Annotated in this window: 43 protein-coding genes and 2 riboswitches (2 of these 45 running past the window's edge); of the genes, 37 read left to right on the forward strand and 6 right to left on the reverse strand. The window is 47.1% G+C overall.

Annotation, left to right across the window (positions count from 1 at the left end; all coding sequences use genetic code 11):
• The 8 genes from EYB31_RS12815 to EYB31_RS12850 all read left to right on the forward strand — a co-directional run.
• Positions 1-1,310, forward strand: partial view of an ABC transporter ATP-binding protein gene (locus EYB31_RS12815; RefSeq protein WP_131013809.1) — the 3' portion only. 487 nt of this gene lie to the left of the window's left edge; only the last 1,310 of its 1,797 coding nucleotides appear in the window; the start codon falls outside the window, past its left edge; its stop codon occupies positions 1,308-1,310.
• Positions 1,311-1,625: 315 nt separating this feature from the next.
• Positions 1,626-1,701, forward strand: a riboswitch (cyclic di-GMP riboswitch).
• A 269-nt stretch (positions 1,702-1,970) separates the two neighbouring features.
• Positions 1,971-3,119: a hypothetical protein gene (locus EYB31_RS12820; RefSeq protein WP_131013727.1), complete on the forward strand. Its 1,149-nt coding sequence runs from the start codon at positions 1,971-1,973 to the stop codon at positions 3,117-3,119.
• A gap of 14 nt (positions 3,120-3,133) precedes the next feature.
• Complete coding sequence (locus EYB31_RS12825; protein WP_131013728.1) at positions 3,134-5,665, forward strand: tetratricopeptide repeat protein; 2,532 nt, start codon at positions 3,134-3,136, stop codon at positions 5,663-5,665.
• Between the two features lie 183 nt (positions 5,666-5,848).
• On the forward strand, positions 5,849-6,394 hold the full coding sequence (locus EYB31_RS12830) for an RNA polymerase sigma factor (protein ID WP_240762377.1): 546 nt from the start codon (positions 5,849-5,851) through the stop codon (positions 6,392-6,394).
• Between the two features lie 3 nt (positions 6,395-6,397).
• Positions 6,398-7,354 (forward strand): DUF4871 domain-containing protein, encoded by a 957-nt coding sequence (locus EYB31_RS12835; protein ID WP_131013729.1) that lies wholly within the window; start codon positions 6,398-6,400, stop codon positions 7,352-7,354.
• A 181-nt stretch (positions 7,355-7,535) separates the two neighbouring features.
• Positions 7,536-8,081, forward strand: coding sequence for a cyclase family protein (locus tag EYB31_RS12840; protein WP_131013730.1), 546 nt, complete (start codon positions 7,536-7,538; stop codon positions 8,079-8,081).
• Between the two features lie 323 nt (positions 8,082-8,404).
• Positions 8,405-9,772: a DJ-1/PfpI family protein gene (locus tag EYB31_RS12845; protein ID WP_131013731.1), complete on the forward strand. Its 1,368-nt coding sequence runs from the start codon at positions 8,405-8,407 to the stop codon at positions 9,770-9,772.
• A gap of 249 nt (positions 9,773-10,021) precedes the next feature.
• Complete coding sequence (locus EYB31_RS12850; protein WP_131013732.1) at positions 10,022-11,023, forward strand: Gfo/Idh/MocA family protein; 1,002 nt, start codon at positions 10,022-10,024, stop codon at positions 11,021-11,023.
• Between the two features lie 10 nt (positions 11,024-11,033).
• Here the strand turns inward: EYB31_RS12850 and EYB31_RS12855 are convergent, their stop codons facing one another.
• Together EYB31_RS12855 and EYB31_RS12860 are read right to left on the reverse strand one after the other, a co-directional pair.
• Positions 11,034-12,815 carry a sensor histidine kinase gene (locus EYB31_RS12855; protein ID WP_131013733.1) on the reverse strand — a complete coding sequence of 594 codons (1,782 nt, stop codon included), beginning with the start codon at positions 12,813-12,815 and terminating at the stop codon, positions 11,034-11,036.
• Complete coding sequence (locus EYB31_RS12860; protein ID WP_165452386.1) at positions 12,812-14,377, reverse strand: response regulator; 1,566 nt, start codon at positions 14,375-14,377, stop codon at positions 12,812-12,814. Before EYB31_RS12860 ends, EYB31_RS12855 begins: the two co-directional genes overlap by 4 nt.
• Positions 14,378-14,585: 208 nt before the next feature.
• On the opposite strand from EYB31_RS12860, the gene EYB31_RS12865 reads away from it, so the two are divergent.
• The 8 genes from EYB31_RS12865 to EYB31_RS12900 all read left to right on the forward strand — a co-directional run bounded on the left by EYB31_RS12865 (position 14,586) and on the right by EYB31_RS12900 (position 25,405).
• Positions 14,586-15,923, forward strand: coding sequence for an ABC transporter substrate-binding protein (locus EYB31_RS12865; RefSeq protein WP_165452387.1), 1,338 nt, complete (start codon positions 14,586-14,588; stop codon positions 15,921-15,923).
• Between the two features lie 99 nt (positions 15,924-16,022).
• Positions 16,023-16,895: a carbohydrate ABC transporter permease gene (locus tag EYB31_RS12870; protein ID WP_131013736.1), complete on the forward strand. Its 873-nt coding sequence runs from the start codon at positions 16,023-16,025 to the stop codon at positions 16,893-16,895.
• 20 nt (positions 16,896-16,915) lie between these two features.
• Positions 16,916-17,770, forward strand: a complete 855-nt coding sequence (locus EYB31_RS12875) for a carbohydrate ABC transporter permease (RefSeq protein ID WP_131013737.1) — start codon at positions 16,916-16,918, stop codon at positions 17,768-17,770.
• A gap of 13 nt (positions 17,771-17,783) precedes the next feature.
• Positions 17,784-18,794, forward strand: coding sequence for an amidohydrolase family protein (locus tag EYB31_RS12880; protein ID WP_131013738.1), 1,011 nt, complete (start codon positions 17,784-17,786; stop codon positions 18,792-18,794).
• A gap of 5 nt (positions 18,795-18,799) precedes the next feature.
• Positions 18,800-19,669: an aldo/keto reductase gene (locus EYB31_RS12885; RefSeq protein WP_131013739.1), complete on the forward strand. Its 870-nt coding sequence runs from the start codon at positions 18,800-18,802 to the stop codon at positions 19,667-19,669.
• Positions 19,670-19,696: 27 nt separating this feature from the next.
• Positions 19,697-21,832 (forward strand): alpha-amylase family protein, encoded by a 2,136-nt coding sequence (locus EYB31_RS12890; protein ID WP_131013740.1) that lies wholly within the window; start codon positions 19,697-19,699, stop codon positions 21,830-21,832.
• Positions 21,833-22,087: 255 nt separating this feature from the next.
• Positions 22,088-23,839, forward strand: coding sequence for a sensor histidine kinase (locus EYB31_RS12895; RefSeq protein WP_131013741.1), 1,752 nt, complete (start codon positions 22,088-22,090; stop codon positions 23,837-23,839).
• Positions 23,840-23,857: 18 nt separating this feature from the next.
• Entirely contained in the window at positions 23,858-25,405 is a 1,548-nt protein-coding gene (locus EYB31_RS12900; RefSeq protein ID WP_131013742.1) for a response regulator transcription factor, read from the forward strand.
• A 316-nt stretch (positions 25,406-25,721) separates the two neighbouring features.
• On the opposite strand, the gene EYB31_RS12905 is transcribed toward EYB31_RS12900, so the two are convergent.
• The gene (locus EYB31_RS12905; protein WP_165452388.1) at positions 25,722-27,845 is read right to left on the reverse strand and encodes a beta-galactosidase; all 2,124 of its coding nucleotides are present in this window, start codon (positions 27,843-27,845) and stop codon (positions 25,722-25,724) included.
• A gap of 403 nt (positions 27,846-28,248) precedes the next feature.
• On the opposite strand from EYB31_RS12905, the gene EYB31_RS12910 reads away from it, so the two are divergent.
• Genes EYB31_RS12910 through EYB31_RS12920 form a run of 3 tightly spaced genes read left to right on the forward strand, consistent with a single transcriptional unit; the run spans position 28,249 to position 31,309 of the window.
• Positions 28,249-29,568 carry an ABC transporter substrate-binding protein gene (locus tag EYB31_RS12910; RefSeq protein ID WP_131013744.1) on the forward strand — a complete coding sequence of 440 codons (1,320 nt, stop codon included), beginning with the start codon at positions 28,249-28,251 and terminating at the stop codon, positions 29,566-29,568.
• 18 nt (positions 29,569-29,586) lie between these two features.
• Positions 29,587-30,486 (forward strand): carbohydrate ABC transporter permease, encoded by a 900-nt coding sequence (locus tag EYB31_RS12915; protein WP_131013745.1) that lies wholly within the window; start codon positions 29,587-29,589, stop codon positions 30,484-30,486.
• The gene (locus tag EYB31_RS12920) at positions 30,473-31,309 is read left to right on the forward strand and encodes a carbohydrate ABC transporter permease (RefSeq protein WP_131013746.1); all 837 of its coding nucleotides are present in this window, start codon (positions 30,473-30,475) and stop codon (positions 31,307-31,309) included. Before EYB31_RS12915 ends, EYB31_RS12920 begins: the two co-directional genes overlap by 14 nt.
• Positions 31,310-31,434: 125 nt before the next feature.
• Here the strand turns inward: EYB31_RS12920 and EYB31_RS12925 are convergent, their stop codons facing one another.
• Both EYB31_RS12925 and EYB31_RS12930 read right to left on the reverse strand, forming a co-directional pair.
• On the reverse strand, positions 31,435-31,830 hold the full coding sequence (locus EYB31_RS12925) for a hypothetical protein (protein ID WP_131013747.1): 396 nt from the start codon (positions 31,828-31,830) through the stop codon (positions 31,435-31,437).
• Positions 31,831-31,913: 83 nt separating this feature from the next.
• Positions 31,914-33,143, reverse strand: a complete 1,230-nt coding sequence (locus tag EYB31_RS12930; RefSeq protein WP_131013748.1) for an MFS transporter — start codon at positions 33,141-33,143, stop codon at positions 31,914-31,916.
• A gap of 234 nt (positions 33,144-33,377) precedes the next feature.
• Between EYB31_RS12930 and EYB31_RS12935 the strand changes: the two genes are divergently transcribed.
• The 16 genes from EYB31_RS12935 (at position 33,378) to EYB31_RS13010 (ending at position 53,272) form a co-directional block, all read left to right on the forward strand.
• A complete protein-coding gene (locus EYB31_RS12935) occupies positions 33,378-34,175 on the forward strand; it encodes a DUF2935 domain-containing protein (protein WP_131013749.1) in 798 nt (265 codons plus the stop codon).
• Positions 34,176-34,702: 527 nt separating this feature from the next.
• Positions 34,703-34,930, forward strand: a complete 228-nt coding sequence (locus EYB31_RS12940) for a hypothetical protein (protein ID WP_131013750.1) — start codon at positions 34,703-34,705, stop codon at positions 34,928-34,930.
• A gap of 480 nt (positions 34,931-35,410) precedes the next feature.
• Positions 35,411-37,729 (forward strand): AraC family transcriptional regulator, encoded by a 2,319-nt coding sequence (locus tag EYB31_RS12945; RefSeq protein ID WP_131013751.1) that lies wholly within the window; start codon positions 35,411-35,413, stop codon positions 37,727-37,729.
• A gap of 180 nt (positions 37,730-37,909) precedes the next feature.
• Entirely contained in the window at positions 37,910-38,875 is a 966-nt protein-coding gene (locus tag EYB31_RS12950) for an ABC transporter permease (RefSeq protein ID WP_131013752.1), read from the forward strand.
• Positions 38,876-38,910: 35 nt separating this feature from the next.
• Positions 38,911-39,792, forward strand: a complete 882-nt coding sequence (locus EYB31_RS12955; RefSeq protein WP_131013753.1) for a carbohydrate ABC transporter permease — start codon at positions 38,911-38,913, stop codon at positions 39,790-39,792.
• Positions 39,793-39,857: 65 nt separating this feature from the next.
• The gene (locus EYB31_RS12960; RefSeq protein WP_240762379.1) at positions 39,858-41,381 is read left to right on the forward strand and encodes an extracellular solute-binding protein; all 1,524 of its coding nucleotides are present in this window, start codon (positions 39,858-39,860) and stop codon (positions 41,379-41,381) included.
• 86 nt (positions 41,382-41,467) lie between these two features.
• Positions 41,468-42,106 carry an MBL fold metallo-hydrolase gene (locus tag EYB31_RS12965; RefSeq protein ID WP_165452389.1) on the forward strand — a complete coding sequence of 213 codons (639 nt, stop codon included), beginning with the start codon at positions 41,468-41,470 and terminating at the stop codon, positions 42,104-42,106.
• A gap of 30 nt (positions 42,107-42,136) precedes the next feature.
• Complete coding sequence (locus EYB31_RS12970) at positions 42,137-44,155, forward strand: alpha-amylase family protein (RefSeq protein WP_131013755.1); 2,019 nt, start codon at positions 42,137-42,139, stop codon at positions 44,153-44,155.
• A gap of 150 nt (positions 44,156-44,305) precedes the next feature.
• On the forward strand, positions 44,306-44,977 hold the full coding sequence (locus EYB31_RS12975) for an SIMPL domain-containing protein (RefSeq protein WP_131013756.1): 672 nt from the start codon (positions 44,306-44,308) through the stop codon (positions 44,975-44,977).
• Positions 44,978-45,291: 314 nt separating this feature from the next.
• Positions 45,292-45,957, forward strand: coding sequence for a nucleotidyltransferase domain-containing protein (locus tag EYB31_RS12980; RefSeq protein ID WP_131013757.1), 666 nt, complete (start codon positions 45,292-45,294; stop codon positions 45,955-45,957).
• 104 nt (positions 45,958-46,061) lie between these two features.
• On the forward strand, positions 46,062-46,694 hold the full coding sequence (locus tag EYB31_RS12985; protein ID WP_240762380.1) for a GyrI-like domain-containing protein: 633 nt from the start codon (positions 46,062-46,064) through the stop codon (positions 46,692-46,694).
• A gap of 147 nt (positions 46,695-46,841) precedes the next feature.
• Positions 46,842-47,330 (forward strand): DinB family protein, encoded by a 489-nt coding sequence (locus EYB31_RS12990; RefSeq protein WP_131013758.1) that lies wholly within the window; start codon positions 46,842-46,844, stop codon positions 47,328-47,330.
• A gap of 241 nt (positions 47,331-47,571) precedes the next feature.
• Positions 47,572-50,172 carry a phosphoenolpyruvate synthase gene (ppsA, locus tag EYB31_RS12995; RefSeq protein ID WP_131013759.1) on the forward strand — a complete coding sequence of 867 codons (2,601 nt, stop codon included), beginning with the start codon at positions 47,572-47,574 and terminating at the stop codon, positions 50,170-50,172.
• Positions 50,173-50,280: 108 nt separating this feature from the next.
• Positions 50,281-51,054, forward strand: a complete 774-nt coding sequence (locus EYB31_RS13000; RefSeq protein WP_131013760.1) for a motility-associated ABC transporter substrate-binding family protein — start codon at positions 50,281-50,283, stop codon at positions 51,052-51,054.
• Complete coding sequence (locus EYB31_RS13005) at positions 51,055-52,521, forward strand: DUF4340 domain-containing protein (protein WP_131013761.1); 1,467 nt, start codon at positions 51,055-51,057, stop codon at positions 52,519-52,521.
• A 31-nt stretch (positions 52,522-52,552) separates the two neighbouring features.
• Positions 52,553-53,272 (forward strand): metallophosphoesterase family protein, encoded by a 720-nt coding sequence (locus EYB31_RS13010; RefSeq protein ID WP_131013762.1) that lies wholly within the window; start codon positions 52,553-52,555, stop codon positions 53,270-53,272.
• Between the two features lie 91 nt (positions 53,273-53,363).
• Here the strand turns inward: EYB31_RS13010 and EYB31_RS13015 are convergent, their stop codons facing one another.
• Positions 53,364-54,617 (reverse strand): voltage-gated chloride channel family protein, encoded by a 1,254-nt coding sequence (locus EYB31_RS13015; RefSeq protein WP_131013813.1) that lies wholly within the window; start codon positions 54,615-54,617, stop codon positions 53,364-53,366.
• A 188-nt stretch (positions 54,618-54,805) separates the two neighbouring features.
• Positions 54,806-54,865, reverse strand: a riboswitch (Fluoride riboswitch).
• Between the two features lie 268 nt (positions 54,866-55,133).
• On the opposite strand from EYB31_RS13015, the gene EYB31_RS13020 reads away from it, so the two are divergent.
• Entirely contained in the window at positions 55,134-56,948 is a 1,815-nt protein-coding gene (locus EYB31_RS13020; protein ID WP_165452390.1) for an S-layer homology domain-containing protein, read from the forward strand.
• A 434-nt stretch (positions 56,949-57,382) separates the two neighbouring features.
• A protein-coding gene (locus EYB31_RS13025) for a GntR family transcriptional regulator (protein WP_165452391.1) crosses the window boundary here: on the forward strand, positions 57,383-57,671 show its start. The gene runs 401 nt beyond the window's last position; the window shows 289 of its 690 coding nt (coding positions 1-289); it begins with the start codon at positions 57,383-57,385; its stop codon lies beyond the right edge, outside the window.

Here is a 57,671-nt window from a genome sequence, read left to right on the forward strand (position 1 = left end):
TTATCCAGCTTGTCTCCAGCACGATTACGTTTGTTGGGATGCTGTCGCTCATGCTGTGGCTGAGCCCGATATTAACGCTTGTTATGCTGACGGTTTTTCCGGCTATGTATTACGGCATGAAATGGATTACTGCGCGGACGGGACCTTTGTTTAAAGCGCAGCAGCGGGATTTGGGCGCTCTCGCCGGCTTTCTGGAAGAAAAGCTGTCAGGGCAGCTGATCGTCAAAGCGTTTTCCAAGCAAAATGATGTGCTGAACGAATTTTCCGGTCTCAACAAGGAGCTGCGCACTTCGGCTTATTGGGCTCAGACCTACTCCGGATTTATTTCAAAGCTGATGATATTGCTCAATAATATGAGCTTTGCCGTCATTGCCGGCGTCGGAGGCGTGCTGGCGTTTCAGGGCATGATTACGATTGGCGTTATCGTGACATTTATCGAATATGCGCGGCAGTTCGTCCGTCCGTTAAATGACCTTTCGACTCAAGTGAATACGATGTTGTCGGCGGTCGCTGGTGCGGAACGGGTGTTTGAAATCTCACGCGACCGGGAGGAAGAAGATGAAGAAGGGGCTGTCGATTTGGAAGAGGTGCACGGGGATATCGAATTTTCCCAAGTGAACTTCTCTTACGGGCAATCGGCAAAAACGTTGTCGGAGGTCAGTTTTCGCGTTTGGCCGGGACAAACGATCGCCTTAGTTGGTCCTACCGGGGCCGGCAAAACAACAGTTGTGCAATTGCTCTCCCGGTTCTATGAAACCAACGGCGGCTCTATTCGCGTTGATGGACATGATATTCGCCGCATCCGGCGCAGCAGTCTCCGGCGCCACATGGGTTTTGTGCTTCAGGACTCGATTCTGTTTGAGACCACGGTACGCGAAAATATCCGCTACGGCAGATTGGACGCTACGGATGGGGAAGTGGAGGAAGCCGCCCGGCTGGCCAACGCGCATTTGTTCATCACCAGGCTCCCGAACGGATACGATACCGTGCTGCTCAAAGGCGGCGGGGCGATCAGCCACGGGCAAAGGCAGCTGCTCGCGATCGCCAGGGCGATATTGGCCGACCCGTCCATCTTAATTCTCGACGAGGCGACCAGCAGCGTGGATACCGTTACGGAAATGAACATCCAGGAAGCGCTGCAGCGGCTGATGAAAGGCCGGACCAACGTCGTCATCGCTCATCGGCTGAACACGATCCGTCAAGCGGACGTCATTGCGGTGCTCGATAACGGGCGTATTGTCGAGCATGGGACACACGATGCATTGCTTGAGAACCAGGGAGTTTATTACGAATTGTACAAAGGGAAATGAGACGAATAAATGGATTATACGGGGAAAACAGCAGTGTCGGAAAAGTCCGGCACCGCATTCCTATGGTCATAGGCGAGGAATCCAAGCTTCCATGCTCTCACCATTAATACAGTTACCCAAGCACGTGTTGCGGGCTACTCTTAGTCTAGAGAATATTCGGTTTGAATAAGAAATTCTTTCTCCACTGCAGCAATGGAATAGCGGAATAATTAGGGAGCAGGTTGCCGCGGCTGCTAAACCATTGGTTCAAGAAAGAGCTGCAATTGAAATATATGGATATATTGACAAGGTTCATTTAGAAGAATTATATTATATACATAATATTGGTAAAGCAGACAAAAGTCTGTGATGCAAAACTATACGACCTGTACAATGGGAGCTAGTTGCATGTTGATAGCATTGCCGATGGCAGTGCTTTTTTTGTTGTTGAGGTGAAAAAATGATTGAAGTTTATACCGCACTTTAAATAGCGGAAAAACGGGGTATAACACAAAGGAGGGTGCAAATGCTCTGTTCAAAAAGGAATACCAAAATAAGTGAATGTTCGTCGAGATGGGGATACCCTTCAAATGTGGAAAACCCGGAAGATGGAGCAAATTAAGAACTGGAGGAATAACTAAGGATGAAAGTATGTAACCGATACTAATTGGAGGAACGTATATGAGTAAACCAGATCAAGAATCGATCAACATTTCTGAAAATGAAATGATCGATATGTTGAACGAAACAAGCAAATTGGTGGTAAGACATAATTTTAATCAGCTATCTTCGGCAGCTGTTGCAGTTCAAGGAAGTAATTCACTTTCAAATAATGTTGAGTTTTGGAAATGGATGGGGCGAAATTACAGTGGTTCTGGTATATTTGATTCCAGTTCAACCATGCAGCAATATATTGCTCAAGGAACTGGGAAGGAAGAATGGATAATTAAGCAACTACAGGGTAAAGGTTATGAATGGGATTGGATGAGTACTCAGAGGAGAACTGCAAAAAATATCCTTAAAACATACGACGCGGGTGATGTTGCGAACAGAGCAGCGAGCGATGTCACAGCGAAGAACCTTTTAACTGGAAAAAGTAGTGAGTATCAGATGAAAGCGTATACAAGTAAGTCGAATCCTCATTTAAACAATACGCCTAAAGATATGACGGTAGTAACTAATGCTGAAAAAGTGGATGTTGTAAGGGCAAATGGTTACGAGAAAGTTGAAGGGTTTCAAGATACTCAAATGATTAAAAAGTCTACTGAAGAACGGTTAGAACAAATCAAGGATGGGAAAGCATATACATCCTATAACTTCAAAAACATAGCAGGTACAATGGCCAAGGCGGGGCTCATTGGTTGTGTAATTGGTATGGGAACTGAAGCTGTTGTATCTTATAAAGCATGGAAACAAGGGCAGCTAAGCGATGAGGAATACTTAAAAGAAATTCTAAAATCTGGTGGAGATGCTGGAGTAACAGCAGGGGCAACTGCAGGTGTTATGATTCCTGTTTCAGCAGCCATTACTGCTGTTGGGGCATCTACATTGTTGACTATTCCAGTTGCTTTCATTGTTGGGGGAGTAGTTAATAAAGTCGTTGCTCCGTGTTTTGGACGCGGTCAATACAGAGAAATTCTTTCAAAGGCAAAATATTATCAAAATATTGAGAATGTTTATGATGATCTGGTAGGTAGTATGCAGCATGCATCTGAGCAGTACTACGATTTTGTGTGCCAGATGAGCCAGCAAAATGCTATTCATCAAGAATTTAAGAAGCGTAGTATGGAAATGAATCAGGAATTAAAAGATTTATTTGATTCCATTTAAGCAGGAGGATTATTATGAACATCGTAACAATGGAAGATATTAATTACTTAGCACAGCAATCATCGGGACGAATCAATATGATTTTGTCAGGCATGACAGCACTAATGAATGATACTGATAACAAGGTCACAACGATGGAATCACAAGGTTGGTTTCAGAGAATGGTAAAAACAGTAACAGGAAAGAATAAATTTACGCTAGCGGAGATACGGCAAAATCATGATAAGCTTAATGCATATATGTCTGAAGCAATCGCAGAATTGTATAACAGGAATTGCATAGACCACGAAATCATGCTGAGTTTGGGCACACAGTTAAATGAGCTGTATGCTGATCATCTGCAGCTTAAGCAAATGTTGGGTGCTTTTGTTAGAAAACTGAATGAAAAAATTGATAGTGTAGATTCTTTCCATATGCTAACAAGGGAAATTGATCAAGGTGTATATTCAGTCTATTCTCCGCTTGTTGCAATTTGTAAGGTCATATCTCAGTTCGATAAAAGAATACTAGAAGATAACAGAAAGTTAGATATTCTTAAAAGAAGTCTTATATTACAGAACATAATAAACAACGAAGAGATACTTCTGACAGATTATCTCATGAGTATTGTAGATGTTCCCATAGATGAAATGGGTCAAATTTATATGGAACTCGGTACAATTCGCGGTAATTTTATGTCCAATCTCATATTGGGGATGGTGGAAAAATATCATTTTTTACCGGATATGGCAAGAAAGATGAAAAATAAAAAGAGCTTAATTGAAGAGATAATCAGTGAAGAAAAATTGGATGATTCGATTGCATTGTCAATAAGTGAAATATACGATGACTTTGTAAATAGTAAAATTGATGTTAAAAATGGGCTAATTCCTATTGCAGAAGTACAGATTGATTCAAAATTGGAAGAAGCAGAAAAACTGTATTTTGATTGCATACTTGATGAAGCTTTTGAATTATTTAAAACGCTTGCGGAAAAAGGTAACGCAAGAGCAATGTATTTTATGGGTGAATACTATGTTCAGCCATATGGACATGTAGCTAGAGACATTGAAGAGGGTAAAAAATGGAGACAACGAGGACATGAGTTAGGAGATACTTTATCATCAATAAATGTTGCTTATTCTCTTCCAAAGGATTCTCAAGAGCGTAATGAAATATTTAATAAAATGCTTGAACCGACTTTAAGATTGGCTGAAAGCGGGGACATTTTTGCTCAAAATGAACTTGCTGACTTATATATTAGTGGTTATGGAACAACACAAAATACAGAAGAAGGATTAAAATGGTTAAGGAAATCTGCGGAAGCCGGATTCTGGCGTTCTATAGACAAATTAGGAGATGCCTACTATAACGGTACTTTGGTGGAACAGGATTATACACAAGCAATGGAATATTACGAGAAGGGAGTACAAATTGGATACGCTCGCTCAGAACTAAACCTTGCGTATTGTTATTATTACGGTAAAGGAACGGATGAAGATAATTCTCGTGCTTTGGAATTGTTTAAAAAGGCGTATGATCATGGGAGCGGTGAAGCGGCTAGCATGGTTGGTTTTATGTATTATAAGGGATATGGAGTATCGGCTGACAATGAACAAGAATTTATCTGGATGAAACGCTCAGCAGAATCGGGATATGCTCTAGGTCAAAGTAATCTTGCCAATTGTTACGCTTCTGGAAGAGGGACCGCTCAAGATCATACATTAGCGAAGCAGTGGTACATCAAAGCTGCAAAGGGTGGTAATGATTATGCGGCTACCGAAGTTGGTAAAATGGAGATGGACAATAATAATTATGCTGAAGCTGTCAAATGGTACAGAAAAGCTGCAGAAAATGGCTATGCTGATGCGCAGAATCGATTGGGTGTACGTTATACCAATGGACAAGGTGTAGAGAAAGATGATTATGAGGCATTTAGATGGTATGTGAAAGCAGCAGAACAGGGGCATATGAAAGCTCAAGGCAATGTAGGGTATTGTTACCATTCGGGAGATGGTGTATCTGCTGATGATGATAAGGCTAAAGAATGGTTGAGGAAGTCGGCAGAACAAGGAAATGATGATGCTATTAATTGGTTAAGCAAATGGTATGGCGAAGGATCAGGAAGTGCAAGCAGTTCTTCAACAAGTAGTAGTTCTGGAACTATTACAAAAAGCACTCTTGAGTCAATTAAAACTTCATGCGAGGTTTTTGTGATGATGCACGATGAATCAAAATATGATGTGTCATACAAATTAAAGCAAACATTAAATATTGAGCATTGTGATGAAATATACTTAGCGCATGATGATACTTTGTTCAAAAGTGGAAAAAATGGTTTTGCAATAACAAGCGATGGTATTTATTGCAGAGAAATGATGAGTTCATATACAAATCATGTTTCGTTTTACGAATTAAATAACGCATCAAATATTTATTGGCGGGATAGTAATGTCTATGCAGATGGTAATGTTTTGGCATATTACACAGGTTCGAATTCTGATAAAGACGATTTGGTTAGTATATTTGAAAAAATAAAAATGTTCGTGAGAATTGATTTATTTTAACTATATTGAATCATTGCGATCCATATGTTAGTCAAATCGTTATTAATTTGAAAAGTCATGATAAAATAAAGCTTGTTAACTCAGCTTGGCCGCTGCATGGCGACCAGCATAGCATTCAGAAAATTTTTTGTAATATGGAACCATTTGATTTCATCTGCGGTCTTCTTTATAGAGGTGAAGGCATTGACGGACCGGTGGGATTACTTAAAGCATCTGGCACACGGTTATGATCGGAGTATCGTGCTTCGTGACTTGATGGATTCGTTCGGAAATGATGTGTGGAACTTTGCCTATTTTTTGACGAATCGTTCCGATGCTGCCGACGATATATCACAAGAAGTATTTCTTGCCGCATTTAACGGCTTGTACGCTTTTCGGGGCGATTGCTCGGTCAAAAGCTGGTTACTGACGATAACGAGGAATAAAGCGCTTCATTATCTGCAAAGCGCGTTCATCCGCAAAGTGACTTTGACCGACAAACTCAAAAGAGGGAGCTCTCCTTCGGCAGAGCAGGTGGTATTTGATCGTCTCGATAATCATATGGTTTGGAAAGCCGTGATGCAGCTGCCCCGTAAATACCGGGAGGTATTAGTGCTCGATTTTCATTACGGTCTGAAGCAAAAAGAAATCGCCATCTTGTTAAAAGTGTCTGAAGGTACGGTGAAATCAAGATCGCATCGAGCGAAGAAACGGATGAGCGACCTATTATCCCGTGAGGAGGAGGTGTAGAGCATGTGTGAGGAAAAACCGGCTTGGGTCAAAAGCATGGCGGATCCGCCTTTTGCCAGTCGTCAGTTTACAGCAGATTTGAAGTACAAGGTGCTGCAGCGTGCAGGTGAATCGAAGCGAAACCTTTATTCTATCCTTCCCGCCATCACTGTGCCGATAGTGATAGCTTCACTTGTTATCGGTTGGCCTCAATTGAAAGACGAAGTGCTGCCTTTAAAGCTCGAATCAAAAGACGAAATATCCGGCAAGTTGACAGTTCGGAATACGTATTACGATCCATCGGGACGGCAGTTATTTACAGTGTATCCTGAGCCGTATGCGGAAGCGGGTAAGTCTTCGGGATATATGTTTCATTTTGATGAGCCGATGGAAACTTATTTGGGAAAAATGCTGACGTTTCAAGCCGTTCATCCCCAATCGGGCATCAAGATGACGTTATCTTCCGAAGTCATTACAAAACCAAGTCCCGGTTATACGGGACTGGAGCGATACACAACCCGTTTTGTTTTACCGCTGGCAGGGATGTGGGAATTAACTGTGCTGCTGGACGATAAACCATACGGCATTGTACAACTGCTTATGCTCGAACCTTCATGGGATATTACGCCTGAGTTTCAATCGGGAACTTACTTGATGCGTGGGGTAGAGAAAAAGCTGGGGATCATCGATGCCGGGTTTATGGCCGGTAAAACTCAAAAATATATGTGGCATTTTTGGGGAAACGATAACCTGCTTAACGGGCCTTTTGAGGTGAAAGCGATAAAAAAAGGGACAAATAAGCTGGTCGATGTGTACTCCTCAAACCAGTTAAGCTCGGCAAATGCTTTAGCCGGTGAATTAAACGGAGCCGACCGGCACATCGTTACCATGATGAGTTTGCCTGAGGCAGGGCGTTGGCGGCTGCTTCCTTACGTAAGGGGACGGCTGCTGGATACAATTGTCGTCGACGTGTCGAAGTAAATGGTGATTTGATCGTTAAGCATCTAATGGTATAATATGGAATAAAATCAAGCTGAAAAATCCGTAAAAAGCGAATGCCGAGGCAGAGTGAGGGTTGGTTGACCACAGTCGTGCGACGCAGGGATGCGCGCCCAGGATTCGTGCGCGTTGGAAAATAGCTGCGAGGAGGCGAATTCGTTTAGTGAGAGTAATCGATTTGTCGTTACCGATTGCGGACGGCATGCCCGTTTATCCCGGCGATCCGGAGGTAAAAGTCAAGATAAAGCACACATACGAGAGTCACACCTGGGAGCTGCGGCAGCTTTCGCTGGGCAGCCATACGGGAACACACGTGGATGCGCCTTCGCACATGCACCCCGGCGCGGCGACATTGGATGAACTGCCGTTGGAGTGTTTTTTCGGAGCATCCCAGGTAGTGCGAACCGATGACCCCGCTTGGCCGGGAGGCCGGGGACTGTTTTTCGCCGAAGCGGCCGGACAAGATTGCTTTGACCGGCTTGCTTTGCTGCGGCCGCCGTTTGTTGGCGGCGAACTGTCTGAAGAATTGGAGCGGTCGCTGCTCGGAATCGGAATTTTGACGTATACAGGGCTGCAGGGCTTGGAGCGTCTTCCCAGCGGAACCGATTTTATGTTTTACGGTTTTCCTCTGCGTATCGCCAGCGGCGACGGGTCCCCGGTTCGGGCCGTTGCGGTGGTGGAGGCTGAACCGGCGGCTGGTGAGGAATGAATGCGCTTGCTCGAGAACGTTAGTGAGGAGTTGCCGGCCGCTTCGGGTTTGGAAGGGGCCAATTTAATAAGTTTGACATCAAAGCCATCCGGATACGGGTGGCTTTGAACATTTTAAATGATCCGGCCTGAATCTCCAAACCTTTCCCCCAGTTAATGTGGTGCTTCGTGTAGGGACAAGTAAATGATACTTTACTAAAAGTAATGATTGACATACCCCTTGGGGGTATGGTAAATTGAATATACCCTAAGGGGGTATGTTGTTGTGCGTTATTCGCCACTGCAGCAGCAAAATGAAAAATTGGGGTCAGAGGAGAATCAAGTATGAAGTTGTTATTACGAGTTGTTGTTTTTGCATTGACGTTTGTTATCCTATTCGGAGGGGTGGGTGCGTTTGGGTATATTCGCTCCAATCATGCCTATTGGCTTCCCGCTCGACAAACACCGGTGCCTGCCTTACAAGATGTGAGTATTCCTGAATATGATCCGAAAAAACCAACGGTAGCCGTCCTTTTATCCGATCCGACGACAGAAGTGTTTGATTTTATCGTTCCGTATGAAATGTTCGCGATGACGGAGTCTTATAACGTATACGCAGTTGCCGCGAACAAAAATGTGAAGACGCTCTCCGGCGGTTTGGATCTGATGCCGCATTATTCGTTTGACGAGCTGGATCGATTATTGGGCAAAAGTCCCGACCTTATTGTGATCCCGGCCATGCCGATGGTTGACGAAGCAAAGTACCAACCAATCCGCGAATGGATACAAAAACATGCCGATACGAAGCTGCTGAGCATTTGCGCCGGAGCTATGAATTTGGCCGATACAGGTTTATTAAAAGGGAAAGCAGCTACTACCGACTGGAAAAGCTTTGATTATCATGAAGTCGATAAGTATCCTGAAACAACATGGAGAAGGGACGTGCGTTATGTCGCAGACGGTAACATCGTCGCTTCAGCAGCCCTTACTTCGGGTATCGATGCCGTGCTCTATGTAATCTCACAGCAATTAGGCGAACCTATGGCCGAGAGCATAGCGACAAAGATGAACTACCCTTTCTATCAATTTGTAAAAAATCCGAAAATAGATCCTTATTATGTGGATCGCACCGAATGGATCTTTACGTTAAACCAGGCGTTCCAATGGAACAAAAAAAGCGCAGGGGTATTGTTGTATAACGGGATGGATGACGGAGCGCTCACAACCATTTTTGATACCTATGCCGCTTCCGCAACAACCAAGGTGTACACCGTCTCGGACGCCAAGCAGCCTATCGTTACGAAGTATCATCTTAATCTTGTCACCCGGTATCAAATGGCTAATGTACCAAAGCTGGACCGAATGTTTGTTCCGGGGGTGGAGGCCGAATCTTGGGCTGCGGAAGATCTCAAACAGTGGAATGCAAAGGGAAAAAACGCGGCGCCTGAGTTTATTCACAGCGGCTCGGCTGGAAGATTTATTTTTGACGCTCCGCTTGAAGATTTGGCCAGACAGGAGGACATCCTCACCGCAAAATATGGCGCCAAGCGATTGGAATACCGTGCGACCCATCTAAACTTCGCAGGCAAACCGTTTTCCTATGAAGCTTTTGGTATACCCGTATTGCTTAGTTTAGCGGCACTGTTAACCGCTTGTTATATTGACAGACGATTCATCGTAAAATGGAGCAGAGGCCGCCGTCAACCGTTATGATGACGTTCATAAGTGGAAATAGGAACAGCAACAACGGCAGTTTCGGGAAATGAACCGGCTGCCGTTGTTTTATATCGGCGGACCTGATCTTCCGATTTGCATCCGTGTGATGATCCATGTGATGTGAAACTGCTAATAAATGTGCAAGTCCGGCAAAGATTTTTGCATGTTGCTTTTCTTGTTTTAATAATACAATGAAGTCGTGTTCAGGATAGGAGTGAACAACAAGCTTATAAAACGGAGGGAAATATGGACAACAAACTGCGGATCGGGATCGTCGGCTGCGGCCGGCACATGTTTGAATTTTTATATAATTGTTTGCGATGGGCTCACCCGGTGTCCGTCGTAGCGGCATGCGATATCGACGAGAAACGTTTGGACAAGTTTACGGGGCATTACAATATCCCTACACGTTATACCGATTTTAACGACATGTTCGAAAAAGAATCGCTGGACGCCATTCTTTGCGTGATTAACCCGGCTATGCATTATGAGGTGTGTAAAGCCGCCATGCTTGCAGGCATCGATGTATTCGTGGAAAAAACACCGTGCGTCAGCACTACGCAAGCTGAAGAGCTGCTGCAAATCCAACGGCAGACAGGCAAAACCACGATGGTCGGCTTCAACCGCAGGTTTACCACCTCTTACGTCATGGCCAAGCAAATTTCCGAATCTCCCGAATTTGGCGGGGTTCATATGTTTCAATCGCAGTTTAACGCTTCTCCGTATAAATCGGATGCCGATTTTAAGCTGAGCCATATTATTCATCATTTTGATTTGGCGCGGTTTATGCTGGGGGAAATTAAACTGACGCATGCGCAGCGGGTCATCTTGGACGATACGATCGGCCATACGCAGGTCGGCTACACCATTTCGTTTCAAACGGAGCAAGGGACAATCGGGTCGATCCAATCCGGCTCGCTGCTTGATGAAATGTATCCGATGGAGCGGCTGGAGCTGCTTGGCAATAAACAAAACATCGTTGTCGAAAATATAAGAAATTTCGTGTATAACCGTCCCCCTGGAACAAGGAGAGAGCAGTTCCGCCCGTACAACATGGTTGAAGGCGGGGATGCGCTGGTATGGAACTCCAGCCTGGGACTGTATCCCCGCTTTTCTTATTACGGATACGAAGATGAAATCTTTTATTTCATCGATTGTTTGACCCACGGCCGGAAGCCGGAGCCGAATTTTGAAGATACGATTCATACGATGCGGCTGCTGGACGATTTGGACGCGCTGCTGCAGTAAACATGTGCCGTCAGTTCGCGGCGAAACGGTGAAGCGGGAGGGTGACTGTCACTTCGGTTCCGCCGCCTGCGGCGGCAGCGTAGGTCAGCCGGTAATCATCGTTATAAGATAACCGGATGCGCTCCCTGACGTTTTTGATGCCAAAGCCCCCTTTGCCCGTTGAAATCAACGTATCTTGATTTAATTGCTGCAGTTTTTGCGCGGGCATCCCTATACCGTTGTCATACACGAGGAATTGGAGCGATTCCTCGATTTTTTGTATACGAATGGCGATGTACCCTCGATATTCGACATGACGTATGCCGTGGGTGATCGCGTTTTCGACTAGCGGCTGGAGCAGCAGCTTCAAGATCAGGCAAGCTTCAAGTCCTTCCTCCAGCTCGATATGGTAGTCGAATTTTTCATTGTACTTCATTTTTTCAATCGCCAAATAGCTGTTAATATGTTCAAGCTCTTCGTCTACCCGGATCACAGATGCGCCGTTACTTAACGAAATACGGTAGAAGGCACCAAGCGATTTAGCCAACTTGTAAATATCATCGGTACGCTGCAATTTGGCCAAACCGCAGAACGATTCCAATGTATTGTACAGGAAATGCGGCTTAATTTGCGACATCAGCAATTCCAGCTCCAGATTGCGCTGTCTCGCCGCCGCTTGTTTAATTTCTTCCGTATAGTCGGCAAGACGTTCCATAATTTTGACGAATGTGCGGCTGAACAACCCGATTTCATGCGGCGCTTTCATCAGCGCATGGATATCGCCGGGCAAGCTCCATTCCGATTTTTTATCGAAGTTGAGCGCTTGCAGCATATGAGTAAGTGTTTTGACAGGCCTCAGCATCCGCGACGAAATAGCGACCGAAAGGGCGATAATGATCGTGCCGGCTACTCCGATATAAATGCTCATAAACTCCAGCACCTTGCGGCTATTTTGGTTTATTTCCATCGTTGGGACTGCATTGATAATATACCAGTCTTTATAATGCGATCGGTATTTGGATACATGGTAAGACTTATCTTCCAGAGTGACTTCATGTTCGTCCCCGCTGACGCCGGAAGCCGTGTCGTCAAACTGCCGCATGACCGCGCCAATATCGGTGGTGTCCGTACCGAAAATAAGCTGGCCGTCCCCGGTAAATACATAAAACTTCCGATCCCCGGTCACGTTGTTCGTCAAAATCCGGAACAGGTGATTAAGCTCTATATTGATCTGCAGCACGCCGGACTTTTCCATCGAAGAGTTGTCGTAAAAATTCATATAGACCGTTAAAAAACGCGGCTTCCTTGGCGGATCGCTTGGTGATCTTGTCGGAACCCAATATTGGGTAAGCGCTGGAAGCCGGCTGATTGTATCAAACTGCGGCAGAGCGGCCAGCGAGGATTCCGCTTTTTTTCCCTGAATGCCGTATTGCAGCGCCGTTTGATCGTCTTTGTACACATAAACCGAGTCGATATAAGGGATCGTCGATAAAATATTGCGCATATACAAATAACTGCTGATCTGGTTGTCCACATATTGCGGATGCGCGAAATTCGGAAACGAGCTGACCAGCATGCTGATTTCATTGTTGGCGTACATGCCTTTGGCCAATCTTTCGATATCCTCGTGCATTAAATTGATATCGCGGTCGAGCACTTCGGTTGTATAATTGATCGATTGCCTCGTTTCCTTCAGCAGCAGGTCCGACACGATATTATAGGTGCCGCTGGCGAGAGTGAGCAGGGAGACCAGCACGATAGCGACCAGAACCAGGTGGATACGGAACAGGAGTGAGTGGAATAATCTTTTCATTTGACCCTCTTATAGTCGGAGAACGACACCTGGAACGTCTTTTTAAAACATTTGCTGAAATAGACCGGATCCCGGTAGCCGACTTTCTCGGCAATTTCGTGAAGCTTCAAATCATACTCGTTCATCAAATGCACCGCTTTATTCATTCTTAACGTATTGATGTATTCGTTGAGTCCGACACCTTGCACTTTTTTGAACCGGTGGCTTAAATAAGAGGCGGAAACAAACAGCTTGTGCGACAACTGCTCCACGGTCAGGTCCGGATCGTCCAGCGACTCGAGGATTAAATATTTGGACTGCTGGATCAGCTCGTCTTTTTTCGTGCCATACTCCTGATAATAATCGACGGACAGCTCTGTGATGAGGGTAATGACCAGCTTGGCAAGCTCCTCAAGTGTTTCCGTCTGCCGCACCACTTCGAGCTTCAGCGATTTTTGCGCCAGCTTGTGTGCCTCCATACCGAGGATTTCACTGGCAAACCAATAAGCGGCTTCTTTAGTATACATCCGTTCATCCGCAAGCACGGCAAAATAATCTTTGAGAAGCGAACGCAATTCGGCAGTTTGCCCGGAACGAATCATAAAGGACAACTTCTCTTTCGGAACGGATACATAGCGGATTTCGGAATCCTGCGGGTAGAAGGGCTCCTCTGCTTGAACAATGCTCCCGTGCCCGCGGAAAAACTTGCGTGACAACGCGTTTGCCGCCGCTTGATACAATGCGGGGACAGAGCCGTAACCTGCGGATGCCGGGCTAATTCCCGCCGACAGCGGAAGCGATGTCAGCTCCTTCACTTGTGCCGCCCAATCTTGAATCGTTCCGGGTAAAAGAGGATCGATCGCATATGCGGAGCCGACGATAAAGGCCATTTTACCGGGTTCGGTTACGGAAGCGGCATGCCAAGGGAGACCGGACTCGCTCAGGAGCTTCTTGCCCAGCTCTAACATGCGTGTGATGGTTTGTCCGTTAGCTTCGTCATCTCCGGCGATGGAAGCCGGCAGTTCAGCCACGATGCACTGCATATGATCGGCAGGCAGGGTGATTTTGTACTCATCAAGCGCTGCCGCAACCTGGTCGGGCTGCAGTTGGCCCTTCAGCCATTGTTTGACTAGTCCGCTAAAACGACTGGCCTGCCATTCCGATTCCGTTTCGCTCCAGCGGTCGAGTTTGACCCGCATTTCCGCCCGGGCCGCAATTTCGCCTTTGACCCGCAGCACCGTTTCCAGCAAAGCTTCATCGTTGATAGGTTTCAATAAATAATCAAAGACTTTATAGGTCAATGCCTGCCGGGCAAATTCAAAATCGTTGTAGCCGGATACGATAATCGTACAAATATGGGGATGGAGGGTATGCAGTTGTTTGGCAACCTCAAGCCCGCTCATGATCGGCATATTGATGTCGACGATGACAAGATCCGGGCACGTATCGGCAGCCAGGCGCAATACCTGCTTGCCATTCTCCGCTTCTCCGGTTATCCGATAACCATGAAGGTTCCAATCCAGTGCATTTTTCAGCATTTCTCTAACGAAATACTCGTCGTCTGCAATGAGTACTTTCAGCATTTTGTGTCCTCCTCCGTATCGTTGCTTCATTACTATAGTAAACGTTGGAGTCCGGAACTTACAAGCCGATTTTGCATCTATTTGAAACTGCTAATAAATGTACAAGTTGGGCAAAGATTTTTGCATGTTGCTTTTCCGCTTTTAATACTACAATGAAATCATGTTCAGGATGGATATGGACAAACAGATGAAAAGGGAGGATAACAAGTTGAAGAAAATAGTTTCGATGGTCATTATGTTCAGCATGGTATTTGCCATTGCAGCCGCTTGCGGCGGCCAAAGTGCGGTACCGCCGTCCAAAGGGGAAAACTCGGCAGGAAACGCCAAAACGGCGGAGGGCAAAAAAGTAACGATCCGTTTTGCCACAAACTATGTGGCTAACCAGCCGATGGGTCCGATGCAGCAGCAAATTATCGATCAATTCAAGAAGGATTACCCTAATGTGACCATCGCTATGGAGGAGTCGGCCGGCAACGATCTTCAAACGAAGATCAAAATGGATGCGGTCAGCGACAGGATTCCCGATGTGTTTAACTACTGGCGGATGGACCCGGTGTTCGGACTCGACAGCATCGCCAAATCCGGTCAATTGGCCGACCTGAGCGATTGGGTGAAGACGGACCCGGCGTTTAAAGATTTGTTTGACGACGATTTTTGGAAAACGGCTTCGCTTGACGGCAAAACGTACGGTGTACCGATCGTGATGTATTTCATGCAAATGTTCGTTAACAAGGCGATCTTGGACAAAGAGGGCATCCCCGTACCGCAGTCGTTCGACGATCTGCTCGCAGCGACCAAAACGCTCAAAGCAAAAGGTTATGTGCCGTGGGGGATCAATACGCAGGCCGACAGCTTGGCTAACCGGCTGTACAATTACGTCATGAACGGGATGCTGACCAACGAAAGAGCGCTGAAAATGCATTCCGGACAAGAATCGATGAACGTGCCTGAAGTAGTCAAAGCGCTTACGCTGCTTAAGGAGCTTGTGGTCGGCAATATTCCGGAGGATGCGGTAGCGCTGAGTACGGATGCGGTGATCTCGAAATATATCAATACCGAAAAATCGGCGTTGTTTGAGAGCGGGTCGTTTTCCACGCCGCTGATCAAGCAGGAAATCCAGGACAAGATGGTTGCCATTGAGTTTCCGCTGATCCCGGGAGGCGCGCAAAAAACAAAAACGATCGAAAAAGATTTGACCAATTTGTATTATGTCAGCGCCAAGGCTTGGAACGATACGGATAAACGGCCTCTCATTCAAGAATTGCTGAAAAGACTGACCTCCAGAGATGCCGGCAAGCTGTATGTCGAGAAGGCCGGGCAAAATGTGCCGATGAAAGGCGTTCAAATCGACCCGACCAAGGTGGGCAGACTTGCTTTTGACGCGCAGAAGATAGCGGCAACCATGCCTGCGAACAAATGGCTTAACGCTGTGATGAAACCCGATCAAAGGACGAAATTTGAATCGAAGATGGGCGCCTTTTACGGCGGGCAATATACGCCGGAGAAAATGGCGGAAGAACTGAACGCCATCTTTTACAGCAAATAAATAGTCAGAAATAATAGCCGGGCCTGCGGGCAAATTGCCGCTTGATCGAAAGCCGCCATTTGCCCGCTTTTCATTCGGCTGACGGAGGTGAGCGGGGAGTTGGGCATACTTGCATTTCGGAAATCGGTCCTGTTGTTTATTCTCCCGAGTTTGTTGATTTACGGGTTGTTTTTTATCGTTCCGTTTGCAGAAACGTTTTACTACAGCTTTTTCGACTGGAATGGGATCGGAGAGAAGACGTTTCTAGGTTTAAAAAACTATATGGATTTAAGCCGGGATCCGTTGTTTCTGAACGGCTTTTGGCGGGTGCTGATGTGGGCGCTGCTGGCTATCATCATCAAAGATGGCATCGCATTGGTGTTAGCCAGCGTATTGCGCAAACCGATAAAAGGCTCCAAATGGTTTACAACCCTGTATTTTTTGCCGGTTGTCATCTCGACCGCAGCGATCGGGCTGATGTTTTCCTTGATGTACGACAAGGATATCGGTTTGCTGAATATGTTTCTTAAATGGATTGGGCTTGGCGAATGGTCAAGAAGCTGGCTTGCCGATGAGCATACGGCATTTTTTGCGGTGATTGCCGCTCCGATTTGGCATACGATCGGTTATTTTTTCATCATTCTTCTGGCTGGCATGCAAAATATTCCGGAGGATGTGTACGAAGCTTCTACAATCGACGGCGCCGGGGCTTGGACCCAGTTTTGGCGCATTACGGTGCCGCTCATCTGGCCGATATTGCAAATCTGCATGATCTTGTCGATAACCGGGGCGATGAAAAGCTTCGATTACGTATTTATTATGACAAAAGGCGGTCCCGGCAACGCAACCCAGGTTCCTGCAACCTACATGTATGAAACCGTATTTGTCGGCATGAAATACGGTTACGGAACAGCCATCGCCATATCGATCTTTTTGTTCAGCTTGTTGGTTACCATGCTGTTCCGGACGCTGACGACACCAAAGGATTCTTAATCATAAAGGGAGACGGGAGCATGACTAACAATGTAAAAGGGAATGCCGGGATCGCGGGCAAAATCGGCACTGTCCTTAAGTATGCGGGCTTGATCGCTTATGCGTTGACAACGCTGTTTCCGCTGCTGTGGATTTTCAGCATATCGTTCCGCGACAACGACCAGATTTTTACAAGCATAAGGCTGATCCCGGAATCGTTTCAATTAACGAACTATAAGCAGGTAATCATGGGCAGCAACATTCCGCTGGCGTTTTGGAATTCCGTGAGCATCACTGCGGTTTCCATTGTGCTTTTGCTGTTCTGCGCACTGACGTTGTCGTTTGCGGTGTCCCGTTTCCGGTTTAAAGGGGCGACGGCGGTGTATTTGTTTTTTTCCGCCGCCGTGATGGTGCCGACCGTGACCATTTTGCCGATGACGTTTAAGTTGTTTAACGACCTGCACATATTTGGCATGAAATATTCAATTGTGTTTGCATACGTGATCTCCGAGCTGCCGATTGCGATATTTCTGATGGTGATGTTTATGAAATCGATCCCGCAGGAGCTCGACGAAGCTTCCGTCATCGACGGGTGCAGCATTTGGCAGCTGTTTTGGCGGGTGATTTTGCCGCTCAGCCGCAACGGGATCGTGACGATTACGATTCTTGCTTTTGTCGCCTTCTGGAACGAATATTTGACGGCGTTGGTGATGCTTCCGGACCGCGCCAACCGGACGTTATCCGTCGCTTTATCGTTTACGAAAGATGAAAACAGCGTGAAGTATGGATTGATGGCGGCATCTGTAATGATCGCGGTGATTCCAATGATATTGTTTTACGCTTTGGTCAAAAACCAGCTGGTGAAAGGCATGGCTCTAGGGGCCGTCAAAGGGTGAGGAGGTTTGCGAAATGAGCAAGCGTTTGGTAATTGACGCCTACGCGCATATCGGGCTGCCGCGATTCGGATCGGCCGATGATGCGATCCGGCATATGGACACGCACGGCATCGACCGCTCAGTGGTAACGCTTGGCCCCAAGGTGCCGGATATCGCATCGCTTCTCCAGGCGATCCGCCAATTTCCGGACAGGCTGCGCGGGATCGGGATTCCTTTTGGCGCGACTTCCGAAGAGCGCCAGCAACTTGTGCAAATCCAGCTGGACGGCGGGGCCATCGGCATACGCCTCGATAAACGCGAGGCGCTGGATAACCCCGGCGTACTGGAGCTGATCGGGGAGCGGGGCCGCTGGGCTTACGGCATTGACCCTTGTCATAACGGCCGCACGGCCCGTGTGTATGTGGAGTGGCTGAACCGATATCCGCAGGCCCGGCTGGCGGCGCCGCATTTTCTGAAGGCGGGCTTCGATCCGGACGACGTCCAGCAAGCGGGCCCCGAAATTCGCGAGCTGCTGCGGCACGAGCGCTTCTATGGCATTCTCTCGCGTCATGGCGCGATGGGAAGCAAGATGGTCTATCCGCACCGGGATTTTGTTCCATGGCTGCGTTTTATTATGGAGCATATGGACGCGAAACGGCTGCTCTGGGGCAGCGAATATCCGGTACTCTATTGGCGCAACGAAACCGTTGACGAAGCATTGGAATGGCTCCGGCATGCACTTCCGGAACTGTCAGCGGATACGTTTCACGCTTATTGCGGCGCCAATGCGGCGGTACTGTTTGCGGATATGCCCGCGTCGTCGCCGGATACCGCCATCCCGGTCTGGGTGGCGGAGCAATTCGAATATAACCGGCCGGTTCCGCTGTTTCCGCGCGGACTGGATATGCCGGTTCATGTATACGCTCCGTTAATGGAGCAATATTTGCTGCACAAACAGACGGACAGCCAGCTCCGTTTTGCCGATTTTGTGCTGTCACGGTCTGCAGGGCTGAAACCGACACTTATTGACATTGAAGGGAGCTAAAGTTTATGGAATATGCAACATTGGGGAAAACCGGGGCCGTCGTAAGCCGGATCGGCTTCGGCGGGGCTACAGCCGGCTTGAAAAACTACTTGGAGCGGTTTGATCCCTCCGATGCGGACGACAGGAAAAAAATTTCCGGCGCGGTGGAAAAGGCGCTTTCGCTGGGCATCAATTATTATGATACGGCGCCGGGTTACGGCGCGGGAGAAAGCGAAGACATCCTTGGAGCGGCATTGTCGGGAGTGAAGGAAAGCGGGTCGCATCCGCTGTTTATTGCTACAAAGATCAGCTTTAAAAACCGCGCGGAGCTGCGGCGGTCGGTTGAAACCAGCTTGAACAGGCTGCGGCGGGACCGGATCGAGCTGCTGCAAATTCATGGAGGCTCCTATACGCCGGAGGAAGCCGACGCGATTCTTGCTGACGGCGGCATGGCCGAGGAAATGCTGAAGCTAAAGCAGGAGGGGCTGGTCCAATACATCGGTTTTACGAGCGAAGACAATAACGACGCCGTATACCGTTTTATCCGCAGCGGGGCATTCGACACGATGCAAATTTGTTACAATTTTATATTCCAGCATGCGTATGAGCCAAGCCGGCCGTTTGGCAGCCTGCTGGAGGCAGACCGTGCGGGCCTCGGGATCATCACGATGCGAACGCCGACCTCCGGCACGTTCCAGCGCTGGATTCAGCAGGTGAATCCGGTCAATACGTTTGATTACACACCGGCGCTGATCCAGTTCGTATTATCCAACCCTTATGTAGACGTCGCTTTGATGGGCATGCGGGATGCCGATATTGTCGTCCAAAACGCGGCCATTTGCGACGATTTGAGCGGTCGTGTGAGCTTGGATGCAATTCATTCGCGGTATGTGTAAGCCGCAACGTACAAAGGAGGCAGCAAAATGAGCCAAAACAACAAGATGTGGTATCAGAAACAGCTGAGAATTTTACAGACGGTGCTGCGAGAGCCGGATGTCGTCGATTACGACGCCCGGGCCGTCGTTCGTTATATGGAAGAGATCCGCGCCAATTGTATCGTCGTCAACGGCGGCGGCATCGTCGATTTTTTCCGGCATGACCTGTTCAGCGCCAATCCGAACCCGTTTATGACCAATGAGGATATATTGCGGGACTTAACCGAAGCTTGCCACGAGAAAGGAATCAAGGTAGTGGTGCGCGTCGATTTCCGCGGTGTCGATAAACGTATCTACGAGTTGCGCCCGGATTGGTTCAGCGTTACGGAGAAAGGCGAGCCGATCATCCGTGAAAATCCTTTCCATTCGCCAATATTTGCCCCGTGTTATCAAAGCACTTACCGCAACGAGCATGCGTACCAGTTTATCGAAACATTGCTTCAGCGGTACGATATCGACGGCATTTGGGAAAATGCATACACGCAGGAAGGCATCTGTTATTGCAAAAGCTGCTCCGACCGTTATCGCAAAGAGGTGGGCAAAGAGCTGCCACGGGGCGGCGAATTCGCCAGCCCGCTCTACGACGAGTACAGGCAGTGGAAAGCGGACTGCGTGATGGAGCATTTAATGGATTGCCGGAATGTGGTCAAAAAATACGGCGAGCATAAAGCGTATGCAGCGGAAATTTTCGGCCTGTACCATGACCGCTTTAAAACGACCGGGCACGATCTGTACGCGATCAAAGAACACTTCGATTTTCTCGTTACGCCACTTTTTAACGCCGGCCACGAACCGATGAACGGGCCGTCCACACTGATCAAATTTTTAAAAAGCTTGGCGCCTGACAAAACGCCGGTGATGTTGTTTGGCCATTTGGGCACCAACAATCAGTTGCGCTACGTATCTTCCGCTTCGCAGGAAACAAAGCTGTGGATGTGGGAGGCGGTCAGTGCCGGGGGTTCGTTCTGGAATTGCGTGTTTAACGGCCAGCATCCTGGCATGACGTACGATCAAAGAAATGCGCTGCTGAGTGCGGATGTATTTGCGTATATGGAGCGCCACGAAGATTTGCTTACTCGGCAGGAAGCCGCCGCCGAAGTGAATGTGCTGTATTCGCGGGCTTCCAATGCGGCATTGGGCAATCCCGACCGCGCCAAAGATGCGTATTTGACCCACTTGATGGGCTTGGAACAAGTGTTAAACGACAACCATATCCAATATCGTCTGCTGACCGACGATAAGTTAAGCGCAGAGACGTTGTCCTCTGCTAAGGTATTGGTGCTGGCGAACGCCGGCTGCTTGTCCGATCAGGAATTGGAGCTGATCCGCAACTATGTGCGGCAGGGCGGCAAAGTCATTGCCACAGGCGAAACGTCGCTGCGTGATCCGGACGGGACACCGAGAGCCGATTATGCGCTGGGGGACATGTTTGGTTGTGCTTATACCGGCATTGCAAAGGATGTTTCGCAGTTCGGCTATCAATATGTCAGAGCTGCGCATCCGCTGACCGCCGGGTTCGAGCAAACCAAGATGCTCGCCAATTGGGGACAGATGTCCCTCGTCAGATTAACGTCGGAAGCCGCGGAAGCGCCGGTGACGTATGTGCCGCCCATTTTCCCTCAGCCCCCAGAGCGTTCCTGGCTGAGGAGTTATGAAACGGAATATCCGACGGCGATTGTCAACCGGTACGGCCAAGGAACGTCGATTTTCTTCCCGTACGGCGTTGACCGCAACGTCTGGCAGCACGGCCATAACGATTTCGGCCAGCTGCTGATTAATGCGCTGCATATGCTGCTGGACGGACAAGTTCTCGTTTCCTCGAATGCGCCGTGGAGCGTGCATTTAAGCCTTAACCGGTGCGGCGATGAGACAGGGGAGTATATTGTTCATGCGGTAAACACAACTGCGGCTCCTCGTCGTCCCATCCTCAGAACCGTTCCGGTTTATGACATAGATATCGAGCTGACGCTTCCAGCAGATGAGGTGGCTGAGGTTAAGCTGCTGAAGGGCGATGCGGAGCTGGAATGGTCCGTTGCGGAAAAAGCGCCGGACGGCCATCTGCGGCTCCGTCTTCATTTGCCGCAGATCGTGGAATACAGCGGGATTTATATCCGCACGCGATAACAAGCGCAGCAGCGATTGTGAAAGTGGTACGTTATGGCAAATGCATCAAACAGATAAAATAAAAATGCTTCAAGGAGCTCCCTTTGCACGCAGAGGGAGCTTTCTTTTTGCACGGAATCATCATATGCGGAAGAGCGGGCTTAGCCGCCATGATCCGCTAGATTCATTCATACAGGCAGAAGTTCCCAACGCAAACGATAGCTGCTGTGCTATAATCCATATTGAAAGCGTTTTTTTCAAAAGGGGGGTGCTGCATTGAAGTTTGTACAGCTTTTCGGCGGGAGCAGACCGGTCATTAAAAATACGCTGTCGCTGAAAATCATTATGACGTTTTTGCTTGTGATCATCTTTGCCACATCCATTATCAGCATTATTTTTTACGTGCAGGCAACCAAGTACATTAACAGTCAAAACGAGCTGCATAACAGGAACGTAGCCAAAAGCATCAGCAAAGGCATCGATCAATACATCGAAGATATGGACCGGTTATCCAAAATTATTATCGGCAATCCCGAATTGCAGCGGATTTTACTGGAAGGACAAGCTCCCGATTATTTGCCGGAGCAGAAATTGAAAGATTTCGACTACATCACGAATCTGGTTCTCAGCTTCACTTCGATTCGCGACAGTATCCGAATTAACATTTACACGCAAAATAAAAGCTTGTTTTATACGGGGTTATTGAGCAGTTATGATTTTGGCACGAATCTGGATTCCGTGAAGTGGTTTGCGGAAAACGAACGAACCATTGACACCACGGGCAGCCTCATCATACCGCCGCAGGAGTCTTCCGTCAGCCAGCCGACCCCGATCTTCGGCATGATTCGCGCGCTCAAAAAAATCGAGACCAACGAAGTTGTCGGTTATATTACCGTTACATCCAGCATCAGGCAGCTGAACAATCTTATTTACGATAACAACGTATTTACGGACGGGGCCAATATCGATATTGTGGATGAACGCAATCATGTTTTAAATTCCGTACATATGCTGAAAAATGAAACCCGTACGGAAAGCGTCCGGCAAACGTCGGAATTGACCGGCTGGACGACGGTCATTTCGATTCCGTCCTCGTACTCGCGCAACGGTCTCATGAATGTGCAGAGCGTCAACAGCTTTTTTATGTGGATTTGCAGCCTTGTGATCGTGGGCACGTTCGCCATCGCCATTCTGTTGTCCCGGCATCTGATGAAGCCGATCAACCATTTCGTCAAAGCGATGAGGCTGGTCCGTAACGGCAACTTCGACATTTCCTTAAACGAGAAGGGGCTCGATTTTGAAATGCGGCAGCTGTACAGCGGATTTAACACGATGATTCTTGAAATCAAAAAACTGATACATCATTTATCCGACGAGAAGCTGCTGGCCAAGACGGCGCAACTGGAAGCGCTGCAGTTCCAAATCACGCCCCATTTTTTGTACAACACCTTGCAGACGATGGAGGCGTTTGGCGAAATCAAGGATGTTCCGGAAATTCAGACGATGGCGCAATCGCTGGGCAAGCTGTTTCGTTACAATATTCACGGCAGCCGCACCGTACATTTATATGAGGAGCTGGAATTAATCCAAACGTATTTTAACATCGAACGCATTCGCTTTCGGGACAAGATCGTATGTCAGATAGAGATTGACGATCCGCTTCGCCATTGCATGGTGTTAAAATTCGTGCTGCAGCCGATCGTTGAAAATTGTATTTTGCACGGCTTTAAACATATTAACTATCAGGGGAGGGTGTTAATTACAGGACAAATTGTAAACGAGCGGCTGATGATTCGTATCCAGGATAACGGGAAGGGCATGAGCCATGAACGATTGACCTATATTAATGAAAGGCTGCAGCAGCTGCGGTCGTCGGATCAGCCTGCGAAACACGACGGATTTGTCGGTGTCTTTAATGTTCATAGACGCTTAGTCAGCTTCTACGGGCCGGAGTTTGGTCTGCAATTCAAGCACGGCGAGCAGAGCGGCACGGTGGCCGAGCTGGCGATACCGGTGCATATCGATTAAGGAGCGGAGGGAAACGGGATGTACAGCATTTTGATTATCGACGACGAGGAATGGATTCGGCAAGGAATTCTCAGCAAAGTCCGCAAAAGCGGGTTCCCATTTACGGAAATTGCCGAAGCAGCCAACGCGGAGGAAGGTTTCAGCATTATCAAGACACTTCAACCGGATATTGTCGTTTGCGATATTCGCATGGAGGAAATGGACGGCCTCGAGCTGATCGAAAAAGTTCACCGTATGTACCCCGAGATCAAAACGATTATCATAAGCGGTTACAGCGAATTCCAATACGTAACGAAAGCGTTAAAGCTGGGCGTCGCCGACTATTTATTGAAGCCAATCGACAAATATGCGCTGTATCAAGCTTTTACAAAATGTATGGAAGCGATCGAGCAGGAGAAGCAGGCCAAAATCCGCATCGAGAAGCTGGAGCTGGTGGGCAGCTCGCTGGAGATGAAGCAGAAAATGGATAAATTTTTGCAGAAGGAGGATCTGGACCCGCGGGAAATTTTTAGCGCTTACAATGATCGTTCATCGTTCCAATCCGTTTCGTTGTTTGTCGATCCGGGGACGAACGAAGAGGACATCATATTAAACCACTTCCTGGATTCGCAAGGCTCGCTGCAGCTGAACCGCAACATGGTTTGCTACAAAAACACGCCCCACGAATTTACGATTTTGATCTGCGTTCCCGAGCCGCACATGGTCAATGAATACGAGAATTACATTGTCCATTATATCGAAAGACTGCAAACCGACCTGCACAAAAACGGGGTTTACCGGTACACGTTTGGAATCAGCGGTTTCCATCAGCGGATCGACACCTGCATTTTTGCCGCGTCCTATTGCCTCAAGCACCGGGTGCTGCTGGAAGACAACCAGGTTATCCGCTATACGGATACGATGTCGTTTCAGCAAACGTACAAGCTGGCTTCGCACGTGCCGGCGTTTTTGAAGCATCACCTAGAGACGCAAAACATCAAGGGGATTACCGATATCATCTCGGACATATATCAGGAGATATCCGTCGCCGCCATCTCTTATAAAAGCGTGCAAAATTTGTATACCCATCTGCTGATGGTCGCCGCCGAGGATTTTAATGTGAATTTGGAAACCCAGTATCCGCGGTACCCGCTGGAGGCGTATTTTTATTCGTCGCTGCGCGAGCTGTTGGATTCGATAACGGAGCTTTATTTAAAAATCGTCAACGTGTCCAAGGGCCGCAGTGAATATTCGACGCAGCGCCTGATTATGCGGGTCAAGGAGTACATCGACACGCATTACGCGGAGGAGATCAAACTGGAGGACATCGCCGAGCTCGAACATTATAATTCCAGCTATTTAAGCCTGGCGTTTAAAGAAACGATGAACATCAACTTCCAGGATTATTTGCTGAACGTCCGTCTCGGCAACGCCAAAAAGATGCTGCTGTCGGGGCAATATAAAATCAAGGACATCGCCGTCATGAGCGGGTTTAAAAACCCTCATTATTTCAGCGCCGTTTTTAAGAAAGCGGAAGGTTTTACGCCAAAAGATTTCGTTAAGGAGCATGGAGAGGGCTTGTTGTGAGGAAGGAAGGCGGGAGGAATGCGCGAAGCGGGTGCTGCCGATATCGCTGGTGAAAAGGGCGAGTAGGGGCGAAGGCGAACCCGGGGCAGCGCCGGAACGCGCAGCTCGCGTGTCGCGAAGCGATCGCTGCAAGGAGGCCGTGTTATGGACGGTAAGCGTCGCAACGTACAGCTTGGGTATTGCGAAACGTGCACTATGCAAAGGATGCCGCGTTATAGAAGGCAAACGCCTCCGCACAATATCTGCAGGGGCGCTTGCCGCAAAGCTTTATATGCGGTGCTTCGCGCAATCAGCACGCGTCGCTCCACGCATTTTTTTAATCGAGTTTTATAATCACCGCATCGCGTCCGGACACGGTTGCCGTAAGCGTGCGCTCATGGGAATCGGTAACCGGATTGCCGTAAATCGCCTTCGCTTGTCTGAATCCGGCGCTTGGACCATCCAGGGCGATGTTGACGGTGCGTTCCTGTTTGTCCGTGTTGATCGTCCACAAGTAATACCCGTCTTCGCCTTCGCATAGCCGGGCGACAACGCCGGGCTGATCGACCCGGACAACCTGCGTTTTGCCGGCAAAAGACAGCAGGGAGGCGAACCACTTGCGGCTTTCGTCCGAAGGTCTTTTTTTGTACGCATAACCCGGCATCGAGCCGATGAGTCTTGTCCGGCCTTGGCCGTACGTATGGTCGACGGCGGCGACGGAGCCGTCTTCGAACCAAGCGGAAGCCGTACCGCCTTGAAGCGCGTAGGCTTGCCGGTAGATGGCGCCGCCAAGCTGCCCGTCGCCGACGCTGAGCGACAGCTCGTTCCAGCGGTCCGGCCCCAGGGAGACAGCGGCTTCCGTGGCACCGAATACTTCCGCAAAGCCGCGGTTTGGCTGCACTTCGTTGGCGTGGCCGTAGTTGGCGAAATAGCCGAAGCAGGCTTCGCTGATCAACGTGCCGCCTTGCTCCACCCAAGCCCGCAGTGTGGCTGCGGCGTTGTCGCTCAGCGCGACCGGATACGGCACGTACAGCATCGAATAACGGTCGATCTGATCCAGCTTGATCACATCGCATTGAATATTCGAATCAAGGAAAGCTTCATATGCACCCTGCAGGCAATCGGAGTAATAGTCCGTGCTGCCGTATGTGGCGTAACAGAACGCCTGGCAATCTTCGATCAGCAGAATAGCCAGCTCGCCTTGAACCGGCGCGGCTTTCCAGAGTGGGGCTGTCTCCGGAGCCAGCGACCATTTGGCCAGCGAGGAAGCCATCTCCGAACGCTCCGTCCGGCTGCCGTCCATCCCGTACCAGCCGTACGCGCCGAACAACGGGCCGTCCAGCAAAGGCCGCCACCGCGGATTGAGGTACGCCCGCGCGCCGGTTGCCAGCGAGATCAGACAGTCCAGCCGAATGTTTTCCGGTTCGGACATATCGTCTTTTTCTTTATTGTGAGGCTGCTCGGCACGGCGTTTCTCCCAGGTCGAATTGCCGATCGCCTCCGCACGCCAGAACGTCTTGCCCTTGGAAGCCGAACGGATAATATCGCCCGCCAGAAACAAGCTGCAGTTGTTGGCGTACCAATACGTGTAGCCGAATATATCGACGACCTCGGCGGCGCGGAAATCGTCTCCGCACGTGGACACGATATCGGAGAAACTTTTGCCGTTGCCATGCGCGACGATCGGGTGTACGGCGTCTTCGCTGCGCAAAATGTTGGCCCGCCATTTCATCCAATGGATCGCATTGTCCCTTTGGAAGTCGATTGCGTCAAATACGTCGGGGTATGGCTCGATGCTGCGCGGAAGCTGCACGTCTTCCCAACGGGTCAAGCTGTAGCGGAACCATGCCTTAGCCAATGTATGGATATCGCCGTATTTGTTTTTCAGCCATTGCCGAAAACGGTTCTGCGTGCCGGCACAGTGGCAAATATTATCGGGCGAATGGTAACTGCATTCATTCCAAATATTGTAGCCGTACAGTCCGGGATGGTTGCGGTAACGCTTCGCCAGCTCACTTAAAAAGCGCCCGGCCGCTTGCTCGATTTCGGGGTTGTCCAGACACATGGACAGCTGTCCGCCGACCGCGGAGCTGACGCTCATCGTGTTCAGGCGCTGCCGGCCGTCTCTGTGCTCGAACCGGGCGTGGGGGAAATGGGTGCGCAGCCACTCCGGATAAATCAGCAAATGTTCGGCGATGATCGTATTGATATTGTATTTGGCGGCCAGGTCCAAATGCGTATCAAAATCGCTCCAATCAAACACGCCGGGCGCGACTTCGATCGCGGACCACGGAAACCAGTGCCTGAACATCGAATGGCCGTCTTCGGCCGCCACCGCGTAATCCCGTTCCCAGTCTTTGCGCGGGGGATTTGTTTTGCGGAAATAGACCGCGCCGAACTGCATTTCCTGATTTCGTTCTGCGTTTGGTTTGCCTTGTGTTTCATTAAATGGCGTTTGCAATGTAGTTAACCTCCCCAATATGGTCATAGAGCGGAGAATGCCGGCGAACAACCGTCTCCAAAGCTTGTTCCGCCGTTTATTGACAGCCTCCGGTGAATTCTTTTTTATTGTAGTATGAACACCGGCAAAAACACAGGTAAGCGCTTTTAGGAAAATAAGTATCATTTTTTTAGGTGAACTGCCGGTTCGAGGCATGTGCCCCCGAAAAAAGGCCGTTTATTTAACAATCAGGCTCGCTTTCAGCGCCGACCTAAAAATATTGTAAGTTTTGCCTGAGGCGCGTATCCGGTTTAACAGGCAATCCAATAATCGGATACAGAAACTCATAAAAGCGCTTACCTGTTTTTCAAATCCCGATCCTTATATAATGAACGTGTCAAAGACGAAAAGGAGGGTTTAAAGCATGAAAAAAACTGCCAGTGCACTGATTGCTTCTGTTTTACTCGTTCTTGCCGGATGTTCGGGGGGAACCGCACCCGCGTCCGCGCCTGCCAACGGCGCAGCGGGACCGGTTAAAACCTTGAAGCTCGCTACGTCGTCGCCGGAAAATGTGGATACGCTAAACGAATACGTCAAAAGCTTCGAGAAAAAAATGCCCGGCTACACCGTCGAAATTACGGCGATTCCCGGTGTTGCCGCATTTAATGCTGCGATGGCATCCAAACTCGCCGCCGGCGATCCGCCGGATATTTTCATCTACCAATGGAGCACGCAAATTCAACTGTACGCCAAGGGAGGCCACCTGATGGATTTATCAGGCAAAGGCTTCGAGGAAAAGGTCAAGCCAATCAATAAGAAGCTGAACATCTACGAGGGCAAAGCTTATGCGTTCCCCGGCCAGCAGGACTTATTCGGCGTTTTCTTCAACGTGGATGTCGCCAAAAAATACGGAGTGAACGAAATGCCCAAAACGTTCAGCGAATTTTTGGCCGCCTGCGAGACGATGCAGAAAAACGGCCTGGCTGCGCCAATCGTTATTCCAGCGAAAGACGGCAGCGGGGCGACCGCATTTAACTTCGGTTATTTGCACCAGGTGGTGAGCGGGAAAAACCCGGATTTCTATAAACAAACGCTGGATGGCACCAAACATTGGAACGGGCAGGAATTCCAGGATTTGTTCGGCGCGTATCAAAAGCTGCTGAAATATGCCAACAAGGATTTGCTTGGCTTGGACCCGGACGGTTCTTACAAACGGTTTGCGATGGAGGAGACGGCATTTTTATTTGGCGGCTCGTACAATATTACGGCCATCCGCAAGCTGAACCCGAACCTCAACTTCATTTTGACCAAGACGCCTTGGGTGGATGATGTGAAAGACAACGTCGCCATCTCGGACTTTAACAACGCCATTTCCATTTCCAGCAAAACGAAGTATCCCGAAGCCGCTTTGGCTTTTATGAATGAAATGTTCACCGTTGATGCCGGTAATCTGCTTGCGAAAAACGTCAGCACGATCTCTTCGGTCAAAGGGACGACAACCAGCTTCGATAAAAGTTTGGAAGGCGTTATCCCCGAGCTGGATAAAGGGCAATACGTCGGTTTCTCTGAACGCGAATGGATTCCGGGCATTAAAGAAATTATGAAGAAAGCAACCCAGGACTGGATGGCCGGCGTCGATTTGAAGACGGTGCTGGACCGGCTGGAGGCCGAGCATCAAAGATTGCTGCAGGCAACTCCGGGCTTCAAACAGGAATTTATGGAAATGCGCGAGAAATCCAAATAATAAGCCAGGTGAATACACATGAAGCCGAAAGCTCGCAAATTAGGAATTTCAAGGGATTCGCTGTATTATGCGGGCATGACCTTGCCGGCGGTCCTGCTGTTTGCCGTATTTATGCTGTATCCGGTTATTGGAGGGATTTATTATAGCCTGACCGATTGGAACGGCGTGGATCAGGGATATCATTTTATCGGATTGCAAAATTACGTTACTTTTTTTCATGACTTTTACGTATTGATTCCGCTTAAAAATTCGTTTGTGTTCGCTTTTGCTCTCACCATTTTCCAGAATATCGTCTCGCTGCTGCTTGCCTTGGCGTTTAACCAGCAGCTGAAATCGAAAAACGTGCTGCGGACGCTTATTTTTATCCCTGTATTACTCAGTTCTCTGATGGTCGGATATTTGTGGAATTACTTATTTACCGAACCGGTTGCCAGGCTGGGACACTTTCTGCATCTGGATATGATCGGCAACAATGTGCTTGGCAGCCCGCAACTCGCGCTGTATGCCGCCGTATTCGTCAATGTGTGGAAGATGGCCGGCTGGAACATGATCATTTATATCGCAGCCCTGCAGGGTATCTCTCGGGAAATTTTCGAAGCGGCGGAGCTTGACGGGGCGACAGGCTGGAAAAAATTCCGGCACATCATGTTCCCGCTTATTGCTCCCGCATTTACGGTCAATATGGTGCTGACGCTGGAGCGGGGATTTAAGGAGTTCGATCTGTTGTTTTCCTTAACGCAGGGGGGACCGGGCAATTCCACCGAAATCATTTCACTTACGATCTACCGGGAATCGTTCGAATATTTTCGGGCGGGTTACGGAACAACGATGGGTGTCATCCTCTTCCTGATCATCGTAGTCTTAACCATTATCCAGCTCCGATTTTTGAGAAAGAGGGAAGAAGATGTTATCTACTAAGCCGAAAGCGGTCGGGAAGACAATCTATGAATGCGTTCTCGTTGTGATGACAGCGGTCTATTTATTCCCTTTTTACATCATGGTTACGCAGTCGCTGAAATCGCCGCAGGAGTCGATGTATAACCCGCTTGGTTTGCCTCAGGCGCTGCAGACCGACAACTTTACCAAAGTATGGAAGCTGATGCGGTTCGGCGAGGCCTTTTCAAATTCATTTTGGCTTACGTTGGTCAGCGTTGTCGGGATTGCGCTTGTTTCCGGGATTTGTTCCTTTGCTATAGCGAGGCGGGCGTCCAAAGGTTATGTTATTTTGTACTATATCTTTGTTTGCGGTTTATTGATTCCGTTCTACATGACCTTAAGCCCGCTGATCAAGCTGATGAAGGATTTGCAGCTGATCAATTCCTTGATGGGGCTGGCGCTTGCTTATATCGGCCGGGGCATTCCATTTGCCGTGTTCCTGTATGTAGGATTTATAAGGGCGATTCCTAAAGAAATTATGGAATCGGCGGTGATCGACGGCTGCAGCCCAAACAGGTTGTACTGGAGCATCGTATTTCCGATGGTGCGCAATATCACGTCGACGCTCATTATTTTGAATGCGCTGTGGGTGTGGAACGACTTCTTGTTCCCGCTGCTAACGCTGCAAAATGTCGCACAGCGGACGATTCCGCTCGCCCAGTATATGTTTTACGGCCAGTACAATACGGAATGGAATCTCGCGTTTGCATCGTATCTGCTGTCGATTTTGCCGCTGGTTCTCATTTATTTCTTTATGCAGAGACAAATTATCGAAGGCATCTCGACAGGCGGCGTCAAAAGCTGAATAAACGGCTGCCGTACAGTCAGGTTATGCGGCTAGGCATTGAAAACCTTACTAAATTGTAAATGTAAAAAAACGATGTGTTTTCACTAAATCAAAAAAGCCCTCAAATAAGGGCTTTTTTGTTCTTAATGCATCGATCTATAGTTCGAATTGGCATTCATGCCCGAATTAGCTCCAGCGAACATGCCGTTTTGCTGGGAATACATCGGGTACTGCTGTTGCGGCATAGCAGTGGAGTTGAATGATTGGCTTTGAACCGATTGTTCCACTTGTTTACAAAGTTGGGTAACGTGCTGCAACTGTTGGATGGCCATTTGATGACCTTGCAATGCGGTTTGAATCATTTGCGCCGCTCGTTGTTCCCTTTGCGCCAATTCTTCAAGATGTTGCGCGTTTTGCTGTTCTTGTTGTAACAGCATTTGGTAATTTTGGCTAGCTTGTTGTGTTTGGTTGATCAGCTGTTGGGCGATTTGTTCGCACTGATGAAGCGCTTGTTGGACTCCTATATTCGCAAATTGCATGTTAGATGCCTCCTTTTTATTTACAACCTGAATTAGAGTACCCCTTGGCTTACGTTTTATTCATGCTGCACAATATGTACATATCAGGAGGCCGGCTGCGGTTGAGAGCTTGGTTTTATCGAGAACAAGGCGAGTGCCAAAGAAAGCAAAGCGCAGCCGGCAAACAAGTAAAACAGCGACTTCCCATGCAGGATCGATGCGATTAGCGGACCCAGCGCAACGCCGATAAATCGGGCGCTGCTGTACAGGGAAGTAATGGTACCGCGCTGTTTTTTCTCAATCCCCTCCGTAATCAAAGCATCTAGACTGGGCAAAACGAGGCCAATTCCTATTCCGCTGACGAACATTAACGAGAGAAGAAACCATAGATTTTGGGCATTCAGGAATCCGCACGTAAAAATAGCCATCATTAATACAGTAAGCCCAATGACGCAGATTATCTTCATTTTGCGTTTGTTTTCACCGACGATTTTTCCTGTGACGAAAGATGAAAGACAGATGGCGCTTAACGGCAAGGCCAGAATCAAACCTTTCTTGATGCCATCGATTCCATAATGGTCTTCGAGGATGGTTGACAGGTTATATAGAAATCCGAACATAATGAACATACTCAGACACCCTATCATATATATTGCGTAAAGCCATTTCTTCACGGCAAGCAAAGCGGCTGTGTTACGAACAAATGTACGAACCGGCTGAATTTTTGTTGAATTCTCATTGTTCGAATGAGTTTCCTTTGGCGTTTTTACTAAGAAGGCGACGGCGATGATGGATAACGCTGAAATGACGGGAATACTGGCAAGCGGCAAAAACCAAACAATTAAAGCAAGAGCTGAGCCCAATACAGGACTTAACACTTTGCCGAAAGTATTGGAAGTTTCGATCATGCCTAGGCCGTTGCTCACTTCTTCTTTGCTCTGAAACATATCGCCGATCAACGGAATCACGATCGGGAACGCGCCGGCAGCCCCTATGCCTTGAATGACTCTGCCAAGCAAAATCATGGCGTAACTGCTTTGTCCGTTCATCAGCCATGCCGCCAAACCCGAGATCAATCCGCCAACCGCCGCAATGGATAAACCAATGAGGATAATCCGCTTGCGTCCGAAACGGTCGGAAAGATAACCGGCGATTGGGATGCAAATGATAGACACCGCTGCATACACCGTGATAATTAAACTGGTTTGCAGAGCACTTATTTTTAATTCCCGCTGCATTAATGGAAGGACAGGGATCAGCATGGAATTCGCAAGCGTCATGATCAGCGGAATAGAAGATAACGCAGCCAAGTCCAGCTTCTTTTTTTCTTTCATGGAGGTGCTCCTTTGGGAGGAATGTCGAAACTATTTATCATGTTGCTCGAATTAATCCGAAATTATCCGATAAATCGCATAGGAATACGAATATAAGGGTCCTGTTCAAATTGTGGACGATCAAGACGGCGCTTAATTGCAGCGGACGACAGGCCCAGCTTGTCATATACGTAATAAATTAAAGTGCATACTCATACCTTATGTTGAAATGCGATCGGAAGGAGGTACGACAACATGGTCGATGCGGCACTGTATGAACATCGTTTTTGGCTGCAAATTCTCGGGGATCACAGTCGTTTTATTTATAACGCGCTTTCGCCAAAAGAATCCGAAGATATCCAAACAGCACTTTATTTTATTCAATCGTTCGACCGCCTGCTTGAATTATCCCGAGCGGCTGCGAGTGAGGCAAACCAAATGGCCATAACTCAACAGGCGCTTCCATTAACGAACCAGCTGCGGTTATTCAAGTTGAATCTTTTGCAGAGACTTCTTTTCGGTAAGGTTACGACCGGATTAACGCCAACCTTTATCAACCATATGGTAAATGAGCTGGAGGAATATATGCGCATTTTGAACGCGCTGGCTGCGGGGGAAGCTGTTCCCCATTTTGCCGCCCTGCACCACGACCTGCTCTGGCTGTCGGATGCCGCGGCTCATGCTGCCATTATTGCAAGCGACCTGGATTCAGTAGAAAAGCGTTTTATAGAAAAAAGTCAAAAGTTTGAAATTCATTTTCAACAATTCTACTTAAAAAGCATTGAAATGGCCGGTTATATGAGAACGCAGCTGCATGATTTTCCGGCATTTCGCAGGTTCCATATGGATATCGATCTCGAAATGAAGTTGTTTGTCTCGTTTCTTCGCGAAATCGAGGAAATGGAGTTGTCGGCGGAACTGCTTGACCGAATCACACCCTTGATGCCTGATCATATGATGCGGGAAGAATGTTATTATTTAACGAAGCTCGCAAGATTAGGTATGGTTCCCGACCCGGCATGCGATCCGGCGAAACCAAGAATAGAGGCTTAACCTATAGATCCTCAGGCCTTCGATGACGAAGGGTTTGGGGATTTTTGCTTAAGAAAGCGATATTTGATGTGTAGTGGAAAGGGGGGCTGCCGAATGGAGAACCATGGGATATACCGTTGCCGCGGAGAAGCTATTCCCCAAATGTTCAGACGAAGATGCGGCAATATGGTGGAACTTCAGAGTGCCTTGTGGTCGGGCTCCGACTGTAACTTTCTCGACTGTGGTACCTCACATCCTGTCAGTCTGGAACCCGATCCGATTGCGGTCGCTCAATTTCTGCTTTTTGAGGTTGTTCTAAACAATTTTACTGTGTAGTTTATTTGTCTGTAAGGCTAAATATTACTGGCAACTTTGTTCCTTAATATGGTAAATTTTTTTTGGAATCAATCTTGACTACGTTTTGAAACATTTATATATATAACCATTTGGATGTTCATTTCGTGAAATGGTAGAAAAAAGATTGCCATTTCATTTGATTCCGCAAAAACATAATACTTTGACTGGTGGAAAATAGGTATAGATTCGACATGGATTCTATTAATAATATAAAAGAGATTCCGTTAGGTAAAGTGACGCTGAGTAGTAAGGAAGACAATGACTATCATTTTCATAAATTCATAGCGTTGAAAGACGGAGTATTAGAAATCTATAGTGAAGTTTCTAATGGAGATCCTATTCAATTATGGCTTTTAGATAAAAGGAATCGTGATATTCCATCTACTCGGGTTAAGGGGAATTATGTAGAACAACAGTGAAGAAAGGCCAAGTAATCGTTATTTATAATACTTATGTGGAATCTGAAGCCACCTATTATATAGAAACGAAAATAGAATAAAGTGATTGATCGATTTAGCAAGAGGCTACGATGTCTAAGGTGTCTATATTTGTAAAGTTGTACTGCTTGTTATAGACTTTGAATCTCGGGGTGCTGTTCTGGACCTCACGTGGCAATTCGTACCGTTAAGTCGGTATTTACCATGGAGGATTTCTGTTCAAAAGTTATCTCCAATCTATACCTTTTTTGAAACGAGACCTATCGATATGGTGAAATTAAGCTCTGAAAGTAAGCCGCGTAAATCGCGGCTTTTTTTGTTTGGTAAATGCTCTCGTTCCCGACGATTCGAACTAAATTCGGACAAATATTGTCCAATAGAGGAGCAGAGTTTTTCTTTAACGGGGATAGGATAGCCGTTATAATATGGATAGGAAAAAGATGACAGGAGTGATCCGATAGGATGCTGAAAACGACCAATAAAGGAACGTTGTTTTGGACAAACACCGGCATCGTGATGCTCATCACCTGCACCCCGTTAATTTTGATCGGGGTCATTTTGTATTATGTGGGAAAAAATATGATTGGGGCTGAAGTCAACAAAGCCCATCAGCTGCAGCTGGAGCAGTCGATTCAACAAGTCGACGAATATTTGACCAATCTGGAGAAATTTGTCGTCCGTATTTCATTGGATCCCACTTACGACGAGTCGTTAACTCATCTGGATTTTACAGAAAATTTCCAAAAGACCAAAGATTTATACAAGTCCCTTTCCTTGATGACGGAATCCAATTCGTTGATTAGCAGCGTAACTTTGTATCTGCGTGACGCGGATAAAATGATCAGCGACGATTCCGGCATTCGCCCGATTCAAACCGCTGCGGACCGCTTGCTGTTCAGTTCGCTGCTGGGCAAAGAGCAGTTGATCTTCTGGCATTATTCATTAAAGCAAATCCACAAACCCGACTCCTCTTATAAAGCTGTTGTCGTCAAGCTTCCCGGCGGTCAACTGACCGGTTCGTACGGAGCGTTTCTGATTTATTTGGATCAAACCAAACTCAACGGCATGGTGCAAAAATTGGTCTCGGGCAGCGGCGTTGCATTCCTCATTAATGAGCACGGCGAAGAGTTGACGACCGATCAAGGGACCGGAGAGTCCGGACAGGAACAGCGCTTTTTGAAGGAAGCTTTGCTCAATCGAGTCACTGGCGAAACCTTAAACGAAAATAACTTTAACTTCGGCTGGAACGATCAAACGTATTCTGTTTCTTACGGCAGCATTAGCAAGCTGGGAGGAAAATGGACGATTATTTCCGCAACGCCGACTTCCCAAATCGTGAAACCGGTAACAATCATCTCCAGGCTTATCATTTTTATCAGCGGAGTTGGGGTCATTATCGGTCTTGTGCTTTCTTGGTTTGCCTCCAATCAGATATATCGTCCCATCCTGCGGCTCAGATCACTCTTTGAAGCAGGGAGAAATGGGAAAATCGAAGAGAAAGATGATATCGCTTACATCGAAAACCAGTGGAAACGCCATATGGAAGAACGCGAGATGTTAAACGACAGGATTAAGCAATCGATTCCAGCGCTCAGGGAAAGTTTTTTGCTGCAATTTTTACAAGGCAATTTATATTCCCACACCGAAAAAGAGATTACAACGCGGCTTCTCCATCTCGATTGGGATGTAAGTGGGAAGCAGCTTGCTTTTCTTGTTGCCCAGATGCATGGCATCGAGGAGCTGGGAGGGCCGTATTCGGATCGAGATTCTCAGCTTATCACCTTTGCCGCCTCCAATATTTTGCTGGAGCTCGGTTCTCAGAACATCAAGATGATTCATGTATTTAATTTTCAGGATTTATCGGTGGGCGCTCTGCTGGTGCTGGACCCCAATGAAGAGGACAACGTGCTTGTTCTGAAAAAGCATGGCGAAGCTTTCATATCCGCTGTAAACAACGTCTTGCGCATGAAAACGACCGTTGTGGTCAGTCATATCGCCGATTCCATTATGGGGACGCCCAAAATCCTGGAGCAAGCGCGCAAGGCGCTGCGCTTTCGTGATGTACATACGTCCAACCAGCTTCTCGATATGAGCCAGTATGGAATGCTGCAAAGCCGGCAGATGAATTATCCCATGGAGCTGGAACGGGACATTGTGCATGCGGTCAGTATTGGCTTGGAAGAGGAAGCTGTTCGGTTAGTCAAACAATTTCTGGCCGTGCTTCAGATGACGAACGGTACGGAAATGATGATTCATCAAGGGATGATGAAGCTGCTCGGATCGATTCACGATATGATCATCCGCTGTGGCATGAGCCTCGACGATATGTACGACGGCGCTCATTTATACGAGCAGTTTGTGCAAATCCACGAGCCTGCTGAAATGCTGCATTGGTTCGAACATAAGGTGATCGCTCCTTTTGTTAGAGCGCTGTCCATTACATACGATGCCCATTTGCGGGAGCAAATCGAGCAGATCTTATCCGAACTGAGCGAACACTATTTGTCCAATGTCTCTCTGGAAATCTACGCCGACCGGTTAAATGTCAGTCCGTCCAAGCTCAGCAAAGCGTTTAAACAGATTACCGGAGTGAACTTTATCGATTACGTTGTAAGACTGCGGCTGGAACGCTGCAAAGAGCTGCTCGTTCGCTCCGATATGAAAATTAACGATATCGCCGAAACCTTAAACTATCATCCGTCGTATTTGATCCGCTTGTTTAGAAAAAGCGAAGGCATGACACCCGGCCAATATCGGGAAAAGCACACGCAAAGCTTGTAAAAGGCCCCTTTTGCAAGCTTTTTTTATCCGTCAAAAAAGGTAAATCGGCGGAAATCGCCCCGTCAGCCGGACGAAAATTGCGTTTATTCCAGGAAATCGCCGCAGTATCCGGGGAAAAAAGAGTTGATTGCCGGAAATGAAACGACCCGGTATGGTGTTAATAAAAAGGAGGCATGGTTCATGTTCATACAAACGGATACAGCTTTGGAAGAGCGCCCCGCGTTACAAAAGAAAACGAAAACGGGCATCGTCTGGCACGGCATCAAGAGAGATAAAATTCTTTATGTATTGATGCTGCCGGGCCTGCTTTTCTTCCTCATATTCAAATATGTCCCTTTGTGGGGGATCGTTATCGCATTTCAGGACTATTCACCGTATATGGGCATGTGGGCCAGTGACTGGGTAGGCCTGGATCACTTCACCCGATTGTTTGGCAATCTGGATTTTTTCATACTGTTCCGCAATACGATGCTGATCAGTTTGCTCAACCTTGTGTTTTTTTTCCCGGTACCGATCCTGTTGTCCTTGCTATTAAGCGAATTGAACAATATGGTGTTCAGGCGATGGGTGCAGTCGATCGTATATCTTCCGCATTTCCTGTCATGGGTCGTTGTGGTCGGCGTCACCTTCCTGCTGCTGTCGCAATCGTCTGGCGTTGTGAACTTGGCGCTTGCCGATATGGGTTTTCAGAAAATCGACTTCCTGACCAATAAATCGTTATTTTGGATCATGCTCACCTTGCAAAATATATGGAAGGAAACCGGGTGGGGCACAATCATTTTCCTTGCCGCTATCGCCGGCATTGATCCCCAGCTGTACGAGGCCGCCAAGATGGACGGAGCGAGCCGGCTGAGGCAAATATGGCATATTACGCTTCCGGCGATCCGCAGCGTCATCATCGTCTTGTTTATTTTACGCATCGGGCAAATTATGGACGTCGGCTTTGAACAGGTGTTTCTGATGATGAACGGGGCTGTATCGGAAGTGGCGGATGTGTTTGAAACTTACGTCTACCGGGTCGGCATCCAGGGCGGACAGTTCAGCTACAGCACGGCGGTTGGGTTATTCAAATCATTTGTCGGATTATTCCTGGTAGTCATTGCGAATCAGCTGGCCAAACGCTTCGGAGAAGAAGGTGTATATTGAGTACGCCCGGCACAGTAAAAAAGGAGGTTGCGAACATGAAAGAAAGCATAGGGGACCGACTATTCGGTTGGGCTAATGCCGTTATCCTCGTATTCATCAGCATTGTTACAATATTCCCGTTATATTATGTCCTTGTCGTTTCATTCACCAGTCCGTCGGAGTATTTGGATAAGATGGGGTTTGTGTTTTTCCCGGAGCAGTGGACGTTAAGATCGTATGAATATTTGCTCTCAACTTCGTCGTTTAAAGACTCCATGTTAGTCAGTTTATTTCTGTCTACCGTCGGTACAGCTTTAAGTTTGTTAGTCACAGCCGCATTATCTTACGGCTTGTCGAGAAAGCGATTACAGGGGCGCAAGCTGTTTCAGTTTCTCATTTTGATAACGATTTTATTTAACCCGGGCCTCATTCCGCCTTATTTGCTGGTACGGGATCTCGGACTGATGAACAGCATTTGGTCATTAATACTTCCCGTATTGACGAGCGGCTGGTATGTAATCTTGATGCGGAGCTTCTTCGACAGCATTCCGGTAGAGCTGGAGGATGCCGGAATGATCGACGGCTGCAGCGATGCCGGCATCTTCTTCAAAATCATCCTTCCGTTATCGTTGCCGGCCATGGCCGCGTTTGGCCTATTTTATGCGGTTTCATATTGGAATACGTTTTTTAACGCGATTCTTTACATTAACGATAATACCTTGTGGCCGCTGCAGCTGGTTTTGCGCAACATGCTGATCGATTCGTCCACGGCGGTCGGCGGGGCGGTAGCCATGGAAATGATGTCCGAACAGCAAATACCCGCGCAAACGTTAAAGATGGCCGCTGTGGTCATTGCCACGCTGCCGATATTGCTCGTATACCCGTTTCTGCAAAAACATTTCGACAAGGGGGTGATGTTGGGATCGGTAAAAGGCTAAGCGGCAAAACTTCATCGGATTTGTTACCCAATCTGTATAACCAACAAATAAGGGAGGTAGTTGTCTTGAAAGTAACGTTGAAACTTGTCGGAACCGGTATGGCGGCTTGTATGTTGTTATTGTCCGCTTGCTCGGGTGCCGCAAATACCGGAAAAAATGAAGGGGGAACCACAGCGGCCGGAACGAAAAGCGACAGCACGAATAAATCGGGGCCTCCAACGGAGATCAGCATTATTACCGAATTCCACACGACGGAGCCGCCTAGTCAAGAGAATCCGGTATTAAAGGAGTTCGAGAAACGCACCAATACGAAGCTGAATATCATTTGGGTTTCCCCGAACAATTGGACGGAAAAACAAAATGTCGTACTTGCTTCCGGCGATATGCCGGATTTAATGAAGGTGGCCGATCTGCGCAACCCGCTAATGCAGCAAATGGCAAGGCAAGGAGCATTCTGGGACTTGGCTCCCTTCATCAAAGATTACCCCCACTTAATGGAGTATCCGAAAAGCGTATGGGATTCGACCAAAATCAACGGGAAAAATTACGCTCTGCCATCGGTCAGACCGCTGGAAGGTTCGTCGGTTATGGGGATCCGCAAAGACTGGCTGGATAAATTGAACCTGAAGGTCCCGACCACAACGGATGAGCTGTATGGGGTTATGAAAGCGTTTGTCACTAAAGATCCCGATGGCAACGGCAAAAATGATACGGTCGGCTACAACATGAGAGACCCCGGACTTTTCTTGGAGAACGTCTTTAATAAAAGCAACGGCAAATGGAAGCTGCAGGACGGCAAGCTGGCCGACACCACGTTGGAGCCGGGAACGCGTGACTATTTGGTGTGGATGAACAAAGCGTATACGGAAGGCCTGATCCCCAAAGACTTCGCCGTGATGAAGACGACGCAAGCGGAGGAATTGGCCACATCGGGCAAATCCGGATTAACGACCGACGGGATGCTTGGATTATGGCGGCAAATCGAAAATCCGCGCAAATCCGACCCGAAGGCCGATTATATGGCCCTAACGTCCTTAAACGGCGTCACTACGCAATCCGCCGGGTTTCTCGGCGTGTACCTGATTCCCAAGAAGGTGCCCGAAGCCAAGGTGAAGAAAATTTTGGAGCTGATGGACTACGGCGCTACGGAGGAAGGCTTCAGCTTAGCGATATACGGCATCAAAGGCGTACATTACAACGAAGTCGACGGATTTAAAGTAGGGACCAAGCAAGCGGATACGGACAGTATTTCGGTCAGTTCCTTCGGTAAAATTTTCGAACGTTACGAGAAATATTTGTACGCTTATGCGCCAGGCATGACAAAAGAAGTGTTCGAGCGGAATAAAGTGATTTTGGATGAAAAAGCGAAAATCAGCATTCCCGATCCCTCCATCGGATTAATCTCGGAAACGGATATTCGCGTCGGTGCCGAATATAAGAAGAAAACCGACGATTTGAAGGTAAAGGTGATCATGGGACAGGAACCGATCGGGTCCTGGGACAATTATGTCAAAAAGCTGAAAGAGGACACGGAATATCAAAAAATAATTGCCGAAATGAACAAAGCTTACCAAGAACGGGCTAAATAACGAATTAATTAATGTGCTAAATAATTTTCGGCCCCAGTCGCACATACGTCGGGGTCGGCCTTATTAAAGATGGAGGAATGCGTATTATGAAACAATACAACTATACAGTTTTGATTCACGGCCAATTGTCGACAAACAAATTTCGTTATCCGAATGAAAAACGGGAGGTGATTTGCTCCACCACGCTGATCCAAGGAAACGGCGTCAACATCATCGTTGATCCGGGGTGGCGCGATGAGCCGCTGCTGGAGCAGCTTAAGCTGCACGGGTTGTCCCCGGAGCAAATCGACATCGTGTACGTCACTCATATGCATGCCGATCATTACCGTTCGATTCGGTTGTTTCCGCAGGCGAAGAAGTTGGGCTACCGCAAGGAAATCGACAATTGGAGGAACAAAATCAGCGAAGCCGACCGCGATATTTTGGAAAACCTGGAGCCGGTCGACAAGGAGATTTACGAGGACATAACAATCGTGGAAACACCCGGCCATACGCTGGAGCACACCTCCGTATTGTTTCAGCATCAAGGAAAGCAGGTGCTTGTCGCCGCGGACGCCGTTTTAGTGATCGAATATTTTGAACATAGGGAAGTACATGTCATTTCAGAAGATCAGGAGCTCGCCCGGCAGACGATCGATAAGGTCAGAGCTTTGGCGGATATCATCATCCCCGGGCACGATGCGCCATTTGAGAACTGGTTTAAGGATAACAAGCAGCGGTCGTAAAAGAAAAGGTAGAGATGGAGGAACTAGTTGATGGCATGGTGGTCAAATAACAACTTAAGGCTGATTCAAAATAATCTTCGAGAGTCTGACGCAAATCTCGATGTCGATTTGTTAATGGGACAACTTAACGAGCTATCGGCAAATGTGCTGATGATGAATGCCGGAGGCATCGTGGCTTTTTATCCAACGAAGCTGGAATATCATTACAGGGCGACGGGGCAGCAGAAGGATCTGCTCCGGGAGGCGATTGATAAAGCGCATGACCATGGCATGAAGTTTATTGCCCGGTTTGATTTCAGCAAGGCGCATGAATCGATTTTGGCCCGTAAACCGGAATGGTTCTACCGGACCAAGGAGGGGAAGGGGGTTAACTATTTTGGCATCGCGCATACTTGCCTAAACGGATATTACCAACGGGAATATTCGCTGCAGATCATTAACGAGGTCATCTCCAACTATGAGGTGGACGGTATTTTCTTTAACATGTTCGGCTACATCACAAGGGATTACAGCGGCAACGATTACGGCCTTTGCCATTGCAGCAATTGCCGGGAGAGATTTCGCGAACTGTACCATTTGGAGCTGCCGGAGAAAGCAGACCCAAGCGATCCTGTGTACAAGCAGCACAAGTTGTTCCAGGAGCAAACGACACGGGAGATGCTTGACCGGATTCACGATCTGGTAAAAAGTAAAAACAAAGATATCGCCATCTCGACCTATAACGAACATAAAGTGGACATTGTCCGCAAGGAGTCAAACACAGATAAAGCAAGGCCCCATCCCGTTTGGCTTTACTCCGCTTCGGAAAATGTGAAGTCACTGGAGGATTCCTGGGACGACAAGCTGATCAGCAACTGCTGTATCAATGCGGTCGATCTGGTGCACCGGTTTACGGCGGTGTCCAAACATGAGATCGCTATCCGGCTGAAAGAGAGCTTGGCCAGCGGCTCGGGGCTGGACTTCTGCATCATCGGCGTATTTGACGACTATCCTGACAGGGAGAACCTGCCGGTCGTCGCCGAAATTTTTCAATACCATAAGGAAAATGAAGCGTATTACGGGAATTTTCAATCCGTAAGCGAGGTAGCCCTAATCAAGCCAAGATCAACTGTACAATCCGATGCCAAGGAATATTTCGGGCTATTCAAAATGCTGAAAGAAGAGCATGTGCTTTTTGACGTCATCCATCAAAATACACTGGTTCAGAGCAGAGAGCGGCTGAGCCGTTATAAGGTGGTGCTGATTCCGGATATTATCGGGTTTACAGACGAGGAGCTTAACGTGCTGGAGCAGCTATCTCGCGAGGGCCGCTGTTTGTTCAGCACGGGCCGCTCATTCACCTTGGATGATGCAAATCGGGCGTTTATGGAGCGAATTTTCGGCGCTTCTTGGGTGGAGACGCATCATTTCTACCGGGAAGCGGCGTATTTACAGACCGGAGACAAACAAGTGTTCAAAAGCTTCGGCCAGCGGGATTGGCTGCTGCTGGACGGTTCATTCTGCCGCGTACGATATGCCGAGAATATGACAAGGCATCTGCCCTTGGTAGTCCCATCCACCTTCGGGCCGCCGGAGAGGGCGTATGGACATAGTGTGTCCACGGAGTGGTTCGGCGCAGGCATTGGCGCAGGCGGACAGCACGGCAGCGGCACGACGGTACATCTGCCTTGGCAGCCCGGCCGGCTTTATTATATGTTCGGATATGCTGACAATAAACGGGTGATCACGGACCTTCTCGATCAAATTGTATCCTATCGCAGTCATGTTACGACCAACGCGCCGCAAACGGTCGAATTGTTTTATAATAAAATAGATGAACAAACCTACATCCTACATCTGCTCAACGTGTCAGGTTTTAACGGTGTCACCTATTTCGAACCGGTTCCTGTTCACGATATTACCGTCACGCTGCCGCAAATAAAGGAATGCAAACATGTGGCGAGTTTGATTCGCGGACAAAGTATTTTTTCCACGATGGATGAGCATGGCTTGACGCTTGAAGTGCCTCAACTTTCCGATTTTACAGCAATCCTGTTGAAAACCATATAAACCGTTCTTATTTTAATTTTGCCGCGTAAATCGCGGCTTTTATTGTTTTCCACGGCAGGGTAAAATGAGATTAATGACACACACATCAGGAATTATGGACGAAGATGACCCATAAAGTTAGTTGTAGCAACATACGAATGGGGGAGTCAAATGTATTATCAACCATGGACTTTGTATTCTTCGCCCGCTTCACCCATAGTTCCCGCATGTCATCATACGATCGAAGTGACCGGGGAAGGGGTAGTCCCGGTAGCTCCTCAGAAAGCGATTATCACTCTGGGAGTTGTAACCGAGAATATCAGCTTAACTGCGGCTCAGAAAGAAAATGCGGGTACTGTTACCAATATCATCGAAGCTTTATTGAGCTTATCCGTCCCTAAGGAACATATTCAAACGACGCAATACAGCATCGATATCCAATATAATTATGAGGACGGCAAACAGACATTTCGAGACTATAAAGTCACTCATTTACTGCAGCTAACGATAGATAAAATCGAACTGACCGGGTTTATCGTGGATACAGCCGTCAAGAACGGCGCCAATACGGTGTCGAACATCCAATTTACATTGGATCACCCGGAGACGGCCTATAACAACGCCTTATCTTTAGCTATAAAAAATAGCCAGGAAAAAGCAGCAACCATAGCCAACACATTAGGCGTGAAGATTCATCCGCTTCCTTGCCTTGTTCAGGAGTTATCTCGGGCCAATGAACAACTTCCATCCCCCGTATCGTTTGCCATGAAGGCAGTTACGCCAATTCAGCCGGGGGAGTTGAGAATTTCCGCTGCGATTAAAGCCAATTTCACCTACAGTTAAAGCCGGAAATACGCCTCGTAGAAGCAGAGTTGAGGGGAAGGAGGGAATGAAAAAAAGCCCTTAAAAGAGCTTTCGGAATCTTGCCGTATTGGGTTTACGTAATTGTTTTCTTCCAACCCACGCGATGCCGGTTATAGAAAACACAATAAGAATGCAGCCTTCAAAAACGGATATATGATCATCATTAGTCCATACAAGCGTAAGGAAAAATAAAATCCACAAATTGACGTAAATGTATTCATAAAGTAACCTCGGCAATTTAACATCCCTCCCCTGAGTACATTTTATATGAAGAATAAGAGGATGTGAATGATGTGGAGAAAATAATTTTGAAAGCATTTACATTTTTATGTAATCAAGGGTTTGATTGGTCGATATGCGGCGGTACAGCAATTGATTTATTTATAGGCAGGCAAACTCGCATACATAAAGATCTGGATGTTGCTGTATTTTGGGAAGATAGGAATTCAATCATTGAATTGATGTTAAGTTCGGGCTGGAGAGTACTTCAGGCATGTGGCGGTGGCGTAGTTCAAGAGCTAAAGGGGATGCAAAAGGAGTCATTTGAAAAGCGAAATTTATTTTGTTTTAATGCCCATGAGGAACGGGTTAGATTGGAGCTGATTGAAGAAGAAAGGTATCGGTTTGGACTGGAAAAGACGGAACAACGGGATTTTACATATGTTGAATTCCTTTTTAATGACCGCCATAATGGAGAATTATACTTACCAGGGAATTCGAACATTAAACGCGAGCTGAATAAAGCTATATTATCAGCTTCGGATGAAGTGCCTTATCTGGCTCCTGAATTAGTTCTATTTTATAAATCAAGTTATTTGAATGGTTCCGATGCGGCGGATCATCATCAAGACTTTGCAGTGACCTTACCACATCTTAATGTGGAGCAAAAGGGATGGCTAAGGGAAGCCCTTGAAAAGCAATATTCTAAAGATCACGCCTGGTTAAAAAGATTGAACTGACGGCTGACGACGTCGGAAGGATAGATGCCGTGGCAGCGGAGCAGCCAAATATTCAATAGGATTTATGATTTTGCAGGATATGAGTGAAAAAGGAGATGCCGGCTTTGAGCAAAAAGGTGGATTATAAAAAAGATTACAAGCAGTTCTATATGCCGAAACCGGTACCGGACATCTTGTTTGTACCGAAGATGCCGTTTATTATGGTTGATGGATCCGGGGATCCGAATGGCGAGGCATTCGCCATGGCAGTTGAAGCTTTATACAGTATGAGTTATTCGGTGCGAATGTCCTACAAAAGTAAAGATGTGCCCGTTGGATATTACGACTATACGGTTTTTCCGCTTGAGGGCCAATGGGACTTGCTTGATCGCTCAAAACCGGCGACGGACAAAAGCAATTTTAAGTATACGGTCATGATACGCCAACCCGATTTTTTGACTGAAGAAGGGTTCGAGCGATTTTGGGAACAGACAAAAAAGAAAAAACAAAATCCGTTCCTTGAGAAAGTCCGGTTTGAACATGCGGAAGACGGATGGAGTTGTCAAATGATGCACGTGGGAAGCTTTGATAATGAGCCAGAAAGTTTTGCGCGTATGGAAGCGTTTTGCAGTGAAAATGGATTTATCCGTTCAAGCAAAATTCATCGGGAAATTTATTTATCGGATCCCCGACGAATTGAACCGTCCAAGATGAAAACCGTGTTAAGATTCCCTGTCAACAAATTAAACAAACCTTGATATCCAGACATTACGTTATTGGACAAGCTAGTCAATTGAAAATTGAAAACCGGCATCCTCGATTTTCGCAATCCGTAAGAAATGTTCTCATGTTCGGCATGTTAGGATGAAGGGGATAAGACGGTGTTGACCAGAGGAGCGATTACCATGAACGTTATTGAGGATTGGATCGGCGAATTAAAAAGGGAAGCCGTATCGACGCGGACGCTTCTCGAAAGAATTCCGGAAGACAAGTTTTCTTGGAGGCCTCATCCGAAATCGATGTCTTTAGGACAACTCGCCTTGCACACTGCGGGAGTGGCCGGTGGGCTGGCTCTGTTGCTTGACGAAGCAGTCAGCGAACTTCCGGTCGTTCCGCTGCTGGAGCCTGCCACTCGGCAAGAACTGCTCGAATCGCTGGAGTGGAGCGTGTCTCTCGCCGAGAGCAAGCTTCGGGAATGGGGAGAAGATTACTTAAGGAATACGTGGAAGCTCGTCAACAAAGGGGAAACCATCTTGGAGGCGCCACGGATCGACATGGCGCGTGCGCTGATGTTTAATCACGTGTATCATCATCGGGGGCAGTTAACGGTCTATCTCCGACTGCTTGACATACCGGTTCCAGGAACATACGGCCCCAGTGCGGACGAAAATTAAACGCTCATTCTAAACTCCTTGCCCAGCAGGGAGTTTTTTAGATTTTTAAAATCAAAAAAACCTCAAGCATTTCTGCCAGGTTCTCAGGTATTGTTGCATATAAACAAACACGATGATATAATCATTTTACGAATATTCACGGTAGAATGAACATAAATATGACATCTTACAATTTAATTGTAGCATGCCGGTAAACCCTTGTCAAATGTTTTCTCAATTTAATGGTTAGGAGCGATATTAAATGAGCTCATTGGTTCTTGGCTTCGAAGAAATCGAAAAAACTCAGCTTTGGCTTGTTGGCGGAAAAGGATTACATGTAGCGCAATTATCGAAAATTCAAGGAATACAAGTGCCGGAAGGTTTTTGCGTGACGACAGCAGGTTTTCAAAAAGCGATTAAACAAAACGCCACGTATTATGCTTTGCTCTATCGGCTAGCCCTACTAAAAGCAGAGGATCGAAATCAAATTGGCGAAATCAGCAGGGAAATTCGGCAGATCATTATGGAAGCGGAAATTCCTGCCGATGTAGTGAAAGCAGTTACTCAATATCTTTCTCGGTTCGGAGAAAAATATGCTTATGCTGTGCGTTCCAGTGCGACAGCTGAAGATTTACCGCATGCTTCTTTTGCCGGCCAACAAGATACCTATTTAAATATTATCGGCGTAGAAGCCATCCTGCAGCATATCAGCAAATGCTGGGCTTCCTTATTTACCGATCGCGCGGTAATCTACCGTATACAAAATAGATTTGACCACAGTCAAGTTTATTTATCCGTTGTCGTTCAAAGGATGATCTCCTCGCAGGCTTCAGGGATTATGTTTACCGCTGATCCGGTATCCTCAAACCGCAAGCTGTTATCCATCGATGCCGGCTTTGGACTCGGGGAAGCATTGGTCTCGGGTCTGGTATCTGCGGATTGTTATAAAGTTCGGGAAGGGGAAATCATCGATAAAAGGATTGCAGCCAAAAAGTTAGCTATCTATGGACGAAAAGAAGGCGGAACAGAGACCCTCCAGCTCGATCCCGAACAGCAGCAACATCAAACACTTAGCGATCAACAAATTTTACAATTGGCACGTATCGGAAGACAGATTGAAGCTTATTTTGGCTGCCCGCAAGACATCGAATGGTGTTTGGCCCATGATACATTTTACATTGTTCAGAGCCGGCCCATCACGACTTTATTCCCAATTCCTGAAGCAAATGATCAAGAAAATCACGTATACCTTTCTGTAGGTCATCAGCAAATGATGACCGATGCCATGAAGCCGCTGGGATTGTCCTTTTTCCTATTAACGACTCGTGCGCCGATGCGTAAAGCAGGCGGAAGATTGTTTGTTGATGTTACGCCTTTGTTGGCTTCGCCGGCCAGCAGAACGACAATAGTAGAAACTCTGGGAAATTCCGATCCGCTCATAAAAGACGCGCTGATGACCATAATAAATCGGGGAGATTTTATAAAATCGCTACCGGATGATAAAGTATCGCCTAATACCACCGTTAGATATGCCAATATGCCGGATCAACTTGAAAGCGATCCGTCCATCGTTGCTGAGTTGATGAAGCGGAGTCAAACCTCGATAGAAAAATTAAAACAAAACATCCAAACAAAATCAGGGACCGCTGTATTTGATTTTATTTTGGAAGATCTCCAGGAATTAAAGAGCATTTTATTTGATCCGCAAAGTACGAATGTGATAATGGCGGCTATGAATGCTTCAGCGTGGATCAATGAAAACATAAACAAGTGGTTGGGTGAAAAAAACGCAGCGGATACACTTTCCCAGTCTGTGGTTGGCAACATTACCTCGGAGATGGGGCTGGCGTTATTGGATGCCGCAGATGCAATCCGCCCTTATCCGGAAGTCGTTGCTTTCTTACAACACGTCGAAGAGGGTGACTTTGGGGATGAATTGGTTAAGTTCGATGGCGGACAGGAAACCCGTGACGTTATCTGCGCTTTTCTCAACAAATATGGAATGCGATGTGCCGGAGAAATCGACATAACCCGAACTCGATGGAGCGAAAAACCAACTACACTTGTTCCGATCATTTTGAGTAATATTAAAAACTTCGAGCCTAATGCCAGCAAGCGGAAATTTGAGCAAGGGCGGCAGGAAGCTTTGAAAAAGGAACAAGAGGTATTAGAACGGTTAAAGCAATTGCCGGATGGCGAGCAAAAAGCCAAAGAGACCAAACAAAGGATCGACCTGATCCGGAATTTCAGCGGGTATAGGGAATATCCCAAATACGGCATGGTTAACCGCTACTTCATATATAAACAGGCTTTACTGAAAGAAGCTGAGCAGCTCGTACACGCGGGTGTTATACATGAACAAGAAGATATGTATTATCTTACTTTTGAGGAGCTTCGTGAAGCCGTACGCACCAAGCAACTGGATGACCAGATCATCAGCAAACGAAAAGACGAATACATGTTATATGAAAAATTAACTCCGCCACGTGTAATCACGTCGGATGGCGAAATTATCGCTGGGGAGTACAGCCGGGAAAATATCCCGGCCGAAGCGATCGTAGGGTTACCGGTTTCATCTGGAGTTATTGAGGGGCGGGCACGTGTCATTTTAAACATGGAAGAGGCTGATCTGGAAGAGGGAGATATATTAGTCACCGCGTTTACCGACCCGAGTTGGACACCGCTGTTTGTATCTATAAAAGGTCTAATCACCGAAGTGGGCGGATTGATGACCCATGGAGCGGTTATCGCACGTGAATATGGCTTGCCGGCAGTTGTCGGCGTGGAGAATGCCACCAAGCTGATAAAAGACGGGCAGCGAATTCGCGTGCATGGAACAGAAGGGTATATTGAAGTGTTGTAAGCCGCAGGATAATTGGTCATAGTGGCCTCCTCACGAATGATTTGCTTTGTCATCCAACAATGCATACGGATCATTCTAGCAGGGGGCACTATGACCAATAAGGTATGAATGAAAACCCTTAAAATTGTAACAACACCTGCCAAAGACTGGACAGCAGAGATGGCAAATAAAGTAAAAAATTATTTGCAAAATGGCGGAAAAGCGGTGTTTGCGCTTAATTTTACAACTTCCGGGTTTCCTAATCTCATGTCAGTGTTGGGTGCCTACGGAGTGTCTGTAGATAATAAGGTGATCATAGAACCAAATACAAACAATGCTTTACCTAATCAACCTACGGTATTGCTGCCTAATATGGAAGCAACTGAAATTACAAAAAATATGGCAGACAAACAATACAAAGTGTTGCTGCCGGTAGCAACTGACATTAAACAAAATGATATAAAGAGAACTTCTTTAAAAATCAATCCGTTATTAACCAGTTCAACTAAGGCGTATGCTAAAAATAGCTCGGCTCAAAGTATTGAAAAAGCGAATGGCGATATGTCAGGGCCGTTTAATCTGGCAGTCATGATTACGGATTATACGAATACGCAAGCGTATGTCGAAACCAAATTAATCGTGATGGGTACAGATACGTTAATATCGCCTGAATCCAACTCAGTATCCGGGGGAACGAATTATAATTTCATAGTAAATTCAATAAATTGGACTCAAGGCAAAGAAAGCGGAAGCTACATCCCTCCTAAAGCCCCTAATGTGGCTGCCCAGTTGCAATTAAGTGGCGGACAAGCGGTTCTCATAACATTAATAACCGTAATTGTCATTCCATTCATGCTATTAACTAGTGGCATTGTGGTTTGGGCTAGAAGGAGAAACAGCTAAATGAAGAAAAAAATGATATTTTTAAGCGCGGTGGCCGCGGTTTTGGTTATCCTATTGATGATTCAATTTGCAATTCAACCCATTGATAATCAAAAAGGAACTCAAGCAGCGGCAGCGGAAACAACCGTGTCAACACCCGCATTTTCGATTGATGGCAATGAAAGCGATGTAAAAGAAATCAAAATCGTAAACGCAGCCGGTATGGTTGAATTGGTACATGCAAAGGGGACTTCGGGTAACGAGAGTAAAGATTGGGTTTTGGGAACAAAACCGGACTTTCCGGTTGACCAGGAGTTGTTAAACGAAATTGCTGTAAGCGCTATATCTACGAAGTTCAGTTTGCTTGACGAACATGCAGCGAATGTACAGCAATTCGGGTTAGGTCCTGCACATGCTGAAGTGATTGTTTCTCTCAAAAATGGAAGAGATTATACAATAAAAATAGGTAAACCAACTCCGGACCAGGCCAATTATTATGCTGCTATTGAAAATGAAAAAGGAATTTATTTAATGAGCAGCGGTAATGCAGCCAAATTATTAGTAAGTTCAAACGATTTGTTTGACAAAAACTTGCCTGAAATGAATTTGAAAAACTTGAAGTCAATGGAGGTACTTAAGTCAGCTCAGCTTTTTTTAGATCTGAAAGCCAAACAAAACATAACGTCTACACCTGCAGCTTTAACAGGAGGGCAGCCTTTACCAACCAATCATTTAGTTATGAAGTACCCTATACCTGATAGAGATGTTTACTTGGAGGATTTCGCCAAACGTGCTTTTGGATTAAACGCGGGTGCCTTCAATATAACTAGTAACACGATAAAAGTAATATCACTGGTTGAGGAGAAGCAGTCAGACTTGGGACGTTACGGGCTTTCGGTGCCTGCATTAGAGCTTAACATTCAAGATGATAAAAATAATTATCATCTAATGTTCGGTGACGCTAGCGGCGATATCATGTATGCTAAATTTGCTGATAAGAACTATATTTTTTCGATAAGCAGAGAGAGTGTCCATCCATTACTTACATTTGAGCCCATTCAGTTCATAGATCGCTTTTTGGCCCTAATCAATATAATTGATTGTAACCAAATTTCAATCGAAACTTCATCTGCGAAATTCGATGTAAACATGAATCACAAACAATTACCTTCAGCAAGCGGACAATCAACCCAAGGAGAAATACAAAGCGGAACCATTAACGGTAAAATGATCGAGCTTGATCAATTAAAAAAGTTGTATCAAATGATCATAGGACTGAGTTTTGATGCGTTCATAGAACCTGTAGAAAAACCTGGAGATCCATTAACTACGATAAAATATACAACTATAAAAGGAGAAAAGACCGTAACGTTCTATCAATATAACGATAACTTCTATGTAGTCAAAGTAGATGATGGACCTGCTCAATATTTAATAAATGAACAAGCCGTTCATGAAGTCATTACGGCCTGCAAGGAAAGCATGTAACAATCACATTATGAGTTAGGGGATGGCACTTGTGAAAGCACTAATTATTTCTGATGTCCACGCCAATATTTATGCATTGGAAAACATATGGAAACAAGAGAAAGACAGTGATGTCATTTATTGTGCGGGGGATTTGGTTGATTACGGACCTTTTCCTAAGGAAGTAATACAGTGGGTTACAGAGCATAAGGTTTTATGCGTGAAAGGAAACCATGATGAGCGTGTAGCTGCCTTATATCGCAACAAAGATCAATTGTGGAATGTTTCGGATGAGGAGCGAACTTGGGCACATGACAATGCTCAGAAGCTGAATGAGGCGGAAATTGAATTTTTGGAAAATCTGCCGCAATCAATCACATTCACTATGGATTCTATTGGATACAGCATGCAGCATATGTACAACAATTACGAGACCATTGCCAGCCTTCACCATTATTATAACTTTTGGGAACAGATGACCAAAGAACCGATTGCGAGCATGGAACATAAACGAATGATATTCGGCCACACGCACCGGAGAGCTATTCATTATCTCAGCAACCATGAACTTTGGATGAATCCCGGTAGTATCTCGTATCGCAGGCCGGACGATCCGTCTAAAGAAGCACATTATATGACAATCACAGATGGGCGTATCGATATGAAGAGTTTATCGTATGATCGTTCACCTCTGCTGCAGGCAACCTTGTCCACAACACTTAAGCAAAAAGGAGAACGAGATGTAGCTCTTGTCTTTTTCGGAGAAAAGTAGAGGAGCTGCTGTAAATTCAAGTTTTTTATTTTATCGGGGCAGATTCTTAAGACAAATCAGTGTCAAGAATCCGCCCCGATGTGTATTCCTTTTATCGGTTTCTTACGGAAGCAATTGTTGCGTTTTCCGGAACTTGAACCAATTTGGATTTTGTAATTCCGATTTTTTGAGAAATATAAATACCCGTATGACCGGAGAATAAATAGCTGATGGCGCAGCCCATAAACATATAGACCATTCCTTGCGACCCGAAAAGTTCAATCCCCATAACAAAGCAAGCCAGAGGGGTATTGGTCGCACCGCAAAATACGGCGATAAATCCGATGGCCGCGAGCAATGGAGCGGAAACATGCAAGAGGTCGGCCAGCGAGCTGCCCAGCGTTGAACCGATAACAAATAAAGGCGTAACTTCTCCGCCCTGAAACCCTGCGCCGAGCGTAAGTGACGTGAAAATCGTCTTCCAAAGAAATGCCAGATGAGGGACCGATTGCTCAAATGATTGAGAAATCAGCGGAATGCCAAGCCCCAGATAATCGCGAGTGCCGAAGGCATAGGTCAGCCCAATAATGACGATTCCGCCAACGAAGCTTTTCAGTATTGGATTTGTAAACATTTTCGTAAACAGCTTCTTTAGTCCGTGCGTCAGCTCACTAAACAAGATGCTGGCAAGCCCAAATACAATCGATGCGATGATGATTTTGAAAACAAGGGAACCTGATACATCGGGTACATGCCCGATCGAGAAATGCACATGCTGAATCCCCCAGGCAGCGGTAACCAAATTCCCCACAAAACTTGCGATAAAGCAGGGGACCAGCGCTTCATATTGGACCACACCAATCGCAAGTACCTCAAGCCCGAAAATCGCTCCGGCCAATGGCGTGCCAAAAACAGATCCAAATCCGCTGCTAATGCCGCACATCAAAATAATGCGGCGATCCGCCTGATTTAATTTGAAAAGATTGCCGACCCATTCTGAAAAACTTCCTCCCATTTGCACGGCAGTTCCTTCCCGGCCGGCGGACCCCCCGAACAGATGCGTAATAAAAGTGCCAAAGAGCACGAGTGGCGCCATCCGAAACGGGATGGATCCGTTCCCCTCATGAATCTGCTCTAAAATCAGGTTGTTCCCTTTCGATGAGGTTTTCCCGTATTTGTAATATAAATAGCTAACGAAAGCTCCGCCGAAGGGGAGTAAAAATAAGATCCACGGATGATTCAAACGTTCGTTGGTCGCCAAATCTAAGCTTGCCAAGAATAACGCGGAAGCCGAACCGGTTAAAACACCTACAATACTGCCCAGAAAGATCCACTTCATAAAGGAACCAAGAATCGCCACATGCATGACTTTTTCCGCTAGGGCGTACGCTTTTTGTCTCTGACTTAATGCGAATTTTACCACTGCCAAGTTTCTCTCCTTTAATTTTCTTTGTTTTTTTGTTGTTGTACAGCAATAAAGCGATTGATTTTCCTCCTTTTTGTACGTATTGCCGCTGTTTTCGACAAAAAAAATAGACTCCTACCAGCATAAATAAACTGGTAGGAGTCATTAGCACAACGGCGGTTATGGCGAACTCCATCGCCTATTAAACTATGTTTTATTTTACAATAATCGCTTTATTTCGTCAATTGATTCTTGCCGGCAGCGCCGCCATAAAAACCACGAATACGATCGCAGTCCAAAACGGATAGATGTCCGTACCCTTACTGCCATTATCCGAATTATGGAAAAAAACTTCAAATGATCGGTACCTGTGCCGATGAATAATGTATAAATCATCCAAATGATTTGGGAACTTACATCATGCAATCAAAGGAGAACTTTATGTGGAGAAAAACGTTTTTATGCTTTTGCCTAGGCATGCTGAGTTTTGTGTCGGTCATGTATGCGGAAGAAAGCAGCCCTAAAGGAATAAGCTTAAGCTGGATTCACGATTCGGGCGCGGCGGTAGTCAAGCAGCCGTTCGGCGGCGGGCTGACAGCAAACGCTTCGGCCGTGAATGTGGATACTGACGGCAATGTGATCTATGCCGCCTATATGTCAACGGACACCGTCACCGTCCGCTCTTTCTCTCCGGAAGGCATTCTGAACTGGCGTCAGGATTTCGATGCCGCTCAAGTAACCCCCTTTTTGGCAGTGAGCCGAGACGGGAATACCTATATCTACTTTCACAAAGTGACCCCAAGCGGCGTCAGTGTGCATGTATATGCCATTAACAACAGCTCCGGAGAAATCCGGTGGGAACGCATGTTTAATTCGCCGTGCTCGGTTTCAGTGCGAAATGTAGACGGAGTTAACGTTTATTGCCGTACCGGCGGAGCACTCTACAGCGGGGACAGCAGTCTGACGGCCATCGACAGTAACGGAGAGGAGCTTGGAAGCCTTATGATTAGCGGAGAACTTAAAGGCCCTGGCTTCAGCTCCGTAACGATCCCCGGTTTAAACAGCCCGGATACGGAGGTTGCTCCGGGTTGGCTCGTATCGATTCAACAAGATACGTTCAGTGTATATAGCGAATACGGACAGCGGGTTTATACGGTTCCATCCGAAGATATCGCCGAACTTAACGCCAATCCGTGGCTGATCGGCTATTATGTATTTGATGACGGCTCGATGCTGCTGCGTTCGGATACGCAATCCCGATATTACGATCAAGACGGACAGTTGCAGTGGACCCGGGCATTCGGCAGACAATCCAATTTTGTATTTGCGCTAAGCCGCCTGTATTACTATGACAACAATTCGAACAACTTGCATAAAATCAGCAGGGCGGACGGAAGCGACGAACTTACGTTTACTGCGGATCGTAACATGACGAAGGTGTATTTCGATAAGGCAGCTTCCATATCCGGCACGGCGGACGGCGGCGTCATTTTTGCCGGCACGCAGTCGTATTGGACGACCGCATTGGAACCCGATACGATGAAACCGCTCATCCGGTTTCCAGTTGAGATATCTGCCGATTCGGCCAAATCGGCGGCAGCCGGTCTTGTCAGCGAACACAACGCAAAGCTGGATCCGGACAACATCTATACGGCAAGTTTTCCATCCGCTATCGATTTTGAACGAAAACAACTCTATTACCTCAGCGCGTTTGGTGACGGCAAACTCGACAGTACGATATTTGGCCTGTTTTCCGCCAAGCTGCCTTTTGCCGACGCAGCCAACCATCCCGGAGCGCAAGATTTGCTGCGTTTGTATCGCGAAGGGGTCATTTCGATTCCAAGCGACGGACTGATCCGCCCTGACGAGCCGCTTACAAAAGAGCAATTTATCGCCATGCTCACTCGTGCAGCCAAGGTAGGAGGCCAATACAAGGGGCCGACATTTACCGATGTTCAGCAGGATCGCTGGTCGTATTATTTGATCGAAAAGGCTGTTGTGCTGCGGATCTTGGACAAAGGCGAGGGAAAACTGAACCCCGAAAAGCTGATTACAAGCGGAGAATGCGCCGCTATGGCGGGAAAAGGGGCACAGCTGTTAAAATTGCCTGCCTTCTCCCCGAAACCGGTCGTGTATTCGGATGATGAATACATCGCCGCGGCGACAAATGCAAACTTCCTTGACGGAATAGCCCTTTTCGACAAAAACAAAAACATAACGAAAGCCGAGGCGGCTTCCATCATCGTCCGGTTTATGGATTATCGGGACTCTCAACGTGCAGCGAAGCCGTAAGACCAGGGATCTGATTAATAAGTAAATTAACTTCCAAATAAAACCAGCTGTAGTCTTGGACTGAAAAAAGTCCTAGACTGCTGCTGGACGTTAGTACATTTTCCGACCTCACAGCGTTTTCATTTCCATTTTCAAAAAAATGCAAGAAATGGGTAAATGTTTTTGACGATTAGCGCATCGTCAACTCCACTGTTGTGGTGGTATGCTAGTATTATTAATAAACAAGGCAGTAAAAAAATGGATCCGCAAGACGTCATCAGCATATGGTGGCTGGAAGAATGCATCATGCCAAGAGGGCGGCCGTTTCAGCTTAATAAAGCGAACCGGTTTTTTGTCCTCAAGCTAGTATACTAGGGTAACTAGTCATCCTAATTTTATTTGTAAGCGCTTCAAGGATGAGTGGCGGCTCGTCTTTCTGCGGACGGGAGGGTCTTATGAGTATTCAAATTGACGCATTAAGAGACAAAAGAGGACTCATACGGGATTTCGTTTACGAAACCTTGAAGAAAAACATCATGGAGCTGCGGCTCGAGCCGGGAAGGTTTATCTCGGAAAAAGAACTGGTCGAGATGCTCCAAGTGAGCAGGACGCCGATTCGTGAAGCCTTGGTTAAACTTACTCAGGAGGAATTAATCGCAACCACTCCTCAGAAGGGCTCGATCATATCGCTTATCGACTTGCAGCATGCGGAAGAATCGCGTTTTGTCCGAAAAACATTGGAAT

The sequence above is a fragment of the Paenibacillus thalictri genome, assembly GCF_004307995.1.
GTDB lineage: Bacteria > Bacillota > Bacilli > Paenibacillales > NBRC-103111 > Paenibacillus_AF > Paenibacillus_AF thalictri.

What these genes read in the sequence shown, in the direction of transcription:
- EYB31_RS12820 (WP_131013727.1), top strand. Translation starts at nt 1,971, where the DNA reads ATGAGTAAACCAGATCAAGAATCGATCAACATTTCTGAAAATGAAATG.
- EYB31_RS12825 (WP_131013728.1), top strand. Translation starts at nt 3,134, where the DNA reads ATGAACATCGTAACAATGGAAGATATTAATTACTTAGCACAGCAATCA.
- EYB31_RS12835 (WP_131013729.1), top strand. Translation starts at nt 6,398, where the DNA reads ATGTGTGAGGAAAAACCGGCTTGGGTCAAAAGCATGGCGGATCCGCCT.
- EYB31_RS12845 (WP_131013731.1), top strand. Translation starts at nt 8,405, where the DNA reads ATGAAGTTGTTATTACGAGTTGTTGTTTTTGCATTGACGTTTGTTATC.
- EYB31_RS12850 (WP_131013732.1), top strand. Translation starts at nt 10,022, where the DNA reads ATGGACAACAAACTGCGGATCGGGATCGTCGGCTGCGGCCGGCACATG.
- EYB31_RS12855 (WP_131013733.1), bottom strand. Translation starts at nt 12,815, where the DNA reads ATGAAAAGATTATTCCACTCACTCCTGTTCCGTATCCACCTGGTTCTG.
- EYB31_RS12860 (WP_165452386.1), bottom strand. Translation starts at nt 14,377, where the DNA reads ATGCTGAAAGTACTCATTGCAGACGACGAGTATTTCGTTAGAGAAATG.
- EYB31_RS12875 (WP_131013737.1), top strand. Translation starts at nt 16,916, where the DNA reads ATGACTAACAATGTAAAAGGGAATGCCGGGATCGCGGGCAAAATCGGC.
- EYB31_RS12880 (WP_131013738.1), top strand. Translation starts at nt 17,784, where the DNA reads ATGAGCAAGCGTTTGGTAATTGACGCCTACGCGCATATCGGGCTGCCG.
- EYB31_RS12885 (WP_131013739.1), top strand. Translation starts at nt 18,800, where the DNA reads ATGGAATATGCAACATTGGGGAAAACCGGGGCCGTCGTAAGCCGGATC.
- EYB31_RS12890 (WP_131013740.1), top strand. Translation starts at nt 19,697, where the DNA reads ATGAGCCAAAACAACAAGATGTGGTATCAGAAACAGCTGAGAATTTTA.
- EYB31_RS12900 (WP_131013742.1), top strand. Translation starts at nt 23,858, where the DNA reads ATGTACAGCATTTTGATTATCGACGACGAGGAATGGATTCGGCAAGGA.
- EYB31_RS12910 (WP_131013744.1), top strand. Translation starts at nt 28,249, where the DNA reads ATGAAAAAAACTGCCAGTGCACTGATTGCTTCTGTTTTACTCGTTCTT.
- EYB31_RS12915 (WP_131013745.1), top strand. Translation starts at nt 29,587, where the DNA reads ATGAAGCCGAAAGCTCGCAAATTAGGAATTTCAAGGGATTCGCTGTAT.
- EYB31_RS12920 (WP_131013746.1), top strand. Translation starts at nt 30,473, where the DNA reads ATGTTATCTACTAAGCCGAAAGCGGTCGGGAAGACAATCTATGAATGC.
- EYB31_RS12925 (WP_131013747.1), bottom strand. Translation starts at nt 31,830, where the DNA reads ATGCAATTTGCGAATATAGGAGTCCAACAAGCGCTTCATCAGTGCGAA.
- EYB31_RS12930 (WP_131013748.1), bottom strand. Translation starts at nt 33,143, where the DNA reads ATGAAAGAAAAAAAGAAGCTGGACTTGGCTGCGTTATCTTCTATTCCG.
- EYB31_RS12935 (WP_131013749.1), top strand. Translation starts at nt 33,378, where the DNA reads ATGGTCGATGCGGCACTGTATGAACATCGTTTTTGGCTGCAAATTCTC.
- EYB31_RS12940 (WP_131013750.1), top strand. Translation starts at nt 34,703, where the DNA reads ATGGATTCTATTAATAATATAAAAGAGATTCCGTTAGGTAAAGTGACG.
- EYB31_RS12945 (WP_131013751.1), top strand. Translation starts at nt 35,411, where the DNA reads ATGCTGAAAACGACCAATAAAGGAACGTTGTTTTGGACAAACACCGGC.
- EYB31_RS12950 (WP_131013752.1), top strand. Translation starts at nt 37,910, where the DNA reads ATGTTCATACAAACGGATACAGCTTTGGAAGAGCGCCCCGCGTTACAA.
- EYB31_RS12955 (WP_131013753.1), top strand. Translation starts at nt 38,911, where the DNA reads ATGAAAGAAAGCATAGGGGACCGACTATTCGGTTGGGCTAATGCCGTT.
- EYB31_RS12965 (WP_165452389.1), top strand. Translation starts at nt 41,468, where the DNA reads ATGAAACAATACAACTATACAGTTTTGATTCACGGCCAATTGTCGACA.
- EYB31_RS12970 (WP_131013755.1), top strand. Translation starts at nt 42,137, where the DNA reads ATGGCATGGTGGTCAAATAACAACTTAAGGCTGATTCAAAATAATCTT.
- EYB31_RS12975 (WP_131013756.1), top strand. Translation starts at nt 44,306, where the DNA reads ATGTATTATCAACCATGGACTTTGTATTCTTCGCCCGCTTCACCCATA.
- EYB31_RS12990 (WP_131013758.1), top strand. Translation starts at nt 46,842, where the DNA reads ATGAACGTTATTGAGGATTGGATCGGCGAATTAAAAAGGGAAGCCGTA.
- ppsA (WP_131013759.1), top strand. Translation starts at nt 47,572, where the DNA reads ATGAGCTCATTGGTTCTTGGCTTCGAAGAAATCGAAAAAACTCAGCTT.
- EYB31_RS13000 (WP_131013760.1), top strand. Translation starts at nt 50,281, where the DNA reads ATGAAAACCCTTAAAATTGTAACAACACCTGCCAAAGACTGGACAGCA.
- EYB31_RS13005 (WP_131013761.1), top strand. Translation starts at nt 51,055, where the DNA reads ATGAAGAAAAAAATGATATTTTTAAGCGCGGTGGCCGCGGTTTTGGTT.
- EYB31_RS13015 (WP_131013813.1), bottom strand. Translation starts at nt 54,617, where the DNA reads ATGCATGTGGCGATTCTTGGTTCCTTTATGAAGTGGATCTTTCTGGGC.
- EYB31_RS13020 (WP_165452390.1), top strand. Translation starts at nt 55,134, where the DNA reads ATGCTGAGTTTTGTGTCGGTCATGTATGCGGAAGAAAGCAGCCCTAAA.